Below are 57,671 nucleotides of genomic sequence, written 5' to 3' on the forward strand. Positions count from 1 at the left end.
ACCGTCTCGGTGTCGTTGGAACCGATATTGACGGTGCGGTTGACACCTACCTTTGTCGTCTTGTTGTTGCCTACGTCCTCATCGAGGTTCACGCCAACGGAATGCTTTGCATTGTTGTCGATGCGGTCGGACTGGTCATGCTGGACCAACTTGTCACGGTCGTTCTTGATCAGCAGGTTGTGGTCCTTCTGCGCCTGGAAATAAACCTCTTCCGATCCGGCCTTATCCTCGAAGCGCATTTCGTTCCAACCGCCGCCCCCCGGCGACGAATTCGTCTTCAACCCCGATTGGGTGGCATTTCCCGGCAGCTCGTAAGGGGGCATCTCCTTGCCGTTATAAACCCTGCCGGTGATAATTGGCCGGTCCGGATCCCCCTCGAGGAAGTCCACGATCACTTCCTGGCCGATACGCGGGATCTGGATGAAGCCCCACCCGGCTCCGCCCCAGGTTTGTGAAACCCGTACGAAGCAGGAACTGTTCTGGTCCTTCTTGCCGAGGCGATCCCAATGGAACTGCACCTTAACCCTCGCATACTTGTCGGTGAAGATTTCCTCACCTGAAGGGCCGACCACCGTCGCGGTTTGCGGTCCGCGCATGATTGGACGAGGCGTGATACGCTGCGGCCGGTAGATGATGGAGGTTGGAGCGACCTGAAGTGCTGCGTGGAAGGTTTCCTCCCCTGCATAACCAGCCGGACGGTAACCGGGGTCGAATAGGCGATATTCGGCGCGCAGGACAACATGCTCCGTGTTCTGGTCCTTGCGCCGGAAGTTTTCCAGTTTAAAGGTGCAGCCCGAAGCCAGCCCCCGCACAGTACCGGCGGCGGTGATACGCTGATGCGCCGCCTGTATTTCCTCGCGTCTCACCACGGCCACAGCGTCGCCGCGACCCACATTCAAATGGGCACCTGGATGGCGGTAGTGCTCTCCCTGTGATTCTGCGTGAGAAAAGGGCTGTGTCGACTGCGCCATGAGGTCGGCGCCCGGCTTGGTGAAATCATAGTCCGTGTGGGCGTAGGCGCCCGGGTGAACGGAACTGGTTGCCACCCATTCCGTGATATATTCCTGGTCCCGCCGCACCGGGTCGCCTTCCGCGCGGAACTTGACCGTCGCATAGCCCGGCGCCGGCTTCAGCTTGTTCATGGCGTCGGCGAGAATGAGCGTGTGCTCTCCGTCGCCGTACTCGAAAAAATACATGATGCCTTCGTGCTCGAGCAGGCGCTGCACGAAGTCCAGGTCGGTTTCGTCATACTGCACACAGTATTCCCTCGCCTCATAGGACCCTTGCAGCCGCTTTTCAAACTTCGCCGGCTTATACTTCGAGAATATCTGCTCGACGATTTCCACAACACTCATGTTCTGAAAGATGCGGCAGTCAGTGGTGTTGGCGAGCAGCCAGAGCCACGGCCGCAGCTCCGCCTCGTAATAAGCAAAGCCTTCCTCGATCCGCGTCAGGCGGAAGTCTGAAACGAGCCCGCTGAACCACCGCTTGGGATCTCCGGCCTCGCCCTCAACCGAAATTGGCTTCCCAAGCAGTTTGAGCGCGTCGACGTTTTCGTCGGAGCTGACGAAGCCGACGGTGAAGGCAAAACACCGGCTTATCTCGTCATGGCCAATGAGGTGCGTAAATGTCAGCGTCGCGGGCCCAAGCGGCGTCTGGACGGTTGTCTTGCGTTCTTCAGCCATTCGGAGAGTGCCCCTGTCTCGTGACGCCGGCATTCCTGTATCGTGAGCCTAGCACAAAGACCCGCCACCTCGAAAGCCGCATCGGCGTTGCGCAAGGTCATACTCTCCGGACGAAGTACTGACGGGGATTGGGTTTTTACGCGGTCACGCGATGATACCGATCGGCCATCATCACCCAGGCTTTTGCAGGGATCGGAGTTGGGCGGAGCACTTTGTGCCTCCATGGATCCCGTCGGACATTCGTAGTCCCGCCGTAAAGCCACTCTTTCAGCCCCAATCCTTTTCCCTAGGCGAAGCTGCAAAAATTGCATTACTATGGACGCTGTATTCTTGCCGTTCATCAGGACAACGAAGTCAACAATCTGGGCTTACCTGCCATGACGCAAAGAAGTTCGTGCCTTCGGCCGCAATGGATTTTTTTGATCCCGCTGTTGATGCTGTTTTTAACGGCGTTCTCGCAGATGGCCCATGCGGAGCGTAAAGCCGCTATTGTGGTCGGGAACGGCGAATACGAATTTGCGCCTTTATCGAATCCAAAAAACGATTCCAAGCTGATTGCCGCAACGCTCACCGAGCTTGGCTTCGATGTCCTGCTCTTCTACGACGTCAAGAAAGCCGCCGTCGGCGATCTCGAGAATGCAATCCGCAGCCACCTGATCGGTGCCGATCTTGCGATTTTCTATTATGCGGGACACGCGCTACAGCACGAGGGACGAAGCTTGCTGCTACCCGTCGATGTACGGACGGGGTCTGCCAAGGAGGTTATCGATGACGCCATCGCCCTCAATGATCTCATAGACATCGTCAAGAACGATCCAGTCGGAGTCAAACTGATCATTCTGGACGCTTGCCGCAACAATCCGCTCACCACCGAAAAAGGACTGCAACAGGGCCTCGCCAACATGGAGGCCGGCGCAGGTCAGGTTCTCATTGCCTTCGCTACCGGCGCCGGCGAAGTCGCCTATGACGGCACAGGCGCAAACAGCCCTTATTCTCTGGCGCTCGCCAATGCACTTCAGCAGCCAGGCCTCGACATCTACGACACGTTCAGAACAGTGCGGGGGGACGTGCGCCTGGCCACCAACGGATCGCAGATTCCGTGGATCACGGGTTCGATCGAAACCAAATTCGTCCTGAAGCCGGCAGGCAGCGAGAAACCGGCGCCCGTGGTTGCGGGCAGTGACGGGGCACTGACAATCGATCAGGTTCTCTGGTATTTCATTCAAGACAGCGCAGACCCAACGGATTTCGAACGTTTTGCCAAGGCGTTTCCAAACAGCACGCTAGCAGCGGAGGCAGTCAAACGTAGCAGCCTTGAGGTTGCCGAGTTGCAGCAGCGTGGTCTGTTCGTCAGCGGCGCACTTGCCGCCACCCCGATTTCCACCGAGCCACCACCCTCCAATGAGGCCAATGCAGCGGCGGGGGCGGAGTTTGTCTTTCAGCAGGCAGGCGAGCGCGCCGTGAGCGAGACTTTTCGTATCTGGCCGCGCAAGATGCCTGACACACAAAGCGGCATGAAGTCTCTCGTTACGGATTGCGACCTGTACGCAGCCGATCCCAATGATCCTCAACGCGTGGTGCCGGGCGTTACGAATGGACTGGTGAACATCCGCGACGGGCTACGCTCCTGCGGCTACGCGCTGGCGGCGGACCCCAACAATCCGCGCTTGCAGTTCCAGTTGGCCCGCGTCCTCGAAATAGCCAAGCGCTATGACTGGGCGGAACATTTCTACCAACTTGCCGCCACGCAGCAATACAGCGCTGCCCTCGTCAATCTCGGATACATGGCCCGTGCCGGCATCGGTCGCGAGGTCGACTACAAGCGGGCTCTCGATTTCTATATGCAGGCGGCACCGCTCGGAAATCTTAGAGCGAGGACGAATGTAGGAACCGCTTACATACGCGGTCAAGGCGTCCCACAGAATCCCGAAGAGGGAATCCTGTGGTACAGACTAGCGGCATCCAGCGGCTGGTCGAATGCAATCACTGCGCTCGGCGACAGCTTCCGGCGTGGCACCGGAGTGAAGAAGGATGATGTCGAGGCGACAAGGCTTTATGCCGCGGCGGCAGATGCCGGCCAGATCGACGCCATGACCAATCTGGGCCGTGCCTATGTCGGCGGCCTGGGCGTCGAGAAGGATGTCAAACGGGGCTTTGATCTGATGATCCGCGCCACGGAAATGGGTAACCAGTACGCGCCTCTCTATGCAGCGGGCCTTCTCATCAAAGGCGAGGGCAAGGTTCGTGCCGATGCCAATCGCGCACTTTCCCTGCTGGAACTGTCGGCACGCCGAGGCTTCGAGGACGCCTATCTTGAGCTCGCCAAGGGTTACGCTGCGGGCAGCTTTGCCCGCGGAAAGCCAGATTTGAGGAAAGCATATTTCAACGCGACACTCGCCACGCGTTTCAAAGTCGAAGAGGCGGAACAGACAAAGACCTCTGTGGGCGAGAAGCTGGACGCTGCTTCACGAGAGGAAATCGAGAAAGATGTCGAACTCTTCGTCCAGCAGAATGGGCTTTGAGAGCACGGTGGTAGGGTCATAGTGGCATAATTGCACGGAACGCGGGGATGGCATTGCGCTGGATTGTCGAAAGAATTGGCCGGCTCTTGCGTTTCGGGAGGTTGAAGAGCGCCGTCAGGATCGTCGATCCCGCCGCCGCCGGGGACAGTCTTCAGTACGTCCTTCGAGACCCGGTTGACGAAGCCAAACCCAGAAGCCTCATTTCCGTCCTCGGTGCGATGCCCGCTAATCTCGCCGAGATTCTTGACACTGCCGTCAAAGCTTGCAGGGCCAATGGCGAATTTCCAGTTATCGTTCTGTCAGAATTGCGTCCCGACCTGACCGCTGCAAGTTCGGCCCCTTTGGAATTTGTCCCAACCCGCAGCCACCTGCCATCACTTTCCCCCGAAATCTATGGCAGATACTCTCGTCGGCGCTGGTCTTTGATCATTGCGAAATGGGATATCGCCAGTGAAATCACAATCTCATCGACCATCGAGGAGTTTCTTGCCGATCAGCTCGGCGCGGATGTTTCCATGAGCTCACATTCGAGCAATCGCGGCATGCAAGGGACGGTCAGCGCGGATGCTGAAGACAAGCTGCTCGACCGCTTTCGCGGCCATGGCGGCTCCATTAACGAAATTCAGGCGCCCCAGACGCCGGCGAACCTCGGTGCGGAAGGCATCTGATAGCGCCAGGTCGAGCGTTGTCGTCACACGATCCGACTCCGAGTACCGTAAGCAGAGACCCAGGCCCGCAGTTTGGGCATAAACGGCGCGAAGATGCTGATCGTCCATTTCCGGCGCCTGGTTGGGCACGAAGATCGAGGGGATCCCTCCCAGGATGCTCTCATGGAAGCTGTTGTACCCCGCGGTGGTGACAAGAAGATCGATCGCGCTGGCGCACTCAGCCAAGGGGTAAACGCTTGTCCGCAAAACGCTCGGCCATTCCTGCTTGGGAGGTGGCGCCAACGGATTGAGGACCTGAACCGTCTGCACATTCCGTCTGGCCAGATCGGCGAAGATCAGACTTGGGAGATCCTGCAGGTCGAAATTGCGTTGCGAGCCCAGTTGTACTGCAACCGTGAACCGGTCCGGGTTGACGCCAAGCTTGGCGGCAGCTTCGCTCCTGGGCAGGCCGGAACCCGGATCCAACAGAAGCACTGGGGGAACAGCAACTGCCCCGGGCATATCGCGGGTCGGACCATGGTCTTCGTCATGCGCAAATTCGCCTGGTTCGATCACCATGTCGAATATGTCCTGAACGCCCGGCTCGAAATTGTGGGAAAGACGCCACAACGCACGCCGGATCCAGATCCAGGCGAGGTCGCGTCGGCATTCGGCAACGGCAATTAACCCTGGAAACGGCCTGTTTCCATCAAACACCACCGCCGAGGCATCAAACGCCTCCACTGCCGTCACCAACTCCTGCGCATAAGCCCTGTTCCAGCTTTCATCCGTTACGCCGATTGCCAAACCGGAAGGAGTATAGTCGACAGCGTGACCTCGCGCGTGGGCCAACGCCGATCCGGCCGATCGAGTAAAGAAAATCGGATCCGTATCATCGGGCAGCCGCTCCGCGATCGCCATCAGTCGTGTGATATGACCGAGCCCGATGCCGTTTGTCGCCACAAGTAGCACACGGCGCTTCTTGCCTATACGTCGCGGGGCGGGTTCAGGCGTCACACTTTCGGCAGTCTTGCCAGGTGAACATCCGCTGCCCGCCGTCCGGCTGTTTTCCAGCCAAGAAGCCCTGCGAAGCTCAAGATCATCATAGAGGCGTGCCATGCGTTGCGGATATTGATCGATCGCAAATTTCCTTCGGACGAGCTCCTTCGCGGCATTTGATTGTTGGAGATAGGTCGAAGGAGAGGCAATGAGGCGCTCGATGACGCTTCGCGTTTCTGCAATGTTGCAGTAGACCGCGCCATCTTCGAACAGGCCTTCAAATGAAGGGTCAAGCACTGTCACCAAACCGCTGGCCATCGCTTCTGCGATACATACTCCGAAGGCTTCCACCCATTGCCGACTGTGAAAATAGACATAGAAATCAAGGCGTCTGAGAAAGTCTGGGACGCTGTTTTGCGCGAATGGACTGATCTGCCAGTTTGAGCCGATCCACGGCTGGATTGGCTCTGGGACGCCGCCCAACACCTTGATGGCAAAATTGGGTGCGTCAGGGTAAGCTGCCCGCAGGTCATCTGCAGAACTGGGCCATTTCGCCGGGTCTCCCCTCGTGTGGCGTCCCAGATTCACGATACGTGCCGGAGCTGATCGCTCCGGCGACGCCCATTCAGCGGCGTCGACCATATTATACAAATCGTGTCGGAGAAGCGGAGGACTGTCGGTCCCAATACTGTTGAACTGCGACCGGACCTTTGGCCCGACGGGAGCGAACGCGACTGGAACACCAAAGAGCCTGTCCAATACGCGTCCCACGACCGTCAGATCGTATTGCGGAACGCGATTACCGTCGAACAGAGGATGATGAACCACGCAAACGACGCGGTGAGGTCTTAAGCGCACCGGCGAACTCGGCATACGCTCAAAAACTGCAGGATGGTGAGCCAGAAGAATGTCGCAGGTTGCCTCTTCCGACCCTGTTAGCCAGACGGTATTCGATTGTTCAATTGTGGTGGCCGTGCGACTGTCGAAGACGCCTAAGTCGCGGGTGCGCTGTCCGAGGATGGGCAGTAGCCCACAACTCACTTCCCACTGTCTCGCCGCCTTGAGCTCGGCTCTCAGTGCGCTCGACGTACCGCCAAGAAATCGTGGGTCGGCAGCATGAACAACGTCAAAATGCATCAGCCAACCCCGAGATTATTTGCTGCACTCGGAATACCCTACCCTCAAATGAGCTTGAACCCGGTTTCAAATACCCCGACGCAGCGAGACATTTCCACCGCGCTGGTCGCAGCCTCGCGAGGCAGAGAACAGAACGAGCGCTAATAGGCTGATCCGCGGCCCCAGCCCCGTTCGGATTGGGTGTCCAACTTCCGTACCGCAACAGGTTGCCGTTGAACCCCCTTCTTCATCTTTTCGACTGCCAAGTTGCCGTAGCAACTGCGAGGATGCTTTGCGAGGAAAGCCTGATAGGATTGACGCGTGTTCAGCTTTTGTGCCCGGCGCCAATCGGCAGATTCAGCTCGACTCGGTGGCGCACTTTGACAGTTACGGGCATTGGTTGGCGCAAAGGGTTGGTACGTCCAGGACGGCACGCATGCCGTCAAAAAGACCGAGAAAAGGACGGAAACACGTTTCAGCATGCGAGACGCTCCAATCCGGGATTTAGGCTAAAAACCTACAAGGAAGAGTAGAATAACTGTCGCCAAATAACAAGCTCCGCAGTTCGCACCGACGTCCCCGCGCCCTCCTTGCGAGGAGAAAACTATTCCAGTAGCTCCGAGCTTACTGGCACAAGCTTTCTCGATTAACGCCGTCAAACATCGTTCCTATAGGGCCGGTGAAACCGACCCGGACCGCAGTCGCGAACGGCGTGCCGGGCGCGGCATTCTCGTGTCGCGTTCCCTTATAACAACTGAAGCCTATGTGCCTGCCCATGACTGCCCAACAGAGGATCTAGTATGACTGAAAATAGCTCCGCCAATAATTTCCCTCCCGGGTACGAACTGCCAAAGGTATGGCATTGGGAAAAAGGCAACGGCGGACAGTTTGCCAACATTAACAGGCCCATTGCCGGCCCCACCCACGATAAGCTTCTGCCTGTCGGAACGCATCCCCTGCAACTCTACTCGCTGGCAACTCCGAATGGCGTGAAGGTCACTATCATGCTGGAGGAACTGCTTGCGCTCGGCCGCAGCGGAGCGGAATACGATGCGTGGCTGATTAGGATCGGCGATGGCGACCAGTTCGGTTCCGGCTTTGTGGAGGTCAATCCAAACTCGAAGATTCCAGCACTGATGGACCGTTCTACAGCTGAGCCGACACGGGTGTTCGAAAGCGGATCAATCCTTCTTTATCTGGCAAGGAAATTTGACGCCCTGATACCACAGGAGCACAAGGCACAGACGGAGACGATGAATTGGCTGTTCTGGCAAATGGCCTCGGCGCCCTACCTCGGCGGCGGCTTTGGCCATTTTTACGCCTACGCTCCAATGCATATCAAATATGCCATTGACCGTTTTTCGATGGAGGTGAAGCGTCAGCTTGACGTGTTGGACCGTCATCTTGAAGGCAACCGGTTCATGGCGGGCGACGAATACTCGATTGCGGATATCGCAATTTGGCCCTGGTACGGGAACCTCGCGCAAGGAAAGGCATACGGCGACTCCGCAACCTTCCTTGATGTTGAGACCTATAAGAACCTGCAGCGCTGGACTGCTGAGATCGCAAGCCGGCCGGCGGTCAAGCGCGGCCGCATGGTCAACCGGATCAACGGCGATCCTTCAGAACAACTCCATGAACGACACGATGCCTCCGACTTCGAAACGCAAACACAGGATAAGGTAGGCTAGAGGCAGAGGGGCCGTCTTTAATCGGTTGGTTGCGAAGGTTTTGGCTGCAGGCGCACGTCAAACCTGCCGATCTTGATCTTGCGCTTCCAGCCGTGCCCTTCGAAGTCGCTCGCTTTTTTCTTCCCTTTTTCGGCGCTCTTCCTCCGCATTCTGGCGAGCGAAGCGCGTCGTTTCTTCGAAAGCATCGAGCCGTTGCTGCCTGCTCGACCTCGAGGATTTTCTGTTGCCGTGCTCTGTCATTTCCATTCTCCTCGCGGGGGTCGTCGTGTCATTCGCACTCCTGAGCCGCATCCCGTGGTGTCCAATCCTGCATACAGCAGTTGCAGCGCAGGATGCTCGCGCGCCGATGAATAGATTTTCACCTGCTCTTGTCTGCGCGAGAAAGAGAAACGTTCTGCTTCACAAACCGTTCAGTGCGGCACCGTACGAGCGCTTTGACTGCTAGATAGGACGATGCCATCTCGAGGAAATGGCCACTGTCGAATTCCTCAACCTCGATGAGGCAGCTATGTTCCACGTTCTGATGAGATGTTTGCGGCATTCTGATCATCGGTGCCAAATGTCATTCGCATTTCATGTGCCGGCTCGCGCCAAGACTGCGATAAAGCGCTTCTCCTGCTTTTGACGAATGCAGTACAATACCCGTGCAACCGCGGCTCTTCAAATACGCAACAGCCTTGGACCTAAGCTTCGTGGCAACGCCCAATCCTCTAAACTCCTGCTCGACCCAGAAACCAGAACCACGTAACGCCCATCGCCTCGATCTCGAGGATCCAGCGATCTCCTGTCCTTGGATTGCGATGCGTCGCACTCCTATCGACACAATTGTCGTCATCAAACTTACCGACGGGTCGGCGTCGGGGTAACCGAGCAACAATCCGGCATTAACGCCCAGCGGAAGCGTCGCTAGCCTCGTCCAGGCAGCAACAATCGAAGGAACCGAAGAAGTTGGAAATGGAGATCATTTCGGCTCTGATAGCCACATGCTTGTTGAGGCTGCCAATCACCTCCTGTGCCAGCGGGATCAATGGTTTCGGGGATGATGCAGCAAGTACTGTCACTGACGCAGAACGCCGTGTCGGCAACCCCGCAGCGCGCTAACAAAAGAGGCTCGCCACGAGATACCTGAGGCGAGCCCTTAGCATGTGATGTTGCGCCACGATAACCTACCCGTGACAAATGAAAATCTGACGCATAAAGATTAAGTAACTACTAAAATGCAAGTGGAACACAGTGTTTATGCACTGCGGTTGAGATCGACCCATCATCCTTAAAAAACCACGACGTTCCCAGGGTTCCTTATAGCTTCGGGCTTTTCGGCCACACCTTCAGCCTGGATGTAGATCCATTTTAAGTCGCAAACCATTTTCAGCCCGCCAACCGAGCCGGATCATGCTCGCCCCCTTACGGCGGCTGCCTCACTGAGGCAGTCGCCAGACGCCAGGCTGGCGCTTGGGGTCATTTCCGCTGACCCGCTGAACTGGACCGTATTACGCGACGCGGTACGCCAACCCAAGGCACAAGCCAGAGATGAAAAGTATCAATGCGATTGCGAACTTCGTTCGATCAGTGAAAGCATAGAACGAGGCCTCGGGAGGCGCTCCGTCGATACTGTCGGCGGGTGTCTCCTCTTCTGGTTTTTCAGGATCGCCCGCTAATGGCCGCAGGTCGCACGGAATATCGGCAGTTGAAACGACGACCCGTCTCACGCTGGCCTCATCAAACTTCACAGAAAAGGAAATCTCCTTGCTCTCTTTGATCGTCAGCAAGGCTCTCCGAGCGGCGGCCTCCTCGTTTTCGGCTTCGACAAGTGACGTGTGCATCACGAGATAATGTGGCATTCGATCCCTCTTGCTGTGCTGTTCGACGGTGATCGGCAACTCCACCGGCCACGTCAAGCGCTAGAGCGTGATAATGTGTGCCACTGACCCACAATCCGGTTCCACGCCAGAGCCGGTCGAGAATGAAAGATCATTGCGCCTGCCTCGGACGGATTAGGGTGCGCTACATATCGGCGGCCAATGCCGTCGCGGCTTCTCCAGCGTGCTAAGCTTTTTAGGTACTCCCGTCGAAACATCATTGCTTTCTGCGCCAACCACGAGCCCAAGACGCTGCGCCAACATATGCGCATCGGCAGGCGCTCGAACTTCAACGTTGTTGTCGAAATAGAGGTAAACATCCCGCCCCTTTTGGGACGGGGAAAGCGGCGCGGTAACCCATTCCGCGTAAATGGGCTCTTCGCCGCGGGCCCATGCAGTAACCCGCTCCGCCCAGGTTTTCAAAGCGTCATCGTCATTGCCGCTGACATAGAGTTCTTGGGACCCATAAAGGCGGCAATAGACAAAGTCGGCCGTACGTCCAGCCAGACAGCCAATGCGAACAGCCCCAAGTTTCGTCATCGTAAGAAACGACAAGAGGAAGCTCTTGTTCCTGCACGCCCATCCACTTTCCGGGCCTGCGAAAAATGCGCATCACGAATAACCGAGAACCACGACTGATGACCCTAATGTCCAATAATGCGACCTAGCATTCGATCCTGGACATTTTCTGGTCCGACTATTAACGCGGCGATTGAAGTTGCGCGTTCCCGCTCGGCGTAGTTATTGATGTATCCCTCTAGCAGGATGACAGGACCCAGCATCTTAATCGTGATGGCAGAGCTATCCAGATCGGGGTCGGCGGACATTGCCGCTTCAACGGATGCAATAGTCGCAGCCGAACTATGACCGCTCGTGCAATGCTGTTCATGGCTAAAACTGTCTGATCCGAACTTCATCGACTTTTCTCCTTCTGTTCCCTTAAGAAACAGTCGAAGGATCATTAAGTTCGGGCGTTGGACTTAGGTCTGAATGAGAGGCGACGACCCATCGCTCACCCAAGCTGGACGCTGGATCACGGGCATCTTGTCGTGTTCGAGGAACGGAGTGCGGGCACCGTTGAACGTCACCGCATCGTTCGAAATGGCATAAGGCCAGTTACTTGATCAATTGCTTCTCACACGGATAGAGCCGTCTACTGGTCATTGAGAAATGATTGAGCCGCGGGACGAGCACAGTCTATTAGCTGGCCTTTTTCATCTCGCTCTGATCATCGGGCACGATATGCAGACCGGCTTCGTGAGCCGCCTCCACGAAGGCACAGCGCGCCGTCTCAGCATCGACATAGCATTCGATGGCTTCCACCGACCGCCAGAGCGCGCTGTGGAATGCTTTTCCATTTGCAGGCCACTTCCCGCCCACAAGCATTTGAGCCAATTCTTGGACCGTCTCGGCATGACGATAGTTGCCTGTGCCGCCGATTTCCACTGTCAGGGGCCTGATGAAAACGGGAAGAACAGCGTCCATTGATGAACTCCTTGCCAGGTGCAGCGTCAGCAAATGGTGGAGTGGTTCGCATTCGTCTAGGTAAGTCGAGAAATTTATTCCTGCGGTAATGAAAGGATGACCTGAGTTAAAGACCTGCAAGAGTCATATTATTGATTATTTCAATGCCTTATCTCGAATACTTCCACTGACTACGCAAGCAGGCTTCCACGTCGGCTCAGTGGCGTCGATAAACTGAAGGCTAGATGGCCGGCCGAACCCTCAATGGGGAAGACTAGCCTTCGCTCAGCCGACATTGATCGCGGAGATCGAGTTTCGCCGATTGTCTGGAGATGCCAATCTCCGCCATGCATTGGAGCCGTGAGATCCAGGACAATGTTGCTGTCCATGGCCGAGAAAATACAGGCTAAAACAGGCAGGGCGCTCGACCCTTGCGGGGAGCGCCCTGCCAAACCCGGACGACCGCAGCCGGCAGAAATCTGCTCGGCAAGGATCATCGAAACGGGTAGTGAGGCGTTATTTGGTGTGCGCCGGTTCTTTTTCAAGCTCTTCCGTCCGTTCGAGTTCAAAGAAGTAGATTCGGGATTCGCCTCTTCTCGTCATGGACTATTGCCGCACTCTCGGCGCCGGCAAACCGCATGATCCTCAGGCAAGCCACCCGACCGCTCGCCTGAAGACCGCGCCGCAGATAGGAGAACAGGATCCGCGCGGCGCCCGAGCGCCCGAGCTTGTGGAAACGAAGTGCCAGGCGAAGCGGTATCCGTGCTGGATCGATGGCAATCAGGCGCCGCTTGCGCGTCCCAAACAGTAATGCGTCCGCACGCGCTTTGCGCCAATGCCGACATTGCGCATATCGGGTAAATCATCGTGGTTGCCGGCCCGCGAATTTCGACGATCGCAAAAGCTTGCTTCATTCTTAAAGGGCACAGCCCTCGGCCCCGCCTTTATCGCCTTGATCTGTGGAGACGACCGTCCGTGCGTGCCATCAGTAGTAAGGCGAGAAACACGCCTGTCGTGGGCCATAATAGGGCTGGAACGTGTTGTCATAACTCCTGTAGGATCGATAACGCGCATAACACCAGCGCATATGCGCATTGCCACCGTAATACGCTCTGCGATAATATCGAGGCGTATAATAAGACGGGCCGTAGTAACCCGGATCGTAGTAGTCAGGCGCGTAATAGTTCGGCTGCGCCAGCAATCCGCCGACTATTGCGCCTGCCGCGAGACCGCCGAGCGCCCAGCCCCACCCCCCGTTGCCATGATGGTGATAGTATCCGCCGTTGTAGTAACCGCCGTGGCCGCCATGATAGTCCACCGGCTGCGCCCGCGGGGAATCGATCTTCGGGGCGACGATGGTGGGGAATGCCATGGCCGGCGGGACGCTCGCCAACGCCGTCGCAAGCGACACGGCAACGAATGCTAGCCTTTTCATCGGCTTCCCTTCCGTCAACTTTGCAGTCCACCATCATACCGCGGAAAGGACGATGTCGCACTTGATTTCCAGTGGGCGGTCAACGGTCCAGAAGGGCTGTCTTTTACCTCACTGCTCCTATGATCGCTCAAGGCCAGCTTGGCCAGAACCCTGTAATCCAAAGCGGCCCGCGATCGCGAGAGAAGCGCAGGCATTGCCTTCGAAGAGCTAAGCTTGTCCCTCTCTGGCATAGGAGATTTCGTCCTGTACAGGATGCTGGGTGTCCAGTTGCGCCCTGTTAGAGCCGCACCTCTCAAAGATACCACGTCGCGACTGTCATCAGGTTAGCTGCGTCATCACCTTCCAGCCGGGACAGCCCAGAGTAACAAACCCATCGATCTGCAGTATGCCGGCATCGGCATCGACGATATATCCTTGTCACCATACGCCAGGCGGGCCAATGACAGGCGATCCGTCACCGCAGTTCAATATTGACAGCCTTCGGGCCTTTTCCTCTGTTATCCGGTTCCGTGTCGAATGAGACTTTCTGCCCCTCGCGGATGGTCTGGATCCCAGACGCCTGAAGAGCCGAGATGTGCAGGAACACATCGCTGCCGCCCCCCTCGGGACTGATAAAACCGAACCCCTTGTCTTCGTTGAAGAATTTCACCGTGCCCGTTGCCATTATAACCTCCAGACTAAGAATACGATCAACATGGAGCCGACGTGCAGCCTACGCAAGCGGAAATATGGGCCTCATCCGCTGGTCCAGAGGCTGCTCTCTGCCAGGATATTTCGCCCGACCTATGACTGCCGAAGGCCCCCTCGCCGCTTCATTGTTGTCGACCGATCGGAAGAGGTTTACGTTTGCGACGATATCGGGACGTGACTTACTGTGTTTTGCGTTGTGGACCAGGCGCGGTCTCTCGGCAATCCCGCGCATCGTTGGCCCACGACGCAGCTTCAGATTGACCGGCGTCTCGTTTCCAGTTGGAGGCAACTCATGGGTCAGATGATGAAGGCTGCTGTCGTTCGACAGTTCCGCACACCCCTGGTGATCGAAGATGTGCCAGTGCCATCTCCGCATCCGGGGCAGATACTCGTCAAATACGAGGCGACTGGCGTGTGCCATACCGACCTCCATGCAGCCAATGGGGATTGGCCGGTGAAGCCGAGTCCACCATTCATACCGGGGCACGAGGGCGTTGGCTATGTTTCGGCAGTCGGCGCCGGTGTCACGAGAGTGAAGGAGGGCGACCGTGTTGGCGTGCCCTGGCTACACAGCGCGTGCGGCTACTGCCCGCAGTGCCGAACCGGTTGGGAAACACTCTGCGCCTCGCAGTCGAACACCGGATACTCCGTTAATGGCACCTTCGCCGAGTATGGGCTCGCTGATCCTGAGTTCGTCGGCACACTGCCTGACCATTTGGAGTTCGGCCCCGCTGCCCCGGTTCTTTGCGCGGGCGTCACTGTCTACAAGGGATTGAAAGAGACAGAGGTGCGCCCAGGCGAATGGGTTGCCATTTCGGGCGTGGGAGGCTTGGGTCACATGGCCGTCCAGTATGCCAAGGCGATGGGCATGCATGTCGTCGCCGCCGACATCTTCGAAGAGAAACTGGCTTTGGCAAAACAGCTCGGGGCGGACGTCACGATCAACTGCAAGGCTGGCGACGCCGTCGAGCAGGTTAGGAAGGCGACCAATGGCGGTGTACATGGGGCTCTCGTTACGGCGGTCTCCCCCGCCGCCATGGAGCAGGCCTTTGGCTTCCTGCGATCGCGTGGGACGATGGCACTCGTCGGCCTGCCACCGGGGATGATATCGCTGCCTGTGTTCGAAACAGTCCTGAAACGCATAACAGTTCGGGGATCGATCGTCGGTACGCGCCAGGATCTGGAGGAATCGCTGCAATTCGCGGCCGAAGGAAAAGTCATACCTCATTTCTCCTGGGAGGGTCTCGAGAGCATCAATGACATTTTCCACCGTATGGAAGCGGGAAAGATCGACGGTCGCATCGTCATGAGATTGTAACGCTTGTACCAGCCAACCGGCGGTTCCGATTTTGGACAACAGGGTTCGCAAGGCGGCATTGCGATCGGAAATCTTGCGGGGGGATCCGCTCAGTTGCGAAACGACCTTAGGTAGCTCAGAACCGTGCCGCTGCGGGAGGTTTTCACTCCGACAGCCGGTTCGAGGCATAGCAGAGCCAATGACCTTTGACCCACGGAAAGGTATCGCCATGAACAAGGGCTTGTTGTCTGATGCGCGTGACGGACTATCCAGAAGAGATCTTCTGCTGGTGGCGGGAACCGCCGCCGCGACGATCGCCAGTTACAGCAATGGCGCCAAGTCCGCGTCCCAGCCGGATGCATTCTCAATCAAAGACGTGAAACAAGGCGAGGATATTTTTACCTACATCTCCAGAATGAAGGGCAGTTTTGAACCGACCATATACCAGCAGATTATCGGTGCTGCCAATGAGTTCAAGGAGGGAGATCAAGCCATCGGCGTTGGCGCCGACAACGATGCGACGCGACGATATGCACGCATTCTGTTGACGAATACCAAGCTCGCAGACCTCTACGCGAGGCCATTATTTCAGGATGATCTGCAACAACTCATCTGGCAGACCACCGACCAGGCCCAGTACGAAAAGGTCAAGGACTGGACCATGGGCGAATTGAAGGAATTTCTTCTCGCCGAGCCAGAGGACGAGATTAGGGGTGTCATGAATGGCCTGACCAGCGACACCATCGGCTGCGTGCCGAAATTGATGAACAATGAAGAGCTCGTTTCCGTCAGCCGAAAGATCTTTAACGCAATGCCTGGCACCAAGCTTGGCGCGAAGGGATACATGGGCGCACGCATCCAGCCCAATTCACCGACGGACCATCCCGACGACATAATCTGGCAGGTCTTCGACGCATTTTCGTATGCCACGGGCGACATCGTCATCGGCACCAATCCTGTTGACAGTACGGTCAACAGCGTCGCCACGGTCGAACGTGCGCTCAAGGACATTGTCGACACCTTCAAGCTGCAGGATGTGATCCCGTGGTGCGTCCTCTCGCACATCGATGTCCAGGCCGAGGTAGGCGACAGCTTCCCCAAAACCGTCGCGACGATGTTCCAGAGCCTTGCGGGAACTGACGATTGCAACAAGATCTTCGACATCACGATCGACAAGATCCTGAAATATGCGCGGGCGAAGAAGGGGCAGCGATATGGCCTCTACTTTGAAACCGGACAGGGCTCGGAATTTACCAACGGGGCGGCGAACGGCGTCGACATGATGGTTCTTGAGTCACGAAAATACGGCTTCAGCAGGGCTGTAGGATTGGAGCTTGCCAAGGTGCAGCCCAAGGGCGCCTGGCTTCACGTCAATGATGTCGCCGGTTTCATCGGGCCGGAGGTTTTCAAAAGCCGAGACCAACTCGTGAGATGCTGTCTCGAAGACTTGGTCATGGGCAAGCTCCATGGCCTTACCATCGGTCTGGACATTTGTACGACATTGCACATGACAGTGAGCCTTGATGACCTGGATTGGTGCCAGGATCAGATTATGCCGGCCAATCCCGCTTATCTGATCGCGCTGCCAACGAAGAACGACCCGATGTTGAGCTACCTCACCACATCGTTTCAGGATCACGTGCGCTTGCGCGAAAAGTTCGGCTTTAAGGTCAACGATGCGATTTGGGACTTCTACAAGCGGCTCGGCGTGGTGGGTAAGGACAACCGCTACACGGCGAATTATGGAAATCCCCTTTGGGTGTACTTCCAATATCGCCTGGCCAAGGGCGACAAAAGATCGCGTGAGCAGGTCTATGCGGAAGGCCGGCAGAAGATGCGGGAGATTGAGAAGCGAGGGGTCGACATTGCCACAGGGCATGGAAGGAACAGATGGGATCTCAATCATACGCTTTCGACCAAGGTCAAAGGCTTGTACGAGGATGCGAAGCAGTCCCTCTGGACCGAATTCACGCCCGAGTTTATCGCCGGCATTCCCGATGCCGTTTCAGTGCACACACAGTCCAGGGATCGCAATGACTACATAGCCCATCCCATGAGCGGCGAGATGTTGAACGCGGAAGGATTGCGGGACGTCGAAAGACTGAGAGATGCCTGGGGAGAGGATATCCCTCAAGGTCAGATCGTCATTTCCGACGGACTAAATGCAAAGGCTATCATGGATGATGGACATCTTGCACCGTATCTCGAGGAGATGCGCCGGCTGCTGGCCACAGCTGGCGTCGCAATGAGCAACAAGAACATTGTTGTTACCAGCGGAAGGGTGAGAGCCGGATACAGGATCGGGGAGGTACTTTTCGCAAGGGCAAATCCCAACAGCTTCCGAGGCATTCTTCACATCATCGGCGAGCGACCAGGGACGATGCACCACGCCTATTCGGTCTACATTACTGTCGCCAAGGGCAAGCGATGGTCCGAAAAGGATATCGATCACGACATCACCAAGCTTGTCAGCAATGTCGCGGACACGGCCCTGCCGCCCAACGAAGCCGCCAGAGAAACACTGACCATCATCAGGGAAATCGTCGGACGGAATGTAAACGGCAGCCGTCGCTACGGGGAATAGAAAGGCCGCGTACGGGTGCTCCTCTCCCCGTTATCAGGACCGCAGGTCCAGACCCGATCAATCGATCCTCCGGCCCACGCGCACCAGGTGTTCGTCCGGATCGGACACGGCGAATTCGAACATGCCCCATGGCTGCTTGACTGGTGGATAAAGAAGCCTGCCTTTTAGCCGGGCCGCCAGTTCTTCGACATCGTCAGCGTAGAAGTAGATGCCGAACGGACTCTTGCCGGGAACGAGCCAGTCCTCGGCCGCCTTCGTCAGGTGGATTTCGGCGCCTCCGTCGTCCGTCAATATCACGTAATCGCCGTAGTCCTCAGAATCCGGATCGCGACGGAAGCCCAGCAGGCCGTAAAAGTCTTCGCTCGCAGCGAGATTGTTGCAAGGTATAACGGCGACGACCCTTCGCTTCTCGGACATAGATAGGCTCCAGCTTGTTGTGACCGATATCCGAATAGCACCGGAGGCCTTTTTGGGAAAAGATCGAAGCCAGCTCCAATGGGCGGCAATGCACATAAGCGCGCCGACTGCCATTTTATGGATCGGTTCGCCAATTTCCTCCGGTGAACCAAATAAGAACGTGCGCGAAACAGAGGACGGTCACAGAATACCATCCCACGCGGCGCCTCAGACCACCGGGAGCTCCGCCTCTCCACCGCCTCTCTGGCACGCAGAGTGTAACCAGATTTTACTTCACCAGGTTGCGCGCAATCTGCACAAGCGCACCGTCACTGGCATCCGACGTCTCTGTTTGATTTCCAGCCTCAAGCCAACAGACGTTCATAACTGCCAGAATATCCTCATCCGATTGATCCACACCAGCCGCGTCGAAGTCTCTCCGGATGATGGCAAGGATATCGTTGCGGTTGACGTCGGCTGCCCCTCTGGCAAGCTCATCCGAGTATGCTTTCGCGTTTTCGTCGGCGAGCGCCAGTTTTTCCGCCGCCCAGATACCAACCAGCTTGTTGCGCCTCACCATTCTCATCACATCTATCCGAAGGCTAGCCATCGAAAACCCTCCGTTGCGTGTCTGCCTGCATCATATCCTTGTCTGCGATCCCGACAAAGACGATGAATGGAACTGGCCCTTGAATAATACGCTGCGTGCTCGGCGAACTTTCTCTGGACGCAGCGCCAGCTGAGGGCTGGAATGGCGTGGCATTTTCTCGATTTTAGTCGGAACAAAGGCCAGCGTTGCTTTTTTGATGGGTTGAAATGGCGGCTTCTTTCGTTGCCGTTTCTTTGATGTCCAAATGCTCTCCTCGCCCCGCTTGTGCTCAGGTGGGGAACTTTTGCATGACCCACCTGATCCGATGCCAGAGTTTTTGATTACACTCGCGATCACCATCGCCGCGTATCGTTATGCCGATGGCCTGAAGCCACAACTGCCGCTCCGTGGGTCGGCGGTGCGGATGACTATCTAAACCTGATCCATCAGCGTTTCTGTCTGAACAGGAGTGCTTAATCCGCACACTGTGAACCCGTGGCAGCCTAACGCAAACAATTGTCTTCCGGCAGCAAGATTTCGACCGGCCGAAAACGGTACTGGTTTTGCGCGGAGACGAAGTAATTGAGTGTCAATGCACGGCAATGCGACCGGAGGGCTGGGATCTGGTTGCATTGCCGGTTGTACTGCGGCCGGATGGGTCCTTCCGTTCAATCAAAGCGCAACTTGCAAAAGTGCCCCCGTGCAGAACGGCTGACGGTCGAAGATGTGACCAATCTGCTACGCGCACCGAGGAGACCGGGAAGTCTCGCCATCGCGCCCGCCCCCAAAAACGCCTCTGGAGGAGGAACTGATGTCAGCGAGAACGCTGCGGGAAGAATTCGAGCACCTGTCACGCTTCGTGTGGGTGTCGTGGAACAACAGCGGTCGCGAGCAGGCTCTGCTCGTGGCCCGCAGCTTCGCCGCCGACTTCCCCTTGGTCGGCACGGCCGAAGACTTCATGCGCCGCGCCGAAGCAATGCGACAGGAGCCCGGCAGGCTCACCCAAAGCTCGACGCAACCGCCCTCCACGCTTTCCGCCATCTGCGCAAAAGCAACGGAATAGCTTGGCCATTGCGCAAGCAGATCAGATGGCGACGTCGGCGCCATGCGACGAACGGCACGTCACAAGGGCCGACTGGCATGTCGCGCGTATGTCACCGGGATAAATGAGCCTGACAGGAACGAGAGATGCGGTCCGAGTTTGCGTATAAAAGGAAAAGCATCATGCTGTTGCTTCGACTGTCGGGATTTGGACAGGAGCGCGCCGAAATTCAAGCGGGCTCTTGCCTGTCCAACGGCGGCAAGCGTGACTGAAGGAGCTCGGATGGTGAAACCCCAACAACCAGGCAATCTGGGACGCCTGAAGATCGTCTTCGAGGTAACGCATCGCAAGCTCACGGCGCATTTGATCCAGGACCTCACTAAAGCTTAGGCCCTCGGCCGCCAATTTACGAGCAAATGTCCTCTCGCTCAAACCAAGTCGTTTTGCAACGGTTCCTATGGACGCCTCGGCATGCGGCAACAGTGGCGCAATATTGTTTTCCACGATCGTTCGGAACCGGCTGGTATTGGCCATGCGGGTTGTCATCGCCTCGTCGCACATCTTCAGTATCAGTTCGTTGAGAAATGGGTCGTCTCCAACGACCGGGAGCTCTAGCGTTCCGGCGTTGAAAATGATTTCATCCGTTTCTGCTCCGAATTCGACCTCACATCCAAACACGCGCCGGATATAGGTCAGGTCGCCAGTTCTATGATGAACAAATCTCACCTTGTGCGGCGAAAGATCCCGTCCGACGAGTTTGCGGCAGAGGCGCACAAGGGCAAATAACAGCAACTCCATGTTGTGCTGGTCGCGATGCCTCTGCACCCCCGTGTAGGAGACTTCGACAGAACATGCGGGCTTCTCCTTAAGCCGCACGACGAGTGCCTCGTTTCCAAGGCGGACATATCTTCCAAGGCGCATGAAGGCGTCATTCAGATCGTGTGACGAGGCCATCACGTAGTAAAGCATCCCCATTTCACGTAAGTCGCATTCCTTGGCCAAGGCAAGACCCATCCAAGCATTCTTCGAAACATGAGCGACCAACTGCAGGAAATGCATTTGCGCGGTGACATGAATTCGCCGGCGCTCTGCGATCGCTGCGCTCGAAAGGCCAGACCGCGACAGCAAAGGCGCAACCTCAATTCCAGCACGTTCCAGATGCTGAACTGCCAGGCGCGTGGCCAGTCCCCATGAAGTTGGTCCATTGATCAGGTTTTGAATGTCAGGTTCGCGTTGCCCGGCCATGAGCGGTGTCCCCCCCCGAAGCTGCAATACTGCCATTGTTTGTACTTGTTCGCAAACTTCAACCGGTGGCATTTCCTTTCTCTCGCACCTGAGAGATGTGGCAGCTGCCGCAAATTAATGTCAGCACATCACAAGCCGAGCGATTCTCAACGCAATATAACCGCCGACAACGGGTAAATGTCGATCGCACGATTGAAACGCCGCCTCACAGTCGAGGGGTACCGGTTTCGTGCGCTTCTCGTGGGTTGGATTGATAGATGCATCTAGCAGTCCATCAGTTTTCCCGGCGGACCAAGTGGGGGGTATGGTCACCGCCGGGATGTCGCCGCCGCTCGTGTCGTCATCGCAACGTCCACGGTGAGGCGTTCTGGGAGGAACGCGCAGACCGAGTGGCGGCGGCTCCGGCGCAGCCCCCCTAATCGACCGCGAAGCGCCTGACAGCATCCATTTTCTTCCGCAAACAAACGGCAAAGTGCGATTGCGCGACCGCCTGCGCACCAGTAATTTCAACGAGCGACCCGCACATGAAAGCTGCTTCTTCCGAAACCAGGAAGGCAACCAGCGCCGCGACCTCATCAGGATGAGCACGGGCAGATGCTAGAGGCGATCCGTGAGCGCAACGTCGAACTTGCCGATGAGCTTGCGCATGCGCATACCCCTCAATTCCAGCAGAATTTCATCAACTTCATGCGCGAGAACTACACGACCGACGTGGCACTGGGGCCGCTCAAAGCTGCTGAGTGATCACGACGATCTCAAGCATAGCGACTATGGGACCGGGTCATAATACGACGCATCCGCCGGCATCATGTGTTCGGAGCCCGCAAGCCCCAGGAGCCTGTCAGCACAGCCCTACGTCATGGCGTGACCTGTTTGCCATAGAGCCTGCTGGCCCGCAGCAGACGCTGTGAATAGGGATGTTCGACCGCACCTTGCCGCAAGCGCTCGATCTCGACTTGTTCAACGATTTCGCCAGCTTCCATGATTGCGACCGTGCTGCACATGTGGGAGACGACGGCCAGGTCATGGCTGACGAGCAGATAGGTCAGGCCGCGATCTTTCCGCAGATCGTCCAGAAGATTGAGAATTTCAGCCTGGACCGAGACATCAAGCGCAGAGGTCGGCTCGTCGAGAAGCAGAACGGCCGGATCAAGAACCAAGGCGCGGGCGATCGCAACACGCTGGCGTTGCCCACCAGAGAGTTGATGTGGGAATCTGTAGCTGAGTGACGGGTCGAGCCCAACCGAGCGGAGAACTGCATCGACATCAATCGAATTGGTAGCAAGCCCCTGATTGCGGAGCGGCTCCTTGATCTGTGAGCGGATCGTCTTGCGGGGATGGAGTGATCCGTAGGGATCCTGAAACACCATCTGGACGCGCCGGAAAAATGGCCGGTCGCGCCGGCGGTCCAGCGTTTCGCCGTCCAGTCTGATCCGTCCCTCGTATTGTGGATTGAGGCCGGACATGGCGCGTAGAACCGTTGATTTTCCACAGCCAGATTCGCCAACGAGCCCAAACGCGGCGCCCTTTCCAACAGCAAGGCTGAGATTTTTGACGACCGGCCTTAGGTTGGCGCCGAAGCGGACTGTGAGGTTACTGATTTCAATCACCGCGGCAACTCCAGCACGTTGTCATTTAACCAGGCCGGGTCACGCTTCAGGATCGGCAAGCGGGTGGGCGGGTTTTCGATCGAGGGCAGCGACGCAAGCAGACCCTGCGTATAGGGATGTTTTGCGGATTCCAGTTCGCGGGCCTTGAGAACCTCAACGACCCTGCCGGCATACATGATTAGGACACGGTCGCAGAAGTTTCGAACGAGGTTCAAATCGTGGCTGATGAAAATCAGACCGAGGTTACGGCGCGCAACGAGCTCATCCAGCAATGCCAAGATTTCAAGCCGCACCGTGACATCAAGCGCCGAGGTTGGCTCATCTGCGATTAAGACCTCGGGCTCGGCGATCAGCATCATGGCGATCATCACGCGCTGGCCCATGCCGCCCGATATTTCGTGCGGATAGAGGCGAGCCACCTTCTCAACATCTCGGATCTTGACCGCATCCAGCATCGCGAGCATCTGCTCGAAGGCCCGTTTCGCCGTGGCTTTGGGATAGTGAAAGCGATAGGTTTCGGCGATCTGCTCGCCCACCCGCATGACGGGGTTCAACGAATATTTCGGGTCTTGCAAGATCAACCCGATCCGCCGTCCTCTGATCGTCATCATCGCGCGCTCGTCGGCCTTGAGCAGATCCACGCCTTGAAAAGTCATCTGCTGAGCGCTGACGATTGCGGTCGGTGGCAAGAGTTTCATTATCGCGCGACCAACCGTGGACTTTCCCGATCCAGACTCACCAACGATGCCGAGTTTTTCCTGTCCGAGTGAAAAGGTGACGCCGCGCACGGCCCTCACTGTTCCGTGTCCGAAGGCGATCTCGAGATTGCGAATGTCGATAAGTGACGTACTCATTGCGAACCCCTCGGATCAAGAACATCGCGAAGCGCGTCGCCGACGAGGTTGAACGCAAGGCTGACGAGGGCGATTGCAATGCCGGGTGCTGCAATGACCCATGGGCTGTCGAGCATGAATTCGCGGCCGGTCGCCGCCATCGCCCCCCACTCGGGCCGGGGGGGCTGCGCGCCAAGGCCAAGAAAGCCGAGGCCGGCTGCCGTAATGATGATGCCCGCCATATTCAGTGTCACGCGCACAATAACGGAGGGAATGCACATCGGCAGGATGTGACGGGTGATGATCGTTGCAGGCGTTGCTCCCTGGAGCCGCACGGCGGCAATGAAGTCGGCCTTTCGCAGGCTGAGCGTCTCTGCGCGCGCAAGGCGTGCAATCGGTGGCCAGGCCGTGAGCGAGATCGCGATGATGGCATTGGTAATGCCCGGACCAAGGGCTGCTGCAAACCCGAGCGCCAGCACCAACCCGGGAAATGACAGGAAGATGTCGGTGATGCGCATCAGCACTTCATCGACAATTCCGCCGAAATAGCCCGAGCAGGTACCGATTAAAAGTCCCATTGGTGCGACGATGACGGAGACGAGAATAATGATGTAGAGCGTCGTGCGGGCGCCGTAGACAATACGGGCAAAGACATCACGGCCGAAATTGTCGGTCCCGAGCCAGTGCTCCGCGGATGGTGGCGAAAGGCGTCCGGCCATGTCCTGGACGATCGGATCGTAAGCCGTCAGGAGTGGCGCGGAGAGCGCAACAAGGATCAAAAGGACAATGATTGCCAACCCTGCCAGGCCGAGCGGGTGAAGGCGAAATTTCAGCCAGCCCTGATGGAATTGCTGCGCGCTCGATTGAAACCAGCCCTGGGGTTCGGGCGCGTGTAGCCATTTGTTAAAGCGGCCGCCGTCTATGCGGCCGGCTTGTTCTGTGGACATCGTCATCGGCGTCACCGTGTTCTCGGATCAAGGATGCGGTAAAGCACATCCGAAAGGATGTTGATCGTCAGGAAGACGGCGCCGATCGTCAGCACTGCTCCCATCACGACGTTCATGTCATTCATCTGAAGCCCGCGCGTCAGATACTGGCCAAGTCCCGGCCATCCGAAAACGGTCTCTATGAGCACTGCGCCTTCCAGAAGGCCCCCGAACGTCAACGCCATGATCGTCAATAGCTGCACGCGAATGTTCCTGAAGGCGTGGCGCCAGACAACCTTGCGCCGCCCGAGCCCCTTTGCCCTGGCCGTCACGATGTATTCCTGACTGAGCTGCTCGAGCATGAAGCTGCGCGACATGCGGCTGATATAGGCCACGGAATAGTAGCCAAGGATGGCGCCGGGAAGGATGATGTGGCCAAGCGCACTCTGGAACACGTCCCACTGCCCCTCAACCGCAGAGTCGATCAACAGAAAGCCGGTTACAGGTGTGACGAGCCCCTCATAGAATACGTCGACGCGTCCCGATGCGCCGACAAGCTGAAGCTTTGCATAAAAGACAAAAAGCGCCATCAGGCCGGTCCAGAAGATCGGAATGGAATGACCGGCCAGCGCAACGATCCGTGCAACGTGATCAATGACGGTGCCGCGCCTGACGGCAGCGGTGATGCCGAGTGGTACACCGACGAGTGCTCCGACGATCATGGCGATGACTGCAAGCTCGATTGTCGCAGGGAAGATCGCCAATAGGTCGGTGAGGATCGGCTGTCCGGTCGTTGCCGATGTTCCAAGGTCGCCCGTCGCGACCCTTCCGACATAGCTCAGGAATTGCACGAGGATCGGCTGCCCCAGTCCCAGCTCGTTGTAGACACGGTCATAGACCTCCTTGCTGACCTCCGGCCCGGTGATGGCAAGCACCGGGTCGGCGGGAAGCAACCGCCCCATCGAAAAGGTAAGAAAGAGCAGGCCGAGGAGCGTGGTCACGATCGCCACCACGCGCCCTGCCAATCGTCTTAGAATGATTGCGAGTGGATGCGGCGCAGCATAGGCCACTTCTTCTTCGCTGAAAGTGGTGTCGGAATCTCGCTTGGATACTAGATCGGCATTCGCCACGACCCCTTACTCCTTGGTTACGTCGTGCCAGCGCGTCGACCATGTGGTGTGGCCGTGGTAACCCTTGACTGCGGCACGCATGACATAAGGGTCCGTCCGCTGGAAGAAGATGACGAGCGGGGCATCCATTCCGGAATAAACGCTATCCATCTTCTTGAAGATTTCCGTGCGTTTGCCGCTATCACGTTCCTTCATCGACTGATCGACAAGCGTGTTAAGTTCGTCCACCTTCATTCCGGCCCGCCATAGATAGTAACTTCCAAGACGTGCCTCATCGCTGTTGTCCGGATTGTAGGCGTACTGGGTGGCAACAGCGAAGGGGTCGGGAAGACGGGCTCCCGAGTTTCCGAGCAGGACTTCGTATTTCCGCTCCCTGAACGCTGGCGTGAATTCGCCAGGCACGAGATCAAGGTCAAGTCCGGCGACGCGCGCACTCGCCTGCAGCGCCTCGGCAAACGGCAAGGTTGCCGCTCCGGACGGATTGAGGACCTTCTTCAATCCATTGGGATACCCTGCCTCTGCAAGCAGTTGCTTGGCTTTGGCAGGATCGTAGTCATAGCGGGAAGCCGCCTCGTCGGGAGCGCCCATCATCCCACGCGGGATCATCGACTGCCACGGGAAGCCCGTGTAGCGCATGATGTTTCCGGAAATCGCCTTCCAGTCGAACGCATGTTGGAAGGCCTCGCGAACCTTGGGCTTTTGAAGATCCGGATCCTTCTGATTGAGGGCAATGTAATAGAAGCCGAGGCCAGGAACGTTGTCGATCACCATCTCCTTGTTCGTGGACAAGGCATCGAGATCGCCGCTTGCCAGATATTGTCCGACATCGACGTCGCCTGCTTCAAGCTGCAGCCTGAGATTCCCGGATTCAGGAATGTGTCGGGCAACCACCCGCGCCATGGCCGGGGCACCACCCCAATAGGCCTTCTGTGCGTTGAAGATCGCAACATCGTTTGGACGCCATTGGGCAAGCGCAAACGGCCCGCTTCCCGCCGAGTTGGCCGACAGCCAAGCGCCCCCAAGGTCGCCGTTCGCCTCGTGCGACAGCACCGTCTTCTTGTCGACGATGCCGATCGACGATCCGGCAAGGGAATAGAGTACCAGATCGGTATTGACGGGTCGTGGAAGTTCAATCTCGAGCGTGCGCTCGTCCTTGGCTCGTACAAGCTTCTCGACGTTGTCAGGCGTAAAGCCCCATAGCGCGATATCGGTCGAACCGACCTGACCCATCTTGATGACGCGTTGGATCGACCAGGCAGCATCTTCTGCCGTGACAGGATTGCCGCTTTGGAAGACAGCATCCTCGCGCAATGTCAGGCTGATGACCTTGCCGTCGTCCGACACGCTCCATTTCGTCGCGAGCATCGGCTTTAACGTCTTCAGATCGTCCGGCGACAACTGCACGAGGTTATCGTAGAGGTTGGAGATCAGTTCGGAGACTGTCCGCGCATTGTTCTGCGCCGGATCAAGCGTTCTGATGCCGGTCAGATTGGTACCGATCACCAGCATGTTCGGCGGGGATGCCGCAAGTGAAGGTTGCGCGACAATCAATGCGCTGGCCATTGCAGCCGTTGCCAACAGGTTCCTCAGCATTTCAAGACCTCCCAATCTTGGGGCGTCAAATCGCCCTGGCTTAACAGATGAATGTCGAACTCAGCCCGCCGCCCTCGTGTCGACCGGCGCTTCCCCATACCGCTGGATGTCACCGGCAGCCTCCCAGGCACGAAGCAGGCGAAACAGTTCTTCTCGATCGCTCTCGTCCAGCATCGGCAATCCCGGCACGCGAACCGGACCGACGTTCAGGCCGGAATGGGTGACCGCCTCCTTGACGACCGTCACATTCGCACCGTTGCGGTATTTCGTGCGCATGCGTTCGAACGGCTCAAGCTTGTTAAGAATGGCGCGAGCCCCGTCGTAATCGCCGCTGGCAAGCGCTTCGTGCACCGCAAGCGAGAGCTTTGGCGCAACGTTGACAAGTCCGGAGGTAAAGCCCCGTGCGCCGGCGGCGGTAAACGACAGAGCCCAGCTTTCAGCGAGGCCGCAGACAAAGAGTGCGCCTGCAGGATCGGAGGCTGAAATCGCCCGCGAAAGCAGCATTAGATCCGGTGTTGCGAACTTGATGCCGGCGATGTTTTCATGGCGGGCAAGGCGGACCATGTCTTCGACATTAAAACCGTCGGCTCGCACATAGGCAATCATTGGCAGGGGCGAAGCATCCGCCAGCTTGCAGAAATAGTCGATTTGCGCCGATGGTGCCGCAAAGGGATCGACGGGCTGATGCGCCATGACGGCAGATGCGCCGATCGCAGCTGCGTCCCTTGCCATTCGGACTGCCTCGCGCAGTGATCTGCCGATCGCGGCCGTCACCGGCGCCTTGCCATCGACACCTGTGACCGCAGCCTCGTGTACGCTGCGGATCTCCTCCACGGTCAAGGCATAGAACTCGCCGGTGTTTCCAGCCGCGACGATGTTGTGGATGCCAGCCATCGCCACCCGGCGATAAATATTTGCAGTCGAACGGGGTTCGACCTCACCGTTTTTGTCATAGGCCGTCACGGGAACGCCGGACACGCCCGTCAGGGCCTGGCGCATGGTTGCGATACTCATCTTCTCTCCCCTACCTGTCGATCAACTCGCGAAGCGGATAGGCGCCAGGCGCTCGCCATCAACATCAAGAGCAATGGCGGTACCGGCCTCGTAATAGCCACTGCGGTCGGTCGGCTCATCAATCGACTCCCTGGAACATTCGAGCGCGTGCGTTCAGGATGTGGCGCTTCATCGCGTCGTGGGCCTCGGCTTCGTTTCGCGCAAGGATCGCCGCCACGATCACCGCGTGCTCATCCTGGACGCTGCGTATCTGCGCAGGCGTGCGCTTGAGACTAAGACTTCGCGTCACGGAATGACCGACAGCAAAATGTGGCCTGAACCACTCGCGGACCGTGATGTGGAACTGGTTTCCGGTGGCAATGGCGATCGCGTCATGCAGCGCCTCATCCTCATCGGCCCCAAGCTCGCCGTTGCGCAAGCATTCCTCGATTGCCTGCAGTGCGGCCATGATCCGCTCCTTGTCCTCCGGCTGCCAGTTGCGGGCGGCAAGCCCCGCTGCCTCCGCTTCGAGACCTGCGCGAAATTCGAAAAAGCGCTGAACGTCGGCGAGCGATCCGACCGGCACCATCTTCAGCATCGATGAGTCCGGCCGCTGTCGGACATAGGAGCCGGAACCCTTGCGTGAGACGACAAGGCCATCGGTCCTCAATCGTTCAAGTGCTTCGCGCACAACCGGCCTCGAAGCACCGAACATGGCGGCAAGCTTCGATTCCGGCGGCAACCGTTCGTTCACCGGAAAGTTTCCGTCTGCGATCATCCCGACGATCTTCTCGTAGATGATGTCGCTGAAGCGGGTTGCACCCTTGCTAGGCTCCATGGCGGCGGAAAGTTTCGTCATCGTCCCTTTTCTTTCCTCCAGACCGCAAATTCCGCAGCGGTGCCCTCGTTGGGCGGATAGAGACCAAATATCCCCTGCCCGGCGCGCACCCGTTCCTCCACAAAATCCTCGAAAACGGTTTGCTCGAAAGCCTCGATGGCGACCTCTTCTGCCATCGCTGCCGGGATGACGACCACGCCTTCATTGTCGCCAACCATGAGATCGCCGGGATAGACGGGCACATCACCGCAGCCAATCGGCTGATTGATATCGAGGGCATGGTGGCGCACCAGGTTCGTCGGCGCCGAGGGTGCTGCGTGATAGGCTGCAAACGGCAGGGAGGCGATGTCCGGCGTGTCGCGAAAACCCCCATCGGTAACAACGCCTGCCGCACCGCGCTTGAAGAGGCGCGTAATCAGGATTCCACCGGCGGAAGCGGCCGAATGATCCTTGCGGCTATCGATAACAAGCACGGCGCCTTGCGGGCATTCTTCGATGGCGCGGCGCTGCGGGTGATTCAAATCGCCAAAGACGCCGAGATGATCGATGTCCTCCCGCGCAGGAATGTAGCGCAGCGTGAAGGCAGGCCCGACCAGGCGAGGCGCTTGCGGATTGATCTTGTGAATGCCGCGGATGAAGACATTCCTCAAGCCGCGCTTCATCAACACCGTCGTCAGCGTTGCCGTCGAGACTGCTCCCAATTTTGTTCGCACAGCATCTGACAGATTCATATCCCCATGCCTTCCTGGACGGTCGTTTAGAGGTGAAAGCAGGCGTTTCCTCACCACCATCGCTACATAATCTGTAATTATCTGTCAACTCTTGTAATTATTTGAAACCTTGCCTATCGTCAGCAGCAGCGCCAGGGAGAGCGCTTTGAGGCAGGACGGGAGCTCGTCCTGCCGTCCGCCTTTTGGGCAATGTGGGAGGAAGTGATGCGGAATCAGTCTGCGCGACATCGTCGGGCGCGCGATCCCTGGAGAGCATGCCGGAGTTTGCCACCTTGACGGACATGCCGAGGGATCAGACGGGAAAGCGCTGCATGCTTGTCGAGGTCACGAAGGAGACAAGGACTGCAGCGCCGCTGTTCGGCGTCGGACAATCCTCAGAGCGCGCCTCGATCAGCGACAGCGGGATCGCTCGCGGCATCTTCGCTGCATCTAACAGACATCTGAGGCACTGGAGTTTCTTACAATGAAGATTACCGGGATCAGAACCTTTCTCATGCATGCCGGCCAGCCCGATCCGTCCAAATGGGCTTCTGATGAACGGTCAGGCGATGGCGCCTCCAGGCTGCCAGGCACAAGAAACTGGCTGTTTTTGAAAATCGACACGGACGAAGGCATAACAGGTATCGGCGAATGCTCCGGATGGCCGCGTGTCATCGAGACCGCGATCCACGATCTTGCGCCGCTCCTCATCGGCGAGGACCCGGCCCATATCGAGCGGCTATGGCAGAAGATGCATGTCGCCATGATGGGTCACGGCATGTTGGGAACGGTTGGCGCCGGCGCCATGACCGGCATAGACATGGCACTGTGGGACATCAAGGGAAAGTCGCTCGGTGTGCCAGTCTGGATGCTGCTTGGCGGCAAGGTTCGTGACCGGATTCCGATCTACTCCCATGCAAACACGCCCGAGCGGGCACTTGCCGTCAAGGAACGCGGGATAAAGGCGATCAAATGCGGCGGGGTTGCGGACCCGGTGCGCAAGGTTGCCGCCTTGCGCGAAGCAGTCGGCAACGAGATCGACATTGCAATCGATCTTCATGGCCCGCCCTGGCTAACACCGGCCGATGCCTGCCGGCTGGTCAGGGCGCTTGAGCCTTACGAACTCTTCTGGGTCGAGGATCCGATCGCACCGGAAAACATCGATGGCTACCGACGCATTCGCGATGCCGCCCACGTTCCCTTGGCAGCCGGCGAACGTTCGGCGACGATTTTTGGAGAGCGCGAACTGATCGAAAACGAACTGGTCGACATCATCCAGCCCGATACCGGGCGGGCCGGTGGCATTACGCAGATGAAGAAGATCGCGGCCATGGCCGAGGCCCATCACATCCAGATGGCGCCGCATTCAGGCTCGCTCGGTCCTGTCGCCGAATACGCTGCGTTGCAAGTGCTGGCGGCTATTCCGAACGCCCTCATCCTCGAACGCATCGATGACGATTGGGACGGTCGAAAGCTGACGATTTTGCCCCATCCACAACAGGTCGGCGGATCGATTGCCGTCCCGGACGCGCCGGGTCTTGGTTGTGATATCGATGAAGCATTCGTGGCGCGCTTTCCAAGCGGCGGGAATGTCTCCGTGCCGGTGCCCGAGAGTGCCGGCTCCTACAATCCCGGAACTTATAACGAGCATCTTTACGTCCAGACGCGCCTGTCGCGTCACCGCTATTTCAATCGCTAGAAGGAAAGAGAAATGAAGATCGACCGCATGCGGGTGTTCATGACCCGCGACAAGGACCGTCCCCGCGTCATCGTCGCACTCGACACCGACGACGGTCTGACGGGCTGGGGCGAATGCTACAACCACGGTCCCGACAAGGCGCTCCCTCCCCTCCTCGACTACCTCTATGGTTTTCTGTCCGGTCAGGATCCAACGCGTGTCGACTATCTGGTCAATCTGTTGATCCAGCAAAGCCGGTTCCCACCGGGCGCCCTTGGGTTGGCTGCGATCTCGGCGCTTGATCACTGCCTTTGGGACCTCGCCGCAAAGGCTGCCAATCTTCCCGTCTACAAGCTGCTTGGCGGTGAAGTTCGCGATCGTGTCAAGGTCTATGCCGGCGTCTATACAGCACCCGATGCACCAGCAGCGCGCGATGAGTTCGATCGGCTGAATGAAGAATGGGGCTTTACCGCATTCAAGCTCAGCCCGTGGCGCATCGACATGCACGCACATCGCTGGGGCAACGTGGTCAAGGCGTCGGCGGATTATTTCCGCTCTCTGCGGGAGACCGTGCGGGACGAGTACGAGATCGCATTTGACGCACATGCAAAGATCTTCGAGCCTGTCGCCGCACGCCAGCTCGGCAATGCGCTTGCTCCCTACGATCCGCTGTTTTACGAGGAGCCCCTCCGCCCCGAAAACATCGAGGCCTGGGGCGATCTCAAGCAGGGGCTGAACTGCGTGCTCGCAACAGGTGAATCGCTGTACAATCGAAACGAGTTCCTGCGCCTTCTGCAGGTCAAGGGCGCCGACCTGATCCAACCCGACATCTGCGTGGTCGGCGGCATCAGCGAGATGCGGCGCATTGCAACACTTGCCGAAGCGCATTTCGTCGGCGTGGCGCCCCACAATCCCATGGGACCACTCGCCACGGCCGTGAATGTTCACTTCTCCGCCGCCGCACAGAATTTTCGTATTCTGGAGTATCGGCTGCCTAAGGGGCAGGCGTATGTCTACGGCGGCCTTGATATTGAGAGCCGACAGGGCGAAACGCGTTACGTCATCGATCCCTATTTGCCCAAGGACGGCTATCTCGAGCTGAGGCCGGACAGGCCGGGCTGGGGCGTTGAGATGGACGAAGAAGCCATGGTTCATGAAGGCTATGTGCACTGGCAACGCCGCGTTCCCAAACGGCCGGACGGCTCTTACGCTTTTGCGTAAGTGCTCATCGAGCGCCGTCCAGCCTTGAAGGCCAGACTGTCAACGGCATCGGCGGTATTTGACGCCGCCGATGAAAGCTGTCAGCCAATCGATAGTGGATTGGTTGTGTAAAATTTGAGTTGGCCGTCGTCGATTGCAGCGACTGAATGATGCTGATTGACGCCCCCGTCCGGGAACACGTCTACATGGATGCTGTTATCCGGGAAGCAATGCCCGACTTGAAAGGAAAGGAAAGAAAAGCAACGCGTCCCACGTGTCAGGAGAACCGATGCTCCTTTCCGTTGACGGGGGACGCGAAGAGGGTCTCGCCGACCGAAATTTGCCGGTCGCCGTCCGTGCGTACGACGAGCACCTGCAACTCCGGTACATCAAGATGGATGACCGTATCTGCGCCGAGCCGCTCGATATGACGCACTTTGCCTTGCCATTTTCCTTCCGTTGATGAGAGCACGATATGTTCGGGCCGGATACCATAGATCCGGCAGCCTTCCCGCGCGGCAATCTCCGCTTCAAACAGGTTCATCTTCGGCGAGCCGATAAAGCCCGCGACAAATGGAGTGGCCGGATTGTTGTAGAGCGCCATCGGTGTCCCGACCTGCTCGATGGCCCCGCCGTTCAAAACGACGATCTTGTCGGCCATTGTCATCGCCTCCACCTGATCGTGCGTGACGTAGATCATTGTGGCGCCGAGCTTGGCATGAAGCTCGGTCAGTTCGATGCGCATCTGCGAGCGGAGCGACGCGTCGAGATTTGACAGGGGTTCGTCGAACAGGAAGACTTTCGGGTTGCGGACGATGGCACGGCCGATCGCGACGCGTTGGCGCTGGCCGCCGGAGAGCGCCTTTGGCTTGCGGTCGAGCAGATGCGAGAGCTGCAAGATATCGGCAGTCTGCTTCACCCGTTCGGCGATTTCCGCCTTGGGCCGCCTGGCAAGCGAGAGGCCGAAGCCGATGTTTTCTGCGACCGTCAGATGCGGATAAAGCGCGTAGGATTGAAACACCATAGCAATGCCGCGCTTGGAGGGTTCGGCATCTGTGACATCCTTGCTGTCGATGAAGACCTTGCCCGATGTCTGGGTCTCCAGTCCGGAAATGATGCGGAGCAACGTCGACTTCCCGCAACCGGACGGACCGACAAAGACGCAGAATTCGCCGGCATCGACGGTGAGATCAACTCCCTTCATCACCTCCAGGCTGCCAAAGCTCTTGCGGACTTTTTCGAGAACAACGCTTGTCATGGCTTATCCCTTGACTGCACCGGCGGTCATGCCTGCAACGATCTGCCGGTTGAAGAAAATGAAGACGATCAGGGGTGGAATGGTCACGAGAAGGATGTTCATGAACAGCAGATTGAACTGCGTCTGGAACTGTCCCTGAAAGTTATAGAGCGTCAGCTGCACCGTGACATTTTCGCGGCCCGGCAGATAATAGAGCGGGTTGGTGAAATCGTTGAAGATGGCTATTGACTGGACGACGATGACCGTAACGGTGACCGGCTTCAGCAGCGGCAGGATGACGCGAAAGAAGATCTGTAACGGTTTTGCACCGTCAATGATTGCGGCCTCGTCGAGATCCCGAGGAATGGTTGCGATGAAACTGCGAAACAGCAAAACCGTGAAGCCAAGGCCATAGGCAAGCTGGATCAGAACCATGCCAGATAGTGTCTTGAAGAGACCAAGCATCTGCAACACCCAGATGGTCGGGACAACGGCCGGGGGGATCATCAGGCCGGCTAGCACGCAGCCGTAGATGACCGGGTTCCAGCGTGACGGGCGGCGCTGCAGCACATAGCCGACCATGGCGCCGAAGAGCACCAGCAATGTGACGGCGGCCACAGTGATGACGGTCGAATTGAAATAGGCAAGCAGCAGCATGTAGTTGCGGGTCTGGACGACCTCCATGAAGTTCTGCCAGAGCTGCCACTCGGCCGGCCAGCTGAATTTCAGCGTTGCCGCATCCTGCTTCGTCTTGGCGGCCATGATGAAGATAAACATGAATGGCAGCACGAAGATCACGCCGCAAGCAGCCAAGGCCGCAATCCCGGTATAGATCTGGCGGCGTCTCATAGATCCACCTCCTTGCGATTGAACCAGGCCGTCAGCGGCAGGACGATCAGCCCGATGAGGAGGAAGAGGATCACGTTACCGGCAGTCGAGAGACCGTAGAAACCCGCCTGATATTGCTTGTAGATGACGCTTGCCAGCACATCCGAAGAAAAGCCCGGACCGCCGCGCGTCATCGCCCAGACAAGATCGAAGCTTCTTAGCCCCCCGATGAGGGAGAGCGTCACGACGGTGACGGTGGCGGGTCTGACCAGCGGCACGGTGACACGAAAGAACATCTGGCGGCCAGTCGCCCCATCAATGCGGGCGGCCTCATAGTAGTCCGGGCTGATTGAGGCGAGACCTGCAATATAGATGACCGTTGCAAGCCCGATCCCTTTCCAGAGGTCGACGAAAATGATGGAGTAAAGCGCAAGCGCGGGGTCGGTCAGCCAGCCCGGACCATGGACGCCGATCGCAGCAAGTGCCACATTGATCAGCCCGCGTGTCGGATGCATGAGCACCGAGAAGGTGATGCCGACGCCAATCGTCGAGACGAGAACCGGAAAGAAAATCACGGTACGCAGCAGGCCTTGTCCCCAAAGCCCGGAGGTCAGCAATACGGCGAGCAGCAGACCGAGAACGGTTTTCGTGCCCGAGGTCAGGACAGCATAAATGATCGTGTTGACGAGGCCCTGTATCAAAAAGGGCTCGCGAAAGAACTGCCGGTAATTTTCTAGCCCGATGAACTGTGTCGTGAACAGGTCCCAGCGCGTGAGGCTGAACCAGAAGGACGCGATCGTCGGGGCCAGAAACAGAACAGTGAAGACCACTGCCGCTGGCAGCACAAACCAGTAGGGATAGGCGGACTTTCGTGTTGTCATACGGACACCTTGAAGCGTCCCCCATCCAGGTTGACCTGGATGGGGCATCGGCTGGGAGGTTACCAGTTCGGCAGGCCAAGCTGCTTGGCCTGCTTCTCGACATCCTGGTCGTAGAGCGCAGCCGCGTCCTTGGCGGAGCGGATGCCGGTTCCGACTTCAACCGTAATCTGCTCTAGTGCCGGTCCCTTGACGGGTGAGAGGAACTCGAGTGCCGGGCCGTTGCGGCCCTCAGTGTCAAAATAAGGGAGCATGTCGGAAACAGCCGGCGGAATATCTTTCGGGAGCTCGCACCCCTTTACGAGATACGGACCCGACGGGACGGCCTTTGCCATCAAGTCGCAGGCTTCCTTGGAGCCAACGAAATCAAGGAATTTCTTGGCTTCCTCGACATTTTCAGATTTGGCAGAAACATAGAGCGCTGAAGGCATCCAGACCGTCAGGCCATTCTTTCCAGCATCCATGCCCGGTTGAGCGAAGAAGCCGAGATCTTTCAGATTGTCCGGAAAGTTCTGCTGGACATTGCCGATACCGAACGTGAGGTTCGGATAGTGCGCGGCCTCACCCGTCGCGACCATGCGCATGCCGTCGTCAAATGTCGCAGCACCGAAGTCGGCATTGAGGTAGCCTCCCTTGGCCACTTCCTCCAGGTGTTCGAAGCCATGCAGTGCCGCAGGCGTATTGGCATACTTGACCTTGTTGGCAGTGTAGTCGTCGGCGAAATTCGGGACCTCGGCCTGAACATTATAGAAATCGGCAAGCACGAAGAGCTGCGACGTCCAGGTCGTGCCGTAGGTCTGGGCGACTGCCACCTTTCCGGCCGCCTTGATCTTCTCATTGTTGCTCATGAACTCCGCCCAGGTCTTCGGCGGGGTGAGGCCGAGATCGGCGTAGATCTTCTTGTTATAGAATATGCCGCCACCCATGGCCGGACCGAAGGGAATGCCGCGGACATGGCCGTCCGGGCCGCTAGCAACCTTCTTGAACGTGTCAAGAATACCAGCTTCCGAGGGAAGGTCGGCAAGGTCGGCTATCGTTTCCTGCGGCTTCAAAGCCTGGAACAGCGAACCGCTATTATACTGGAAGATATCCGCCATCTCGCCGGTCGCGAGCCGGGTCTTGATGATGTTGTCGCCTTCGGAGCCGCCCGCGCGCTGCTCGACGTCGAAGCTGACGTCAGGATGCTTTTCCGTATAGGCCTTTGAAACCGCATCGAACGAGGCAATGGATTCCGGATTGGTATCGATCAGCACACTGAGGGTCACATCCGCATGTGCCACTCCAGCGGCAAGAGCCATGATGCTGGCTGCAAGGATGCTGCACTTCGTCATTCGCATAGTCATTTCCTCCTCTTGAAGACCGGAATGCGTAAGCTGATTGCCCGCAGATCGAAGGCCTGCAGGCAAATTGCATCAGTTGGAAAACGTAATCTTATGCTCCCCCGCGCCGAGCCTGATTTCCTTGCCTTGCTCGACATTGGCGCCATTGGCCTGCAGCGACTTGCGCTCGCTTTTCCCCTCGAGACGCGCAGTGACACCTTCCGGCAGCACCAGGCGGCATGTGACGAAACCTTCCTCCAGGGTCCATCCAGCCTCGATTCGACCAAAGCGCGTATCATGCCATGCCGAAACCGGCGAGAGAGCAGGCAAGATTGCGGGATCGAAGAGAACTTCCTCGAAACCGGGCTTGTCTTCCAGCGGCTTGATCCCGGCAACGTCTTCGAAGAGCCATTGGCAGACCGCGCCATAGGCATAGTGGTTGTAGCTGTTCATGTCGGGATCATAGATCGTACCATCTTCGGAAAGTGCATCCCATCGCTCCCAGATCGAAGTCGCGCCGCGGTCGACCTGATAGAGCCATCCGGGAACCTTCCGGTTCAGGAACATCTTCTCGGCAAGGTCCACCATACCAAGTCGCGTCAGCGCCGGCAGCAGGGCGGGAGTGCCGATAAAGCCCGTACCGATGACCCCATCCGTTTCCTCCGCCACCCTACGGAAGTAGCCTTGCGCGGCTTCCTCGTATTCCGGCGGAACGAGGCCATAGAGGAAGGCCAGGGCCCACGAGGTCTGGTCATTATGGGCAATGCGGCCGGAGGGTGCGAAGAACTCGTGTCTGAATGCTGTCTTAATCTCCTCAGCACGCTTCTCGAGCCGAGCGGCTTCGACGGTCTCACCGAGAGTACGGGCGATCTTTGCCGTCAGTTGCGTTGAAATGAAGTGGTATAGGGTAGCTGCGCAATCATCTGCTATGGTCGGGCGGGGCTTTCTGTTATCCCCGACCGGCTGAAGCCAGTCGCCGAAGGTGAAGCCGTGCGCGCCCCAGACGGCGGGCGGCCGGATGATCGGCCCGTCAGAGATGCCCCAGAGATAATCGAGCCAGCGCAACATTGCGGGGAAGCACTCTTCCAAGGCAGCGCTGTCACCGTAATGCAGGTAAAGCTGCCAGGGAATGATGACGATCGCATCGCCCCAGCCGGTCGATCCCGCCCAGTCACCGCGGCCATCGATTGGGTGGAGCCGCGTCGGATCGGGTGAAAAATGCGACACTGCCCCATTGGCCCGTTGATCGTGGATGACATCGCGCAGGTATTTCTTGAGGAAGGAGTGGCTGTCGGCAAGCCAGCAGGCCGTTCCGGCGAAAACCTGCGCATCACCGGTCCAGCCGAGACGCTCGTCGCGCTGCGGGCAATCGGTCGGCACTTCGATGAAATTCGAGCGCTGCGACCAGATCGTGTTTTCGACCAATCGGTTGACGCTCGCAACACCTGAGGTAAACCCGCCGGCAGTCAGGGGTACCGAGGTTATCGGCACCATCGTGATGGCGGTGAGTTCGGCCTCACCTGTCACAGTGATGCGCGCGTAACGGAAGCCGAAGAAGGTGAAGAGCGGCGCATAATCCTCCTCGCCTTGCCCGGAAAGCGTATACGAGACTTCAGCACGCGCACTGCGATAATTGCGATTGTCGAAGAAGCGATCGGGGCCGAGCACTTCGGAATGCTCGACGCGCACCTTTGCTCCGGCGACACCCCTAAGGCGCAGCCGGACATAGGCGCCGGCATTCTGTCCGAAATCAAAGACAGTGCGGCCATCGGCCTCCGTCCAGCTGTCGGTCGGTGAAAGAGCGTCCAATTCCTTGACCGCACCAGTCTCATGCGGGACGAGCAAGGCCCTGTCGAAGGAGAGCACATCGACGCCATGGCTATCCTTTGGGCGAATGCGGGCGTCATAATCCTCGCCATAGTAGATGCCGTTGCGAACAACGGGTGTGAAGCCGCTCTTCCAGCTATCGTCGGTTTTCACGAGTAGCTCGCCGCCGGCGCGCAGTTCTGCGATCGCCCCCGTCCGGTCGCCCCAGCAATTGAGTATCGGGTTGGATGCCCACATCAGCTGGCTGCGATACCAGCCGTCGCCAAGCCAGATTTCGATGCGATTGTTGCCGGGTTGCAGGAGCTTAGCGACATCGTAGGCCTGATAGGCAATCCGGTCGTCGTAGCAGGTCCAGCCGGGGGTCAAGAGATCGGTACCCACGCGTTTTCCATTGAGGAAGGCGCGGTAGAGACCGAGGGCCGAGAGACTGAGAACTGCTTCGGCCGGAACCACATCGAGCGAGAATTCCCGCGCGACGAATGTGCCCTGTGTTGCCTGGCCACCGTCGCAGGCGGGTCCGATCATCGACGCTGTAAAATGGAAAGCAGAACCGGCAAGGCCGTCTTCCCCGGCAAGGCCGTGGGCCGAAACAGTCTTCATCTAGAACCTCCCCAATCGCCAATTCCTCCGGCGATTGCTTTGTGTGTATCGTTCTATGTATATCATTCTACACTATCGATTGCCGCGCAAGAGCTTTTGTGTCTATAATTTTCCGAACACCGGGGAATGAGGCGATTTGGAATGAAAAATCAGACCGTTAACGCGACAAGAGACAGGGTCACTATCCGTGACGTGGCCCACGATGCCGGTGTCTCCGTCGCTGCGGTCTCGAAAGTTCTGCGTAATGCTTACGGGGTCAGCGAGGTCTTGCGAACCAAGGTCGAGATCTCGATCGAAAAATTGAACTACCGACCTTCTGTCGCAGCGCGAGCCATGCGTGGCCGCACGCAGACGGTTGGCGTCCTGGTGATCGAATTGTCGAACCCGTTCCTGGCGGGTGTCATCGAGGAGGCCAATGCCAGGCTGGCGAAAAGCAGCTTCAAGGCACTGATCGGCATCGGCCGTTCTACGAGCCCGATCGAAGCTTCCATGATCGAATCGATGATCGACAACCGCATGGATGGCGTTCTGATCATCGCTCCCAGGATATCGAGCAAGGTGCTGGAGCGCTATGCACGCCAGATCCCGATCGTCGTCATCGCGCACCATGAGCCGCATGCGCAGACCTATGACACGGTCAATTCCGACGATCGACGGGGCGCCTGCCTGGCCGTGGAAGCAGCGTTGCGGTCCGGCTACACGGACATCGCGATGCTCGGTTATGACCTTGCCGATTCACCGCCCACCATCGTCGCCCTCCAGCGCGAAAAGGGCTATCTTGACGGCATGAAGGCTGCGGGCCTAGAGGCCCGCATCATCCGTCTGCCGCTTGTGGGATCCGACCGCCGGGCCGCCATCAATGATTTTCTGGCCCTGAATGACCGTCCCCGCGCGGTTTTCGTCTGGTCCGATCTCGATGCTGTGCCACTCATCAATGCCGCGCGCATGAGTGGCATACGTGTCCCGGAAGATCTTGCAATTGTCGGCTACGACAATTCGCCGATGGCGGCCATACCGCTCGTCGGCCTGACAAGTGTAGACCAGAACGCCGCTGAACTCGGCAGGACCGCGAGCGAAGCGCTGCTTAGCCGAATAGAAGGACGCAAGGACGCTCGCCACGTCCTGATCGAACCCCGTATCGAATGGCGCGGCAGCACCTGAATGCTCCCAGAAAAAAAGCTTGGGGTCTCGTTCAATTGGTGCCTGGGCTCCGCCAGTGGCTCCAGCAACCACTGCGATTTTCGGTGGCGCTGAGACGGATCTCAGGACGGACTGGGAATCGGCGGCAAATCTGGCGCCTCCAATCCGGAAAACGGATCGCGCCATGCATCGATCTCATGGAGACGGTCGGCCCACCGTTTTATTGCGGGATACCGATCAATCGGGAGGCGCGCGGCGTCGTTGAACGGCAAGAATGTCGCCATCCGAAAATCTGCAAAGGAAATCGTCTCGCCGACCAACCACGATCGATCAGCAAGCTGGCTTTCGAGAATGCCGGCGGCCTTGTGGAATTGTCCAAGACCCTCTTCAACCATCCTCTCGTCACAGGTTCCGATGCCGTAACGCAACTTCGTGCCTCGCTCCCAATGCACGACGTCACAGGCCTTGACGAAATTCTCCTTCGCCCAGCTGATCCAGCGTATCATTTCCGGCTCATGATCGTCGGTTCTCCAGAAATTCGAGCCAACACGACGGGAAAACCAGCACGCGATCGCATCGGTCTCCCAAAGTGTGCGACCGCTATGCTCCAAGATAGGCAACAGAAGGTTTGGGTTGAGTGAAGAAAATCGCTCCGACTGCCCTGGGGCCATTGGTGCGGCAAACTCGAATTCCACCTCCATTTTCAAGAACCGCGCCACGGCGACAGCGAGTCGCGGATTGGGGTTTCTGCTGAAATAAATCTTCATTAGGTCTTTGCCTCCACTGTCTTCATAGCAAAAGACGAACGACGACCGAGCCTTTCGACATGGCGATGAAAATTCTGCTGGGCCCGCGACATAGCTATCCCACAGAAGGGTAGTGACGGCGCGAAGCACGTTTTCTCCTCCGCCCGCCCTGGGGAGCCAATGGCACAAGGGTTTTGTCCTCGTCCGGCGAGGCGCGGCCAGGTCAGGTTTAGCGCGTTAGGCCTATCGCCCGCGCTGTAGGCACATTAAGAAAAGAACCATATTATACCTTGCAGAGTATATTTAAGGGCTTTATATGAAGACTAAGCAAGAGCGATTCACGCTCTTCGTTGAGCGGCTGGCCGGCGCGGAGGCAGCAGGAACACATGACGAGGCGTGTGAACTTATCCGCGAGACCCTCGACGGCGTTGAAGACGAGTTTTCCGGCGTTGCCTCCCACCCGTCAGCTTTTCAGACGGATGGACGAATGTACCCTCCACAAGCTGACAACGCCCGGAAAGTACCGGGCCATCCAGGCACCATCCGGTATCGATCCAGAGCACACAACACGATCATCGGAGCAAATGGCGCTATACGGATTGAAACAATAGGGTTTCAAAAAGCTGTAGTCCTCGAAAAGCTGGGCGCGGATGGAGAAGGATTGGGAATATGACAGCAACTAGCCTTTTGACTGATACAGTCGCTCACCTCCAAGAGCTTGGGTTCGCCGTTGAAACTGACGCTGCTGATGATCCGAATGGCGAGACATTTCTGGACATCACAAGGAACGATTTCTCCACGCAAATCTCCTTCCGCCCGCATGCTGGACTAGGGCTATTCATTTCCGACGATGCGTACGGACAGAGACCTGATGAGGTCTACCGAAACGCGGAAAAGGCTGCCAATCGGGTCGATCAGTTATTCAGGCAATTCGAAAGGTCGGGATCTATTGGATACCTCACTCTCGTGGACATGCGGAAGCTCAACAACCTGTCGCAGGTAGAGCTTGCTGAGGCTCTTTCGATCAAGCAACCGTCGGTCAACAGAATCGAGAAGCGGGAAAACATAAAGTTCGAAACTCTGGCGAAGCATGTGGCCGCGATGGGTGGCCGCCTTGAGATGCGCGTTGTTTTCGACGAAATGGAAGCCCGGCTAGAGATTCCATCTTCCCAGGTAGGATGATGCCAATGCAGGCTCCAACTTTAAATCTAGTCGTCCTCAGGGCAAGCGACCCTGGTTCTCTGGCTTCGTTTTACCAAACTCTTGGTTTTCAGTTCCAAAAAGAGAAGCACGGTTCAGGCCCCGAACATCTCGCGTCGAAGACAGGTGGCTCGGTCCTTGAAATCTATCCCAAAGGCACCGAGAGCTTAGACACGACCGCGGTTCGCCTAGGGTTTCAAGTCCCATCGATCTCAAAAGTCTTGAGTAATCTGGGCAGCGCCGTGGATATGATATCTCGGCCTTCCAAATCCGATTGGGGCACCCGTTGCGTTATTAGGGACCCTGAAGGACATAAGATCGAACTACTTGAGGCGTAGCGTTCGAGTAAAGGTCGCTCGCGCAATGAACGCCTGCGGGAATCCCAAGAGTTCGGCTGGATTTTCGCTATATTTCACATGCGCGAGCGATATCTCGTCCATTCGCTAGTGGCGGCCAACGCGGCTAGGCACCGTGCCAGTGAAGCTTGCGATGAACCATCTGTCAGAACGTGTTTGAATTCCAAGGTGCGTCCCGATTGGCTAATTTGTACATTTGCGGTTATAGAGCCCCCAGTTTGTGAAGACCAACATCTGAGAGCATAGCATGACAAGCCAACATGCGGGCCGCGCAGGCGCTACATACGCCGCGCCGGACGGCAAGCCCGGAAGCGATCCGGTCGCCGTGGCACATTCGGTACCGATGGTAGCCTTCAAGGGCGCCGGGAAGCGTTACGGGCCCGCGGGCGAAGGTGGTTTCACCGCCGTCGAAAGTGTCGATCTGACAGTTGAACGCGGTGCCATCACCGGCATAATCGGTCGCTCTGGCGCCGGCAAATCGACGCTCATCCGCATGGTCAACGGTCTCGAGAGCGTGACGTCGGGCAAGGTGCTCGTCGATGGTGTCGACGTCGGCGCGCTTGGTGAGGACGGTCTGCGTGGCCTGCGCCGCCAGATCGGCATGATTTTTCAGCATTTCAATCTACTGTCGTCGCGCACCGCCTTCGACAATGTGGCGCTGCCGCTGGAAATTGCAGGCGTCGACAAGAAGGCGATCCGTGCCAAGGTCGGGCCGCTGCTCGACCTTGTCGGCCTCGGCGATAAGGCCGGCAGCTATCCTTCCGAACTCTCGGGCGGCCAGAAGCAGCGCGTCGGCATTGCCCGCGCGCTGGCGACGGACCCCAAGCTACTGCTCTCCGATGAGGCCACCTCGGCGCTCGACCCGGAGACAACGCAGTCGATCCTCGAGCTCCTGAAGCGGATCAATGCCGATCTGGGTCTCACCGTTCTCCTGATTACCCACGAGATGGAAGTGGTGAAAACCATCGCCAGCCACGTGGCTGTCATCGACGCCGGCCGCATCGTCGAATCCGGCCGTACCTTCGACGTCTATACCAACCCGCAGCACGAGACGACGCGCACGCTGCTCGCCTCGGCCCTGAGACTGCCGAACTGGCTGCGTTCCGCCGTCAAGCCGCAGCAATCGGCCGGCGACCGTGTGCTCGTCCGGCTGGTGTTCTTCGGCGACACGGCCTTTCAACCTCTGACCGGCCGGCTTGTCGCCGAGCTCGGCTCCGACGTCAATATTCTCGCTGGCGCGATCGAGGAGATATCGGGCGAGCCCTTTGGCTCACTTGTCGTTTCCTATTCGGCGGAGCCGGATGTCGTCGCGCGGGCTAACCGCTTCTATGCCGAAACGGGCCTTACCACGGAGGTGCTCGGCTATGTCGCCTGATATGCTCTTCAACCTGCTCTCCAAGGCGCTGATGCAGACCCTGCAGATGGTCTTCATCGCCGGCATCGTCGGCTCGATCATCGGCCTGCCGATCGGCGTGTTTCTGGCCACATCAGGTAAGGGCGAGCTGTTTCCGGCACCGAAGACCAATCGCGTGCTGGGTTTGATCGTCAACGCCGCTCGCTCGACGCCGTTCATCATCCTGGTCGTTGCCATCGTGCCTCTGACGCGCCTTTTGACGGGTACGTCCATCGGCACCTGGGCAGCAATCGTGCCGCTGACCATCGCCACCATTCCGTTTTTCGCACGCCTCGTTGAATCTGCCATCCGCGAGGTCGACAAGGGCCTGATCGAGGCCGCCCGCGCCATGGGAGCAACGCCATCCCAGATCGTCTACAAAGTGCTGCTTCCAGAGGCGCGACCCAGCATCCTCATGGCGCTGACGATGACCATCGTCAGTCTGATCGGCTACTCGGCTATGGTCGGGGCCGTCGGCGGCGGAGGCCTGGGCGACCTCGGCATCCGCTTTGGCTACCAGCGTTTCAATCCGGAGATGATGGTACTCGTTGTCGCGGTGCTGATCGTGCTCGTGCAGGTCGTGCAGAGCGCCGGCGACGGGCTCGCCCGCCGCTTCGACAAGCGTAACCGGAAGAACTGATCCTTTACTCGCATACCCAATAACATACCAAGGAGTCTCCCATGAAAAAGTTCATCATCGCCGCCGCGATTGCGGCCTTTGCAGCCGGCTCGGCCTTCGCCGAGGATATCAAGGTTGGCGTCACGCCAGGCGAGCACGCCCAGATCATGGAAAAGGTCGCCGAAGTCGCCAAGACCAAGGGTCTGAATATCGAGATCGTCGAGTTCTCCGACTATGTCGTGCCGAACCAGGCGCTGGCCGACGGCGACATCCAGGCCAACTCGTTCCAGCACCAGCCCTATCTCGACAACCAGATTGCCGACCGTAAGTTCGATCTCGTCAGCATCGGCACGACCATCACCACGCCGATGGGTGTCTACTCCAAGAAGGCGAAGAGCCTCGACGAACTGAAGGACGGCGCTACCGTTGCCATCCCGAACGACCCGACCAACGGCGGTCGTGCGCTTCTGGTTCTGGCCAGCAAGGGCCTGATCAAGTTCAAGGACAACCCGGGCATCAAGGTGACGGTTGCCGATATCGTCGAGAACCCGAAGAACATCGAGTTCGCCGAAATCGATGCCGCCCAGCTGCCACGTTCGCTTGAAGACGTCGATGCCGCCGTCATCAACACCAACTACGCCATGGAAGCCGGCCTGCATCCCAAGACCGACGCCATCGCCATCGAAGGCGAAAAGTCACCCTATGCCAACGTCATCGTCGTTCGCGCCGCCGACAAGGACGCGCCCTGGGCCAAGACACTGGTCGAGTCCTACCATGATGAAAGCATCCGCAAGTTCATCAACGAGCAGTTCAAGGGCGCCCTGATCGCGTCCTGGTAAAATCCCGCTTTATCGGGCCAATACAGTGAAACGGTTCGGCTCCGCCGGGCCGTTTTTTCGTTGATCAGGGGCATTTTGTCTTCGCCAAATCGTCCGCGATAACGGGCATTGCGAGCGGAAGAATACCGCTGGCCCCACTCCTGCCGGTTCCTTCTCATCGGACCTGCGAAACCTTGGAGCGGTCCCATAGTTGCCGATTTGCTAGCCGGGGGGATCGCCTCCCACCCGACTGGTTATCGGGTCGATCTACGCTAAAGCTCAGGTATCGTGAGGCAGATCGCAGGTCACGCCCAGAATGTCCGGAAAACCACCTACTTAACAATGTCGTCTTTCACAGTTTATTAAGACACTTGTACTGAAGCTTCGGCGGGATTGGCAGCGGATTCTTGTGCAATGGTGAATGGAGCAGTTTTCTTCCTTGTGGTGAATTTCATCATCGCAATCTGCTTTGCGCTGGTGTTCGCCGTCGTGGCGGTGCGAAGCCAGTCGCGCCAGGCTGCGCTATGGTTCTCGGCAGGTTTTGCTGTCGCCTCTCTTTCTGCCCTCAGTGAACTCTTCGTTGCGTATACAGATTTGTCGAAGCTCTTCGCAGTTTTGGCATTTGCAACTGTGCTTGGTGGCATGATCCTGCTGCGCTTTGGTATTGGCGAGCTTTACGGCGTGCGGATCGCGCCATTCTGGGCGATATCTTTTTTCACCCTTTGCATCTTACTTGATCTGTTTATCTATGGCCTGCCGCGTAGCACGCTCAGGCACGCCTTATCTTATCAAACACCTTTTGCGCTGGTCATTCTTACCAGCGCTGCTGCGGTCTTCGCGTCACGGCGCCGCGCAAGGATCGATCGGGTCCTCGGCTATCTGCTTACCGCAACCGGTCTACATTTCTTTGCAAAGGCTGGTCTGGCAGTGACCGCCGGTGCCGGGGTGGCGGCAACTGACTATATTCGTACAAACTACGCATTGATTTCACAGGGATCGACTGCCGTATTGATCGTGGCAGTTGGTCTGACACTGCTTTCGGTCCTCGTCCTCGATATCATGGCCGACGAACGCAGCAATTCCGAAAGGGATGTACTTTCGGATCTTGCCAACCGCCGCGGTTTCGAGAACGGTGTCGCCGCTGCCCGCCTTGTCGCCCCCGCCGTCCGGCATTCCGTCATAACCTGCGATATCGATCGCTTCAAAAGCATCAACGACACGTTCGGTCACCATGCCGGAGACAAGGTGATCCGCGCCTTTGCTGACCTCCTGAAATCCGGCGCCGCGCCGAATTTCATCGTCGGGCGCATCGGCGGCGAGGAGTTTGCCGTGTTCATGCCGAACACAACGGTGGAAACGGCCATGCTGTTTGCCAGCTCTGTACGACGCGGAGCGACGGGGATCACTGTGGAGGGGTTGCCTCCAACACTGACGGTTAGCGCGAGCTTCGGTGTTGCCGAAATTCCCGTCGGAGAAAGCCTTGACGACGCAATGCGCCGGGCCGACATGGCACTTTACGAAGCAAAGCGAGCCGGGAGAAATTGCGTTAGGCAGGCCCGACAAACCCGCTCCGGGTCGCCGGATATCAGGCTGGTGACATGAGAACGGGCCTTCGGGATGGACTCGTTCTCCGTCTTACCTGAAATGCCTGTTTTTCTGGCCTGCCTGAGACCATACCGCAAAGCCTCCAATCTGTTTTCACGCTGCCATAGCGTTATAATCCATACTGTCTAGATCGGCGATAAGGCCCGGACCCATCGGCTTCCATCCAAGTACTTGTTGCGTCGTTTTGCTGGAAGCAGGAAAGTCCATTCCAGCAAATATCGCCATCCAGCCGAAATGATCGGCGGCTTCCGTCGGTGCGACCGATACGACAGGAAGGTTCAGGCCACGGCCGAGCGCCTTCGCGATCTCGCGGGTCTCGATCCCTTCTTCTCCGACCGCGTGATACCGAGCTCCGGCTTCGGCTCTCTCGACAACCAGGCGATAAAGCAATGCCACATCGCGCAGATGACCCGCCGGGAACCGATTGAGACCCTCGCCCACATAAGCACAGACGCCTTTCGCCCTGGCAATTTCGATAAGTGGCGAGATAAGGCCCTGCTTGATCGTATTGTGTACCTGCGGAAGTCGCACGACCGACACATTGACGCCCGCATCAAGCAGGGCATTCCCGGCGAGTTCGGAAGCAACACGCGGGTTGGGATGAGCCGTGTTGCAGATATTCTCGCTTGCAGGTTTGCCGAGCTCGGCATTGCCCAGTCCCGTGCCGGAGGTGATTACAAGAGGGCGTTTCGACCCCTTGAGCGCCTCGCCGAGCGCACGAATTGCGCAGCTGTCTTTCTGGCAATTGTCGACAAAGCGCGAAAAATCATGGTCGAAAGCTGTATGTATGACACCATCCGCTTTTTCCGCACCTGCCCGAAGAGTATCGGGTTCCTCGAGCGTGCCGCGATGAACTTCAACGCCCGCGGCTTCGAGTGCCTTTGCGCCGGCATCTGAACGTGTCATGCCGATTACATGATGCCCTGCGTTTTGGAGTTCAGGTAACATGGCCGAGCCGATGAAGCCGGTCGCCCCGGTAAGGAAAATTCGCATGGGATGTCTCCGTATTGCTGGAGACGCTACTATCCGGCTATTATTTATGCTGTTAAAGTAGTGATCTTATCCTATTATAATGGCTAACAGGAACCATGAGCACTGAAAAGAATCCGCTTGGCGTGTTCCTCAGAGACCGCCGCTTGCGACTTGACCCGGCGACATTCGGCTTTTCGGGGCGGAGGCGCACGCCGGGTTTGCGTCGGGAAGAGGTCGCGCAACGGGCCAACATCAGCCCGACATGGTATACTTGGTTGGAACAAGGTCGTGGTGGCGCCCCATCGGCAGATGTTCTTAACCGCATCGCGAGCGGCTTGATGCTCACTGAACCGGAGCGGGAACATCTCTTCATGCTTGGTCTCGGCCGCCCGCCCGAGGTTTGCTATCGTGTTGTTGCGGGCGTCAGCCCCCGCCTCCAGCGGCTCATCGACACGCTCGACGCAAGCCCCGCTCTCGTGCGGACCGCCGCGTGGGACATCGTCGCCTGGAACCGGGCTGCCACTATCGTCATGACTGACTACGACAGGCTCGCTCCGGACGAGCGAAACATACTGCGTCTATTGTTCTGCAATCCGACAATCAGGACTTTTCAGCACGACTGGGAGGCGATGGCACGATTTGTGGTCGGTGCGTTCCGCGCGGACGCTGCGCGCGCCGGGGCCACGTCGGAGATTGCGGATTTGGTCAACGAACTTTGCCGGGCGAGTCCGGATTTCGACAGGCTCTGGCGTGAAAACGAAGTGATCTCTCACGGAGAAGGAACCAAGCGACTGAAGCATCCCGAATTGGGTGACATCGAGTTGGAGTATTCGGGGTTTGCGGTCGATGGAAGACCAGATCTGAACCTGGTCGTTTACAATCCTATTGATCCAGCCGTAGCCGAACGAATTCGGCGACAGGTTAAAGAAAAGCAATGAACCCGCGCGACCAACGGGTGAGCTCTCCTGAAGTCGCTGGGCGCGTCTGAAAGAGCAAGACGACCGGCAAGCACCACGCCACTCGAAGAGACCGGATCACAATCTCTAAAGACGCTGCTCCGCAAGGGGGCCGAAATGGCGAAGGGCAATGCACTAAGGCACACTGGTAAGGCGGCTACCTCTTCGCACCAGCCGATAGCATCCGTTGTGTTGCATCGTCTAGCGCATGGCTTGTTTGGACGCCATCCTGTTTCAAGCCGTACGCGGTGTTGGCGCATCCGGACAGGGCGAGTAAGGCAATGCAATCGCGATGGTCGACTTCATACCGTTTTCTCCACGTTGGATCTCCGGCGCCGATTTCATTCCAATCAGCGCACGATATGCGGTTTCTCGATGCTAACAAGCTCGGTATCTGGCCTGCCGCAAGCAGCCCGCTATCGACACAGATAATAGCATCGGATCAACGGCTAATTCGCGATGATTCCCACGATCACGGTTCCCCAGGTCGTGAGCAGGATATGGCCGATTGGTACAGCCGGTGTGTATCCGAGAACCGCAACGGTACTTCCCGATCGATCCTGGACGGCCGCCATGCCGGCAGTCATCGTCTGCGCGCCGGCCAGCCCCCCGAGTAGCAGGATGGGGTTCATGCGAAGCACGTAGCGGCCGAAATAGAGCCCTACAATCATCGGGGCAATGGTGACGATCATGCCGCCAAACAGAAGCCCCACACCCGCTTCGGCGATTGCAGCAACAAACAGCGGTCCAGCATGCAGCCCCGTCATTGCGACGAACGCGGCAAGGCCGAGCGCAGTCATCAGCGATACAGCAGCATCTGGAATCCGCCCGAAGAGGGGGAAGCGCGTGCGCAGATGCCCAACCAGCAGGCCCGCCAGCAGCGTGCCCACACTCGTGCTCAACGAAATCCGCATGTCGCCGATCGGAAAGGTGACGAGGATGCCGACAAGTCCACCAAAGAATATCGCAAGACCGAGAACGAAGAAATCCGTCGTCGTTATCGGTGCGATGACGACACCGATCTGTTTTTCCGCATGCGACACCGTCGCCTCGGGTCCGACCAGGCGCAAAATGTCGCCTCGCTCAAGGCGGATCCCCGGCCCTACGGGGATCGCCGCGCCACCGCGGCTGATGGCACGCAGATATAGACCACGTGTCCACCCCTCCTTGGCAATGTCATCGAGCTTTCGGCCCGCCAGCTCACGGTTGGTCAACAGCACGTCTGCGGCTAGTATCGGGACATCAAGAAGTTCACGATCCTCGACCTCTTCGGCGCGTGGGCCAAGCACGGCCACGAGTGCCTCCCTCGGCCCCGAGACGGCCACGACATCGCCGGCAGCAATCACCATCTGCGTCTCCGCCTCGATGATCGTGCTCCCCCGTCGCAGGCGCAGGACAAAGAGCCTGTGCTCGGGAAATTTCGCCTCCGCGGCACTCAATGTCAGACCAGCGATCGGCGCGGCGTCCGCGATCCGATACGCACGGATTTCGAAGCGATGCCAGGCAGATGCCACGCCGGGCGTCTTGCGGGATATGCCGAGTTCCTGCTCGAGCTTAAGTGCCTCTGCACGCAAATCGATGCGCATCAGCCTCGGGCCGACGACGCTGCAGAACAGGATCACTCCAACGGCGCCGAATACATAGCACACCGCGTCCGCGACAGCGATATGTGCCACCAACCTTGCGCGATCGGCTTCCGTCAGTGCCAGCCCATTGATCGCCTCGGTTGCCGTGCCCATGGCAGGGCTTTCGGTCAGCGCGCCCGAAACCAGACCCGCCGCGAAGCCCGGATCAAGACCAAGACCCTTGGCAACAGCCACCGCCGTCAGCAACCCGGTCACACATACAACGACGGCAAGCAACACCGGCTTGAGACCGTCTCGTTTCAAGGCTTGCATGAACTGAGGTCCGACGGAATAGCCAATACCGAAGAGAAACAGAAGGAACAGGAAGGATTTTGCCATGGCGGCAATCGGGACATCGGCGAATTGACCTATCAGGATGCCCGCAAAAAGGGAGCCTGTGACGGGTCCAAGGGTAAAACCTCCGAATTTGATGCCCCCGACCAAATATCCGATGCTGATCGCAAGAAACACTGCGAGTTCCGGATACTTGACAAGGAATTGCGCGACCCAAGACATGACCAGACTGCCCCCTCTCCCCTTCTCCAGGCCAGATATGATCGCCAACTGTCCGCACGCCAGAAGTCAGCGGTGCCTCGCTACGGCATGCCGTAGCGAGGCAGCATTATGGAGCGCGAAGCCAGCGCTCGTGAAGCAATGACTCAGCGCTTTGCGCCTGCAGCCTTCGGTTTGAGCAATTTTAGCCCCCTGGCTCTCTCGTAACCGTGAATCTCTTTCACATCCAATTTGCGCATGAAATCGATGGTCTCCTGCGTCAGCACTTGACCCGGCACCATGATCGGAAACCCGGGCGGATAGGGTATGACGAAATTGGCCGAAATCATTTCCGGTCCCTCCCGCAGTCTGCGATCGCACTCAGCACCGAGCAGCGGCACATACTCGCAACGCGCCGCGTCGTAGGCATTAAAGAAAGCAGTCCGCATGTCGCCTTCAGGTGTTGCTTTACCCGCATCACCGCGGAAGGTTTCGTGGAAATGGCTGAAATTGGGCAGGTCCGGCACGTCAGTCATCAGGGATTTGACCCGCGCATCAAAGGCGGCTGTTTCTGCCTGTCCACCGTCGGCGAGGCGCTTCTCAATGCCAAGGCAAATCTCGACGAGAACGCGGATCAGATGGGCCACGTCGCTACGCGTGTTGTTGATGTTCGACTGGAGTAGCACGCTATTGCGCGACGTCTTGTTGAGCTGGATGCCGTACTCGCTCGCCAGCAATCCCTTGAATTGCGTTCCGTCGAAACCAGCGGTTCCGCAGACAAGTGTCATGCGCGTCGGATCAAGATAGAACTCGTCCTCTTGCATCGCTTTGACCGCGGTGGCCCAGTTCGAACCTGGCGCGAGATAGTCCTGGAAGCCCGACTGGCGGTACGCGGCTGGTATCATCTCATCGGCACCGAGCACACGGAAGTATTTCGAGATCAGCTGATGCTCATTGATTGCCCGACGGATCTTCAACGCAATTTCGATTGCGTTCATCACCAGGCCATAGCCTTCAAGTTCCATCTGTCGACGCGCGACGTCGAGGCTCGCGATCAGTTGCTGGTTGGGGCTGGTTGATGCATGCGTGAAGACTGCCTCGTGGAACTGAGCTTCAACCATATGAAAGTCCACATCCTTGACGAGGAGCATGGAGCCCTGCCGGATCGCCGACATCGACTTATGCGTCGAGTTCGTCTGATAGACGCGAAGGCGTACAAGCCGCGGATCGGGGATGAGCCGGGTGGCAAGAAGTGTCTCGTCGGAAGGGTTATCTCCGAGATTGGCGCTTTGCTTCTCGTAGGCACTGATGGAGGCGGGATCGCGCAACCATTCCTCGATGTCGGAGGCGGCTCCCATGGCGGTTCGAGGTCGCAGGAAGGGAGAGAACCGGGCAAATCCCGACCACGCCTCGTCCCAGAGGAAGATCAGATCCGGCTTTATGGCAAGGCATTCCTCCATCACCCGCCTGACATTGTACATGTGCCCATCGAAGGTGCAGTTGGTCAGGTCAAGCAGCTTTAGGCGATTGAGCCGCCCCTCCGCTTTCAACGCCAGCAATGCACGTTTGATGGTGGCGAGTGGCACTGCCCCGTACATCGAGTATTCCGTCATCGGGAAAGCCTCGACGTAGTATGGCTGCGCACCCGTTAGAACCATGCCGTAGTGATGCGATTTGTGGCAGTTGCGGTCGACCACCGCGATGTCGCCCGGGGCCAGCAGCGCCTGGACGGCCATCTTGTTGGAGGTGGACGTGCCGTTGGTAACGAAAAAGACGTGGTCGGCACCGAATGCGCGGGCAGCCATTTCCTGCGATCGCTTGATGTTGCCGGTAGGCTCCAAAAGGCTGTCGAGGCCACCCGTTGTCGCGCTGCTTTCCGCCAGGAACAGGTTGAGGCCATAAAATTCGCCCATGTCGCGGATCCAGTCCGACTTGAAGACAGACTTGCCGCGAGCAATGGGCAGGGCATGGAACGTACCGATGGGCCGCCGTGCATATTTTTTCAGGTTGTCGAAGAAGGGCGTCTCGTACCGTCCCTGCACGCCTTCGATGATCGCGAGATGCAGTTCCAGCGGTTCCTCGACGGCATAGAAGATGCGCCGTATCGAATCCGCCGCCGGATCACCGGCAATTTTCTCGACCTGCCGGTCGGAAAGCAAATAGATGTCGAGTTCCGGCCGGATCCGCTTCAATATCCGTGACAAGTGAAGCGCCGAGACCTCGGGGCTTTCCGCCTCTCCAAGCAGCGGATTTAGCACGGAGCGCAATACCGGCGCGTCATGGCGCGAGCGGTAAGGAAACCCCTCCGCAAGGACGACGGAGATGATAGATGGGTTCAATGCCGCAGCGCAAACCGCATCCTCGAAGGAGCCGACGAAAATGGGCTCATAAATGAAAGAATCTTCGTGACGGCGCATCCTGCGGAGCTCGGAGGCCAAGGCGGGCCATCGTGCGGCAGGTTGGCTGTTGACGAACAGGACCTCGAAATAGGGGCGATGAGCACGAGTCTCACCCGTGGCTGGCGGCATAATATCGACCACCTCGTTTGGCGACAGGTGGTCATTGACATCCCACTCCTCGGGACGGCTGCGATAGGCATCCGTCAGAAGGCCGTTGGAGATGCGCCGAGCCAGTCTGGCCGCCCCGCTGGGGTCGTTTGAAGCAATGCGCTCGGCCAGGGCTTGGCGCAATCGCGCACCGGGATAAGCGTGGTATTCCTCTACGGCTTCTATGGCGGCGAGCGCTGCCTCCAGCGCCTCCCGCCCTCCCCGTTGTGCGGCCCACGCGTCGGCCAGAGACGTGACCTCGCGCCAGTTGTCGGCACGCCCCGAATGCATCAGCAGAGACTGATTGTCTGCGGTTTTTTTTGGCATCTGATGCTCCCAACACTCTTTTATTGAAGATTCGCTACAGTTGACGAATTGTCACTGCACAGACGATTGGAGTGGCCTGCTGCAGGTCGCCAGCTTCTAAAGGCACTGCAAGGCGAGCGGAGCCGTATACCGACCCCCATCCATTTCAGGCCAACATCAGCACCAGTCCCAGGGCGCGAATGGACTATTGTCGGCAGTGTAGCCTAGACTCAGTATCGGCATTCCGTCCCGTCAGCCCTGAAGCGGAGCCGTAGCTAGCCGGCGTCGTTCGCGACGGGACAGCATCACAGCCCTAGCGGGCCGAACTCAGGATCACTCAACGGCTGCAACATGCGAAGTAAAATACGGTAGTATACCGCAGACCGTCTGTAACCTACTCACTTCCGCCTCGACCGATGGTTTTCGCGCTGCAGCCTCCCCCCGGCCTCTGTCTTTCCCGACATCCTATTCTACCGGTCCGGTGGCCAAACGACGCGCGCAAGGTCCCTGACGATATCAGCTTCCAATTCAGCAACCATCGTCTCGTACTCCTCGATATAAAAGCCCGCACCATCACGCCGGAAGGCTTCCAGTGCGACGCAACCCTCATCGTAGGCTTCAAGAAGATTGCAAAAGAACGGCCATGAACTGGACGTGGGCAGTTTCTGGAGCAGTTGGCGTTGCGCAGGCAGCTTGAGCATCAACCGACGCAATCCAGATTGCGCGGTCCCACGGCAGCCGTCCTCCTCTATCCAATCCTTCCCCATTGGCGATCCTCTACCCGATAACAGTGTAACAACCGCGCGCCCACGCGGAAGTAAATTACGGTATGTTCTGTTTGCGTGCCCGTTCTGGCCGCCGTGAAATTGCGCGGCCTTTTTTTTGGCGTGATTAAGGAAGCCAATTGCCATGTCACTACCTGTCGATAATCTAACATCGACATGCCTCTAGTTGTCCACTTGTCGGAAGGACCCAGATGAGAAGTCAACCCGACGGCGTACACTCGCACACCTCTCCCGCCGAGGTCCGAGAACAGTTGGATCGCATACTGTCGAGCCCAGAGTTCATTCTCCCCGATCGCGGGCACAGATTTTTGCAGTTCATCGTGAACGAGACCCTCGAAGGACGCGCCGCTTATCTGAAGGCATTCACCATTGCAACCAGCGTTTTCGGTCGTGATGCGTCATTTGATGCAATGAATGATCCTTGCGTGCGAATGGCAGCACGCCAGCTTCGTAGCGCTCTTGAGCGGTACTATCTGACTAGCGGCTCAGCGGATGAAGTACTGATTGCCGTTCCGGCTGGCGGTTACGTTCCAACTTTCGCAAAACGGGCGATTGAGGGTGGCACCAGGACTGAAGATGAAGCGCAAAGGCTCTCTGCCGCAAGCGCGTCATTGCCCGAGAAGCCGCCAACCGAGCCGCCAAAGCGCGAAAGCAGATTGCCTCGTTGGATCATGATCACCGCTGGAATGATCGTACTTGCCGCCGTGGTGATGGCGTCGTTCACCGAAAGAAACAACACTGCATCGAAGCAGCCAGTCATGAGCGGCGGCAGGGCAACGATTTTAGTCAAGCCCTTTGCGACCAACGAAGAAACGAGGGTCTCGAATGAAGTCCTGAGTGGGCTGAAAAATGAAATCGTCGTCAATCTCGTGAAGTCCAAAGAACTGGTCGTGATCACGGAGGGCGCAAAAACCAACGCCAATGAGGCCGACGCGACATACACTCTGCAAGGTAGCATACGCATGGAGGCTGATGATATGCGAGCAATCGCACGCCTGGTCCGGGCGGCAGACGGTGCAGTCGTGTGGTCGAGCGACTACGACGTCAATATAAAGGGTCGAAGCATTCTCGACGCCCAGATGGCCATCGCGCGATCAATCGCGGCGGCTGTGACAGCCCCATTCGGAGCGGGGGCGACGTCGCGGCCCCAAGGATAGGCTACGCCCTGTGCTGGAGATATCAGCTCTCGGAAACGAGTGGCCAGGCTAACCGTCTCCAGCCGGCTTCTGCTTCCTATGCTGGTCAATGCATGTGCGCTCCTTAACCGCTCGAAAACCGGTGCCGGCGAAATGGCTTCCCGCTTGGTCCGGGCGCGGGTCTCGTATTAGGACGAAGCTTGCAGACGGGAGAAACCCTTCATTACGTCGTCGAAATCGTCCGGATCAACATCGTCGACTGTCACCGTGGCGTCGAGGTTGTCGGCGATCTTATTGGTATGCGGCAGTGATAAAAGGGTGAGAGCACATCGGTGATGCATGCCTTAAAGGGCGTAGGATACCGTATACTACCCCACTTGAAGGTGTAACATTCTTTGCCGTTGCAATCTCATCGGATACCATTCCAACTAGCAGAACTCGAAGTCCGCATTTCGATGTGTCCAATGCCCGGCAGGCATACCACAGTGGGAGGAATGATAATGACGGAAGCGGGAATCTACGCAAAATTTGTCGATCTCAGCCCTTTTGAGATCAAGGACGAACTCATCAGGCTGGCTCAGGCTGACAAGTCGGGGCGTGCATATCTCAACGCCGGGCGAGGCAACCCCAACTGGATCGCAACCAAGGCGCGCGAAGCTTTCTTCCTTCTCGGTCAGTTCGCGCTGACCGAGGCCAAGCGTGTTTCCTTCGATGAAGAAGCGGGTCTCGCGGGAATGCCGCCCGTCGAAGGATGCTACAAGCGGCTGAAGGCATGGGTGGAAAAACGCAAGGGCGATCCGGACACGCCCGGCGCTGAGACGCTCGACGCTGTGGTGGATTTCGCCATCAAGAAATTTGCCTTCGAGCCTGATAAGTTCGTCAACGAACTCACGGACTCGATCATAGGCGACCACTATCCGGTTCCCGACCGCGCGTTGGTGCACAACGAAGCGATCACTCATGAATATCTGATGTGGGCCATGTGCGCTGGCCACCGCCCGACCGCGAAATTCGACCTCTACCCGGTCGAAGGCGGCACCGCGGCCATGTGCTACATCTTCAAGGCGCTCAAGAATGCGCGCCTTCTGAACTCCGGTGATACGATTGCGCTCGTCACGCCGATCTTCACGCCCTATCTCGAGATGCCGCATCTCGAGGACTATTCGCTGAAGCAGATCCATGTTTCGGCGGAGGCGGAAGACCGTTTCCAGTTGACCGAGGAAGACTTGAGACCGCTCGAGGACAAGTCCGTCAAGGCGCTGTTCATCGTCAATCCCGGCAATCCCTCCGCGGTCGCGATCGATCCGGAAAGCATGGACCGGCTGGTCAAATTCGTCAAAACAAAGCGCCCAGACCTGATGATCCTGACGGATGACGTCTACGGCACCTTCGTGCCGAATTTCGAATCCGTCATGGGCCATCTGCCTCACAACACGATCGGCGTCTATTCCTATTCGAAGTATTTCGGATGCACCGGCTGGCGCCTCGGCGTCGTCGCCGTCGCCCAGGACAACA

Annotated in this window: 50 protein-coding genes and 3 pseudogenes (2 of these 53 cut by a window edge); 19 read left to right on the plus strand and 34 right to left on the minus strand. The window is 57.9% G+C overall.

Annotation, left to right across the window (positions count from 1 at the left end; translation table 11 throughout):
• Positions 1-1,685 carry the 5' portion of a type VI secretion system Vgr family protein gene (locus tag AC1DPR_RS15760; protein WP_477816650.1) on the minus strand. It extends 622 nt beyond the left edge of the window, so 1,685 of the gene's 2,307 nt are visible here — the first part of the coding sequence; the start codon lies at positions 1,683-1,685; its stop codon lies beyond the left edge, outside the window.
• A 434-nt stretch (positions 1,686-2,119) separates the two neighbouring features.
• Here AC1DPR_RS15760 and AC1DPR_RS15765 point away from each other — a divergent pair, with 434 nt between their 5' ends.
• Entirely contained in the window at positions 2,120-4,207 is a 2,088-nt protein-coding gene (locus AC1DPR_RS15765; RefSeq protein WP_477816651.1) for a caspase family protein, read from the plus strand.
• Positions 4,208-4,728: 521 nt separating this feature from the next.
• On the opposite strand, the gene AC1DPR_RS15770 is transcribed toward AC1DPR_RS15765, so the two are convergent.
• Positions 4,729-6,171 (minus strand): glycosyltransferase, encoded by a 1,443-nt coding sequence (locus AC1DPR_RS15770; protein WP_477816652.1) that lies wholly within the window; start codon positions 6,169-6,171, stop codon positions 4,729-4,731.
• Positions 6,172-7,769: 1,598 nt separating this feature from the next.
• Between AC1DPR_RS15770 and yghU the strand changes: the two genes are divergently transcribed.
• Complete coding sequence (yghU, locus tag AC1DPR_RS15775; protein WP_018856357.1) at positions 7,770-8,660, plus strand: glutathione-dependent disulfide-bond oxidoreductase; 891 nt, start codon at positions 7,770-7,772, stop codon at positions 8,658-8,660.
• A 562-nt stretch (positions 8,661-9,222) separates the two neighbouring features.
• On the opposite strand, the gene AC1DPR_RS15780 is transcribed toward yghU, so the two are convergent.
• From AC1DPR_RS15780 to AC1DPR_RS15815, 8 genes and pseudogenes are all read right to left on the minus strand, one after another.
• A complete protein-coding gene (locus AC1DPR_RS15780) occupies positions 9,223-9,495 on the minus strand; it encodes a GNAT family N-acetyltransferase (protein WP_477816653.1) in 273 nt (90 codons plus the stop codon).
• A 655-nt stretch (positions 9,496-10,150) separates the two neighbouring features.
• On the minus strand, positions 10,151-10,501 hold the full coding sequence (locus AC1DPR_RS15785; RefSeq protein ID WP_477816654.1) for a hypothetical protein: 351 nt from the start codon (positions 10,499-10,501) through the stop codon (positions 10,151-10,153).
• 153 nt (positions 10,502-10,654) lie between these two features.
• Positions 10,655-11,074 (minus strand): DUF72 domain-containing protein, encoded by a 420-nt coding sequence (locus AC1DPR_RS15790; protein ID WP_477816655.1) that lies wholly within the window; start codon positions 11,072-11,074, stop codon positions 10,655-10,657.
• A gap of 89 nt (positions 11,075-11,163) precedes the next feature.
• The gene (locus tag AC1DPR_RS15795; protein ID WP_018856352.1) at positions 11,164-11,436 is read right to left on the minus strand and encodes a BON domain-containing protein; all 273 of its coding nucleotides are present in this window, start codon (positions 11,434-11,436) and stop codon (positions 11,164-11,166) included.
• Positions 11,437-11,719: 283 nt separating this feature from the next.
• Positions 11,720-12,004: a DUF982 domain-containing protein gene (locus tag AC1DPR_RS15800; RefSeq protein ID WP_018856351.1), complete on the minus strand. Its 285-nt coding sequence runs from the start codon at positions 12,002-12,004 to the stop codon at positions 11,720-11,722.
• Between the two features lie 585 nt (positions 12,005-12,589).
• Positions 12,590-12,806, minus strand: a pseudogene (locus AC1DPR_RS15805) (hypothetical protein); the annotation flags it as partial.
• 162 nt (positions 12,807-12,968) lie between these two features.
• Complete coding sequence (locus AC1DPR_RS15810; RefSeq protein ID WP_018856349.1) at positions 12,969-13,418, minus strand: BA14K family protein; 450 nt, start codon at positions 13,416-13,418, stop codon at positions 12,969-12,971.
• Between the two features lie 454 nt (positions 13,419-13,872).
• Positions 13,873-14,082 carry a cold-shock protein gene (locus AC1DPR_RS15815; protein ID WP_018856348.1) on the minus strand — a complete coding sequence of 70 codons (210 nt, stop codon included), beginning with the start codon at positions 14,080-14,082 and terminating at the stop codon, positions 13,873-13,875.
• A 318-nt stretch (positions 14,083-14,400) separates the two neighbouring features.
• On the opposite strand from AC1DPR_RS15815, the gene adhP reads away from it, so the two are divergent.
• On the plus strand, positions 14,401-15,426 hold the full coding sequence (gene adhP / locus AC1DPR_RS15820; RefSeq protein ID WP_018856347.1) for an alcohol dehydrogenase AdhP: 1,026 nt from the start codon (positions 14,401-14,403) through the stop codon (positions 15,424-15,426).
• A gap of 208 nt (positions 15,427-15,634) precedes the next feature.
• Entirely contained in the window at positions 15,635-17,989 is a 2,355-nt protein-coding gene (gene eutB / locus AC1DPR_RS15825) for an ethanolamine ammonia-lyase subunit EutB (RefSeq protein WP_018856346.1), read from the plus strand.
• Positions 17,990-18,046: 57 nt separating this feature from the next.
• Here eutB and AC1DPR_RS15830 read toward each other — a convergent pair whose 3' ends face one another.
• Both AC1DPR_RS15830 and AC1DPR_RS15835 read right to left on the minus strand, forming a co-directional pair.
• Positions 18,047-18,406 (minus strand): VOC family protein, encoded by a 360-nt coding sequence (locus AC1DPR_RS15830; protein WP_113470370.1) that lies wholly within the window; start codon positions 18,404-18,406, stop codon positions 18,047-18,049.
• A 268-nt stretch (positions 18,407-18,674) separates the two neighbouring features.
• Positions 18,675-18,971: an ATPase inhibitor subunit zeta gene (locus tag AC1DPR_RS15835; RefSeq protein ID WP_477816656.1), complete on the minus strand. Its 297-nt coding sequence runs from the start codon at positions 18,969-18,971 to the stop codon at positions 18,675-18,677.
• Positions 18,972-19,785: 814 nt separating this feature from the next.
• On the opposite strand from AC1DPR_RS15835, the gene AC1DPR_RS15840 reads away from it, so the two are divergent.
• On the plus strand, positions 19,786-20,037 hold the full coding sequence (locus tag AC1DPR_RS15840) for a hypothetical protein (protein ID WP_018856342.1): 252 nt from the start codon (positions 19,786-19,788) through the stop codon (positions 20,035-20,037).
• Positions 20,038-20,196: 159 nt separating this feature from the next.
• On the opposite strand, the gene AC1DPR_RS15845 is transcribed toward AC1DPR_RS15840, so the two are convergent.
• Positions 20,197-21,261, minus strand: coding sequence for an AraC family transcriptional regulator (locus tag AC1DPR_RS15845; RefSeq protein ID WP_477816657.1), 1,065 nt, complete (start codon positions 21,259-21,261; stop codon positions 20,197-20,199).
• 481 nt (positions 21,262-21,742) lie between these two features.
• A pseudogene (locus tag AC1DPR_RS15850) lies at positions 21,743-21,841 on the minus strand (short-chain dehydrogenase); the annotation flags it as partial.
• Here AC1DPR_RS15850 and AC1DPR_RS15855 point away from each other — a divergent pair.
• Positions 21,841-22,005, plus strand: a pseudogene (locus AC1DPR_RS15855) (GntR family transcriptional regulator); the annotation flags it as partial. The pseudogenes AC1DPR_RS15850 and AC1DPR_RS15855 sit on opposite strands and share 1 nt — an antisense overlap.
• A gap of 113 nt (positions 22,006-22,118) precedes the next feature.
• On the opposite strand, the gene AC1DPR_RS15860 reads toward AC1DPR_RS15855, so the two are convergent.
• From AC1DPR_RS15860 to AC1DPR_RS15900, 9 genes are all read right to left on the minus strand, one after another.
• The gene (locus tag AC1DPR_RS15860) at positions 22,119-22,871 is read right to left on the minus strand and encodes an ABC transporter ATP-binding protein (RefSeq protein WP_113488844.1); all 753 of its coding nucleotides are present in this window, start codon (positions 22,869-22,871) and stop codon (positions 22,119-22,121) included.
• Positions 22,868-23,725 (minus strand): ABC transporter ATP-binding protein, encoded by an 858-nt coding sequence (locus tag AC1DPR_RS15865; protein WP_113581058.1) that lies wholly within the window; start codon positions 23,723-23,725, stop codon positions 22,868-22,870. The genes AC1DPR_RS15860 and AC1DPR_RS15865 overlap by 4 nt, the downstream gene beginning before the upstream one ends.
• Complete coding sequence (locus tag AC1DPR_RS15870; RefSeq protein ID WP_113470397.1) at positions 23,722-24,657, minus strand: ABC transporter permease; 936 nt, start codon at positions 24,655-24,657, stop codon at positions 23,722-23,724. The genes AC1DPR_RS15865 and AC1DPR_RS15870 overlap by 4 nt, the downstream gene beginning before the upstream one ends.
• Before the next feature lie 5 nt (positions 24,658-24,662).
• Positions 24,663-25,760, minus strand: a complete 1,098-nt coding sequence (locus tag AC1DPR_RS15875; RefSeq protein WP_113470376.1) for an ABC transporter permease — start codon at positions 25,758-25,760, stop codon at positions 24,663-24,665.
• Between the two features lie 6 nt (positions 25,761-25,766).
• Complete coding sequence (locus tag AC1DPR_RS15880; RefSeq protein WP_477816658.1) at positions 25,767-27,353, minus strand: ABC transporter substrate-binding protein; 1,587 nt, start codon at positions 27,351-27,353, stop codon at positions 25,767-25,769.
• Between the two features lie 60 nt (positions 27,354-27,413).
• Positions 27,414-28,367, minus strand: a complete 954-nt coding sequence (locus AC1DPR_RS15885; RefSeq protein ID WP_018856334.1) for a dihydrodipicolinate synthase family protein — start codon at positions 28,365-28,367, stop codon at positions 27,414-27,416.
• A gap of 118 nt (positions 28,368-28,485) precedes the next feature.
• Complete coding sequence (locus AC1DPR_RS15890; protein ID WP_113470379.1) at positions 28,486-29,205, minus strand: FadR/GntR family transcriptional regulator; 720 nt, start codon at positions 29,203-29,205, stop codon at positions 28,486-28,488.
• Complete coding sequence (locus AC1DPR_RS15895) at positions 29,202-29,915, minus strand: ribonuclease activity regulator RraA (protein WP_477816659.1); 714 nt, start codon at positions 29,913-29,915, stop codon at positions 29,202-29,204. The genes AC1DPR_RS15890 and AC1DPR_RS15895 overlap by 4 nt, the downstream gene beginning before the upstream one ends.
• 292 nt (positions 29,916-30,207) lie before the next feature.
• A complete protein-coding gene (locus AC1DPR_RS15900; protein ID WP_477816660.1) occupies positions 30,208-30,333 on the minus strand; it encodes a hypothetical protein in 126 nt (41 codons plus the stop codon).
• A 45-nt stretch (positions 30,334-30,378) separates the two neighbouring features.
• On the opposite strand from AC1DPR_RS15900, the gene AC1DPR_RS15905 reads away from it, so the two are divergent.
• Positions 30,379-31,593, plus strand: coding sequence for a mandelate racemase/muconate lactonizing enzyme family protein (locus tag AC1DPR_RS15905; protein WP_477816661.1), 1,215 nt, complete (start codon positions 30,379-30,381; stop codon positions 31,591-31,593).
• 12 nt (positions 31,594-31,605) lie between these two features.
• Complete coding sequence (locus tag AC1DPR_RS15910; RefSeq protein WP_018856329.1) at positions 31,606-32,793, plus strand: galactarate dehydratase; 1,188 nt, start codon at positions 31,606-31,608, stop codon at positions 32,791-32,793.
• 256 nt (positions 32,794-33,049) lie between these two features.
• On the opposite strand, the gene AC1DPR_RS15915 is transcribed toward AC1DPR_RS15910, so the two are convergent.
• The 5 genes from AC1DPR_RS15915 to AC1DPR_RS15935 form a co-directional block, all read right to left on the minus strand.
• Complete coding sequence (locus AC1DPR_RS15915) at positions 33,050-34,030, minus strand: ABC transporter ATP-binding protein (RefSeq protein ID WP_113470380.1); 981 nt, start codon at positions 34,028-34,030, stop codon at positions 33,050-33,052.
• Between the two features lie 3 nt (positions 34,031-34,033).
• The gene (locus AC1DPR_RS15920; RefSeq protein ID WP_477816662.1) at positions 34,034-34,858 is read right to left on the minus strand and encodes a carbohydrate ABC transporter permease; all 825 of its coding nucleotides are present in this window, start codon (positions 34,856-34,858) and stop codon (positions 34,034-34,036) included.
• A complete protein-coding gene (locus AC1DPR_RS15925) occupies positions 34,855-35,718 on the minus strand; it encodes a carbohydrate ABC transporter permease (RefSeq protein WP_113161886.1) in 864 nt (287 codons plus the stop codon). Before AC1DPR_RS15925 ends, AC1DPR_RS15920 begins: the two co-directional genes overlap by 4 nt.
• A 59-nt stretch (positions 35,719-35,777) precedes the next feature.
• On the minus strand, positions 35,778-37,058 hold the full coding sequence (locus AC1DPR_RS15930) for an ABC transporter substrate-binding protein (RefSeq protein WP_477816663.1): 1,281 nt from the start codon (positions 37,056-37,058) through the stop codon (positions 35,778-35,780).
• A gap of 69 nt (positions 37,059-37,127) precedes the next feature.
• Complete coding sequence (locus AC1DPR_RS15935; protein WP_477816664.1) at positions 37,128-39,461, minus strand: family 78 glycoside hydrolase catalytic domain; 2,334 nt, start codon at positions 39,459-39,461, stop codon at positions 37,128-37,130.
• A 141-nt stretch (positions 39,462-39,602) separates the two neighbouring features.
• Between AC1DPR_RS15935 and AC1DPR_RS15940 the strand changes: the two genes are divergently transcribed.
• Positions 39,603-40,622 carry a LacI family DNA-binding transcriptional regulator gene (locus AC1DPR_RS15940; protein WP_477816665.1) on the plus strand — a complete coding sequence of 340 codons (1,020 nt, stop codon included), beginning with the start codon at positions 39,603-39,605 and terminating at the stop codon, positions 40,620-40,622.
• Between the two features lie 101 nt (positions 40,623-40,723).
• Here AC1DPR_RS15940 and AC1DPR_RS15945 read toward each other — a convergent pair whose 3' ends face one another.
• Positions 40,724-41,368: a glutathione S-transferase family protein gene (locus AC1DPR_RS15945; RefSeq protein WP_477816685.1), complete on the minus strand. Its 645-nt coding sequence runs from the start codon at positions 41,366-41,368 to the stop codon at positions 40,724-40,726.
• Between the two features lie 295 nt (positions 41,369-41,663).
• On the opposite strand from AC1DPR_RS15945, the gene AC1DPR_RS15950 reads away from it, so the two are divergent.
• The 7 genes from AC1DPR_RS15950 to AC1DPR_RS15980 all read left to right on the plus strand — a co-directional run bounded on the left by AC1DPR_RS15950 (position 41,664) and on the right by AC1DPR_RS15980 (position 47,335).
• Positions 41,664-42,020, plus strand: coding sequence for a hypothetical protein (locus AC1DPR_RS15950; protein WP_477816666.1), 357 nt, complete (start codon positions 41,664-41,666; stop codon positions 42,018-42,020).
• Positions 42,017-42,529: a helix-turn-helix domain-containing protein gene (locus AC1DPR_RS15955; RefSeq protein ID WP_113161891.1), complete on the plus strand. Its 513-nt coding sequence runs from the start codon at positions 42,017-42,019 to the stop codon at positions 42,527-42,529. Before AC1DPR_RS15950 ends, AC1DPR_RS15955 begins: the two co-directional genes overlap by 4 nt.
• A gap of 5 nt (positions 42,530-42,534) precedes the next feature.
• Complete coding sequence (locus AC1DPR_RS15960; protein ID WP_113161925.1) at positions 42,535-42,885, plus strand: VOC family protein; 351 nt, start codon at positions 42,535-42,537, stop codon at positions 42,883-42,885.
• A 361-nt stretch (positions 42,886-43,246) separates the two neighbouring features.
• Positions 43,247-44,278, plus strand: coding sequence for a methionine ABC transporter ATP-binding protein (locus AC1DPR_RS15965; RefSeq protein ID WP_477816686.1), 1,032 nt, complete (start codon positions 43,247-43,249; stop codon positions 44,276-44,278).
• Entirely contained in the window at positions 44,268-44,936 is a 669-nt protein-coding gene (locus AC1DPR_RS15970; RefSeq protein ID WP_113161892.1) for a methionine ABC transporter permease, read from the plus strand. The genes AC1DPR_RS15965 and AC1DPR_RS15970 overlap by 11 nt, the downstream gene beginning before the upstream one ends.
• 41 nt (positions 44,937-44,977) lie before the next feature.
• Positions 44,978-45,754 (plus strand): MetQ/NlpA family ABC transporter substrate-binding protein, encoded by a 777-nt coding sequence (locus AC1DPR_RS15975; RefSeq protein ID WP_477816667.1) that lies wholly within the window; start codon positions 44,978-44,980, stop codon positions 45,752-45,754.
• A gap of 393 nt (positions 45,755-46,147) precedes the next feature.
• Positions 46,148-47,335, plus strand: a complete 1,188-nt coding sequence (locus AC1DPR_RS15980) for a GGDEF domain-containing protein (RefSeq protein WP_113161893.1) — start codon at positions 46,148-46,150, stop codon at positions 47,333-47,335.
• A gap of 96 nt (positions 47,336-47,431) precedes the next feature.
• Here AC1DPR_RS15980 and AC1DPR_RS15985 read toward each other — a convergent pair whose 3' ends face one another.
• The gene (locus AC1DPR_RS15985) at positions 47,432-48,331 is read right to left on the minus strand and encodes an SDR family oxidoreductase (protein WP_113488851.1); all 900 of its coding nucleotides are present in this window, start codon (positions 48,329-48,331) and stop codon (positions 47,432-47,434) included.
• A 95-nt stretch (positions 48,332-48,426) separates the two neighbouring features.
• On the opposite strand from AC1DPR_RS15985, the gene AC1DPR_RS15990 reads away from it, so the two are divergent.
• Positions 48,427-49,248: a helix-turn-helix transcriptional regulator gene (locus AC1DPR_RS15990; RefSeq protein ID WP_113488852.1), complete on the plus strand. Its 822-nt coding sequence runs from the start codon at positions 48,427-48,429 to the stop codon at positions 49,246-49,248.
• Positions 49,249-49,423: 175 nt separating this feature from the next.
• Here AC1DPR_RS15990 and AC1DPR_RS15995 read toward each other — a convergent pair whose 3' ends face one another.
• From AC1DPR_RS15995 to AC1DPR_RS16010, 4 genes are all read right to left on the minus strand, one after another.
• Positions 49,424-49,549: an entericidin gene (locus AC1DPR_RS15995; protein ID WP_477816687.1), complete on the minus strand. Its 126-nt coding sequence runs from the start codon at positions 49,547-49,549 to the stop codon at positions 49,424-49,426.
• 166 nt (positions 49,550-49,715) lie between these two features.
• Entirely contained in the window at positions 49,716-51,407 is a 1,692-nt protein-coding gene (gene aspT, locus AC1DPR_RS16000; RefSeq protein WP_113488853.1) for an aspartate-alanine antiporter, read from the minus strand.
• 143 nt (positions 51,408-51,550) lie between these two features.
• Positions 51,551-54,256, minus strand: a complete 2,706-nt coding sequence (locus AC1DPR_RS16005) for a decarboxylase (protein ID WP_477816668.1) — start codon at positions 54,254-54,256, stop codon at positions 51,551-51,553.
• A gap of 449 nt (positions 54,257-54,705) precedes the next feature.
• Positions 54,706-55,002, minus strand: a complete 297-nt coding sequence (locus AC1DPR_RS16010) for a nodulation protein (protein WP_113581063.1) — start codon at positions 55,000-55,002, stop codon at positions 54,706-54,708.
• Positions 55,003-55,706: 704 nt separating this feature from the next.
• On the opposite strand from AC1DPR_RS16010, the gene AC1DPR_RS16015 reads away from it, so the two are divergent.
• Both AC1DPR_RS16015 and AC1DPR_RS16020 read left to right on the plus strand, forming a co-directional pair.
• Complete coding sequence (locus AC1DPR_RS16015) at positions 55,707-56,177, plus strand: hypothetical protein (protein WP_477816669.1); 471 nt, start codon at positions 55,707-55,709, stop codon at positions 56,175-56,177.
• A gap of 479 nt (positions 56,178-56,656) precedes the next feature.
• Positions 56,657-57,671, plus strand: the 5' portion of a protein-coding gene (locus AC1DPR_RS16020) for a bifunctional aspartate transaminase/aspartate 4-decarboxylase (RefSeq protein ID WP_477816670.1). It continues 611 nt past the right edge of the window; only the first 1,015 of its 1,626 coding nucleotides appear in the window; its start codon is at positions 56,657-56,659; its stop codon lies beyond the right edge, outside the window.

The organism is Rhizobium sp. 01T417, from assembly GCF_056398905.1.

Coding starts and splice junctions, on each gene's coding strand:
- AC1DPR_RS15765 (WP_477816651.1), top strand. CDS start 2,120: ATGCTGTTTTTAACGGCGTTCTCGCAGATGGCCCATGCGGAGCGTAAA.
- AC1DPR_RS15770 (WP_477816652.1), bottom strand. CDS start 6,171: ATGGCCAGCGGTTTGGTGACAGTGCTTGACCCTTCATTTGAAGGCCTG.
- yghU (WP_018856357.1), top strand. CDS start 7,770: ATGACTGAAAATAGCTCCGCCAATAATTTCCCTCCCGGGTACGAACTG.
- AC1DPR_RS15780 (WP_477816653.1), bottom strand. CDS start 9,495: ATGACGACAATTGTGTCGATAGGAGTGCGACGCATCGCAATCCAAGGA.
- AC1DPR_RS15785 (WP_477816654.1), bottom strand. CDS start 10,501: ATGCCACATTATCTCGTGATGCACACGTCACTTGTCGAAGCCGAAAAC.
- AC1DPR_RS15795 (WP_018856352.1), bottom strand. CDS start 11,436: ATGAAGTTCGGATCAGACAGTTTTAGCCATGAACAGCATTGCACGAGC.
- AC1DPR_RS15800 (WP_018856351.1), bottom strand. CDS start 12,004: ATGGACGCTGTTCTTCCCGTTTTCATCAGGCCCCTGACAGTGGAAATC.
- AC1DPR_RS15810 (WP_018856349.1), bottom strand. CDS start 13,418: ATGAAAAGGCTAGCATTCGTTGCCGTGTCGCTTGCGACGGCGTTGGCG.
- AC1DPR_RS15815 (WP_018856348.1), bottom strand. CDS start 14,082: ATGGCAACGGGCACGGTGAAATTCTTCAACGAAGACAAGGGGTTCGGT.
- adhP (WP_018856347.1), top strand. CDS start 14,401: ATGGGTCAGATGATGAAGGCTGCTGTCGTTCGACAGTTCCGCACACCC.
- eutB (WP_018856346.1), top strand. CDS start 15,635: ATGAACAAGGGCTTGTTGTCTGATGCGCGTGACGGACTATCCAGAAGA.
- AC1DPR_RS15830 (WP_113470370.1), bottom strand. CDS start 18,406: ATGTCCGAGAAGCGAAGGGTCGTCGCCGTTATACCTTGCAACAATCTC.
- AC1DPR_RS15835 (WP_477816656.1), bottom strand. CDS start 18,971: ATGAGAATGGTGAGGCGCAACAAGCTGGTTGGTATCTGGGCGGCGGAA.
- AC1DPR_RS15840 (WP_018856342.1), top strand. CDS start 19,786: ATGTCAGCGAGAACGCTGCGGGAAGAATTCGAGCACCTGTCACGCTTC.
- AC1DPR_RS15845 (WP_477816657.1), bottom strand. CDS start 21,261: ATGGCCGGGCAACGCGAACCTGACATTCAAAACCTGATCAATGGACCA.
- AC1DPR_RS15865 (WP_113581058.1), bottom strand. CDS start 23,725: ATGAGTACGTCACTTATCGACATTCGCAATCTCGAGATCGCCTTCGGA.
- AC1DPR_RS15870 (WP_113470397.1), bottom strand. CDS start 24,657: ATGACGATGTCCACAGAACAAGCCGGCCGCATAGACGGCGGCCGCTTT.
- AC1DPR_RS15880 (WP_477816658.1), bottom strand. CDS start 27,353: ATGCTGAGGAACCTGTTGGCAACGGCTGCAATGGCCAGCGCATTGATT.
- AC1DPR_RS15885 (WP_018856334.1), bottom strand. CDS start 28,367: ATGAGTATCGCAACCATGCGCCAGGCCCTGACGGGCGTGTCCGGCGTT.
- AC1DPR_RS15890 (WP_113470379.1), bottom strand. CDS start 29,205: ATGACGAAACTTTCCGCCGCCATGGAGCCTAGCAAGGGTGCAACCCGC.
- AC1DPR_RS15895 (WP_477816659.1), bottom strand. CDS start 29,915: ATGAATCTGTCAGATGCTGTGCGAACAAAATTGGGAGCAGTCTCGACG.
- AC1DPR_RS15900 (WP_477816660.1), bottom strand. CDS start 30,333: ATGCCGCGAGCGATCCCGCTGTCGCTGATCGAGGCGCGCTCTGAGGAT.
- AC1DPR_RS15905 (WP_477816661.1), top strand. CDS start 30,379: ATGAAGATTACCGGGATCAGAACCTTTCTCATGCATGCCGGCCAGCCC.
- AC1DPR_RS15910 (WP_018856329.1), top strand. CDS start 31,606: ATGAAGATCGACCGCATGCGGGTGTTCATGACCCGCGACAAGGACCGT.
- AC1DPR_RS15915 (WP_113470380.1), bottom strand. CDS start 34,030: ATGACAAGCGTTGTTCTCGAAAAAGTCCGCAAGAGCTTTGGCAGCCTG.
- AC1DPR_RS15920 (WP_477816662.1), bottom strand. CDS start 34,858: ATGAGACGCCGCCAGATCTATACCGGGATTGCGGCCTTGGCTGCTTGC.
- AC1DPR_RS15925 (WP_113161886.1), bottom strand. CDS start 35,718: ATGACAACACGAAAGTCCGCCTATCCCTACTGGTTTGTGCTGCCAGCG.
- AC1DPR_RS15930 (WP_477816663.1), bottom strand. CDS start 37,058: ATGACTATGCGAATGACGAAGTGCAGCATCCTTGCAGCCAGCATCATG.
- AC1DPR_RS15935 (WP_477816664.1), bottom strand. CDS start 39,461: ATGAAGACTGTTTCGGCCCACGGCCTTGCCGGGGAAGACGGCCTTGCC.
- AC1DPR_RS15940 (WP_477816665.1), top strand. CDS start 39,603: ATGAAAAATCAGACCGTTAACGCGACAAGAGACAGGGTCACTATCCGT.
- AC1DPR_RS15945 (WP_477816685.1), bottom strand. CDS start 41,368: ATGAAGATTTATTTCAGCAGAAACCCCAATCCGCGACTCGCTGTCGCC.
- AC1DPR_RS15950 (WP_477816666.1), top strand. CDS start 41,664: ATGAAGACTAAGCAAGAGCGATTCACGCTCTTCGTTGAGCGGCTGGCC.
- AC1DPR_RS15955 (WP_113161891.1), top strand. CDS start 42,017: ATGACAGCAACTAGCCTTTTGACTGATACAGTCGCTCACCTCCAAGAG.
- AC1DPR_RS15960 (WP_113161925.1), top strand. CDS start 42,535: ATGCAGGCTCCAACTTTAAATCTAGTCGTCCTCAGGGCAAGCGACCCT.
- AC1DPR_RS15965 (WP_477816686.1), top strand. CDS start 43,247: ATGGTAGCCTTCAAGGGCGCCGGGAAGCGTTACGGGCCCGCGGGCGAA.
- AC1DPR_RS15970 (WP_113161892.1), top strand. CDS start 44,268: ATGTCGCCTGATATGCTCTTCAACCTGCTCTCCAAGGCGCTGATGCAG.
- AC1DPR_RS15975 (WP_477816667.1), top strand. CDS start 44,978: ATGAAAAAGTTCATCATCGCCGCCGCGATTGCGGCCTTTGCAGCCGGC.
- AC1DPR_RS15980 (WP_113161893.1), top strand. CDS start 46,148: ATGGTGAATGGAGCAGTTTTCTTCCTTGTGGTGAATTTCATCATCGCA.
- AC1DPR_RS15985 (WP_113488851.1), bottom strand. CDS start 48,331: ATGCGAATTTTCCTTACCGGGGCGACCGGCTTCATCGGCTCGGCCATG.
- AC1DPR_RS15990 (WP_113488852.1), top strand. CDS start 48,427: ATGAGCACTGAAAAGAATCCGCTTGGCGTGTTCCTCAGAGACCGCCGC.
- aspT (WP_113488853.1), bottom strand. CDS start 51,407: ATGTCTTGGGTCGCGCAATTCCTTGTCAAGTATCCGGAACTCGCAGTG.
- AC1DPR_RS16005 (WP_477816668.1), bottom strand. CDS start 54,256: ATGCCAAAAAAAACCGCAGACAATCAGTCTCTGCTGATGCATTCGGGG.
- AC1DPR_RS16010 (WP_113581063.1), bottom strand. CDS start 55,002: ATGGGGAAGGATTGGATAGAGGAGGACGGCTGCCGTGGGACCGCGCAA.
- AC1DPR_RS16015 (WP_477816669.1), top strand. CDS start 55,707: ATGATCGTACTTGCCGCCGTGGTGATGGCGTCGTTCACCGAAAGAAAC.